Source organism: Thermofilaceae archaeon, assembly GCA_038731975.1.
Classification (GTDB): Archaea; Thermoproteota; Thermoprotei; order Thermofilales; family Thermofilaceae; genus JANXEW01.
Window position 1 is genome coordinate 1 of sequence record JAVYQJ010000009.1, and the last position, 57,671, is coordinate 57,671.

Annotated in this window: 57 protein-coding genes (1 of these 57 running past the window's edge); 21 read left to right on the top strand and 36 right to left on the bottom strand. The window is 56.2% G+C overall.

Going from position 1 to position 57,671, the window contains the following annotated elements; genetic code table 11:
* Positions 1–185 precede the first annotated feature (185 nt).
* A complete protein-coding gene (locus QXF46_05425) occupies positions 186–827 on the top strand; it encodes a hypothetical protein (protein ID MEM0226296.1) in 642 nt (213 codons plus the stop codon).
* On the opposite strand, the gene QXF46_05430 is transcribed toward QXF46_05425, so the two are convergent.
* From QXF46_05430 to QXF46_05465, 8 genes are all read right to left on the bottom strand, one after another.
* Positions 817–1,410: a hypothetical protein gene (locus tag QXF46_05430; GenBank protein MEM0226297.1), complete on the bottom strand. Its 594-nt coding sequence runs from the start codon at positions 1,408–1,410 to the stop codon at positions 817–819. The genes QXF46_05425 and QXF46_05430 overlap by 11 nt on opposite strands.
* A gap of 30 nt (positions 1,411–1,440) precedes the next feature.
* Complete coding sequence (locus QXF46_05435; protein ID MEM0226298.1) at positions 1,441–2,208, bottom strand: ABC transporter permease; 768 nt, start codon at positions 2,206–2,208, stop codon at positions 1,441–1,443.
* The gene (locus tag QXF46_05440; protein ID MEM0226299.1) at positions 2,205–3,011 is read right to left on the bottom strand and encodes an ABC transporter permease; all 807 of its coding nucleotides are present in this window, start codon (positions 3,009–3,011) and stop codon (positions 2,205–2,207) included. Before QXF46_05440 ends, QXF46_05435 begins: the two co-directional genes overlap by 4 nt.
* A complete protein-coding gene (locus QXF46_05445; GenBank protein MEM0226300.1) occupies positions 3,011–3,952 on the bottom strand; it encodes an ABC transporter ATP-binding protein in 942 nt (313 codons plus the stop codon). The genes QXF46_05440 and QXF46_05445 overlap by 1 nt, the downstream gene beginning before the upstream one ends.
* 70 nt (positions 3,953–4,022) lie before the next feature.
* Complete coding sequence (locus QXF46_05450; protein ID MEM0226301.1) at positions 4,023–4,814, bottom strand: sugar phosphate isomerase/epimerase family protein; 792 nt, start codon at positions 4,812–4,814, stop codon at positions 4,023–4,025.
* Positions 4,811–5,707, bottom strand: coding sequence for a sugar phosphate isomerase/epimerase family protein (locus tag QXF46_05455; GenBank protein ID MEM0226302.1), 897 nt, complete (start codon positions 5,705–5,707; stop codon positions 4,811–4,813). Before QXF46_05455 ends, QXF46_05450 begins: the two co-directional genes overlap by 4 nt.
* Before the next feature lie 179 nt (positions 5,708–5,886).
* Positions 5,887–6,675, bottom strand: a complete 789-nt coding sequence (locus QXF46_05460; protein MEM0226303.1) for a TatD family hydrolase — start codon at positions 6,673–6,675, stop codon at positions 5,887–5,889.
* Between the two features lie 34 nt (positions 6,676–6,709).
* Positions 6,710–7,633, bottom strand: a complete 924-nt coding sequence (locus QXF46_05465; GenBank protein ID MEM0226304.1) for a homoserine kinase — start codon at positions 7,631–7,633, stop codon at positions 6,710–6,712.
* A gap of 56 nt (positions 7,634–7,689) precedes the next feature.
* Here QXF46_05465 and QXF46_05470 point away from each other — a divergent pair, with 56 nt between their 5' ends.
* From QXF46_05470 to deoC, 3 genes are read left to right on the top strand one after another with little or no spacing between them, the layout of a single operon-like run.
* Positions 7,690–8,847: a cystathionine gamma-synthase family protein gene (locus tag QXF46_05470; GenBank protein MEM0226305.1), complete on the top strand. Its 1,158-nt coding sequence runs from the start codon at positions 7,690–7,692 to the stop codon at positions 8,845–8,847.
* A 33-nt stretch (positions 8,848–8,880) separates the two neighbouring features.
* Positions 8,881–9,090 carry a winged helix-turn-helix domain-containing protein gene (locus QXF46_05475; GenBank protein MEM0226306.1) on the top strand — a complete coding sequence of 70 codons (210 nt, stop codon included), beginning with the start codon at positions 8,881–8,883 and terminating at the stop codon, positions 9,088–9,090.
* A 44-nt stretch (positions 9,091–9,134) separates the two neighbouring features.
* Positions 9,135–9,815, top strand: coding sequence for a deoxyribose-phosphate aldolase (deoC, locus tag QXF46_05480; GenBank protein ID MEM0226307.1), 681 nt, complete (start codon positions 9,135–9,137; stop codon positions 9,813–9,815).
* On the opposite strand, the gene QXF46_05485 is transcribed toward deoC, so the two are convergent.
* Entirely contained in the window at positions 9,796–10,206 is a 411-nt protein-coding gene (locus tag QXF46_05485) for a CopG family ribbon-helix-helix protein (protein ID MEM0226308.1), read from the bottom strand. The two genes, deoC and QXF46_05485, sit on opposite strands and share 20 nt — an antisense overlap.
* Positions 10,207–10,290: 84 nt before the next feature.
* Here QXF46_05485 and QXF46_05490 point away from each other — a divergent pair, with 84 nt between their 5' ends.
* Positions 10,291–10,563 (top strand): 50S ribosomal protein L35ae, encoded by a 273-nt coding sequence (locus QXF46_05490; protein ID MEM0226309.1) that lies wholly within the window; start codon positions 10,291–10,293, stop codon positions 10,561–10,563.
* Between the two features lie 64 nt (positions 10,564–10,627).
* A complete protein-coding gene (locus QXF46_05495) occupies positions 10,628–10,840 on the top strand; it encodes a hypothetical protein (protein ID MEM0226310.1) in 213 nt (70 codons plus the stop codon).
* On the opposite strand, the gene QXF46_05500 is transcribed toward QXF46_05495, so the two are convergent.
* Positions 10,803–11,273 (bottom strand): hypothetical protein, encoded by a 471-nt coding sequence (locus QXF46_05500; GenBank protein ID MEM0226311.1) that lies wholly within the window; start codon positions 11,271–11,273, stop codon positions 10,803–10,805. The two genes, QXF46_05495 and QXF46_05500, sit on opposite strands and share 38 nt — an antisense overlap.
* 90 nt (positions 11,274–11,363) lie before the next feature.
* Positions 11,364–13,481 (bottom strand): Sip1-related alpha-galactosidase, encoded by a 2,118-nt coding sequence (locus QXF46_05505; GenBank protein MEM0226312.1) that lies wholly within the window; start codon positions 13,479–13,481, stop codon positions 11,364–11,366.
* A 77-nt stretch (positions 13,482–13,558) separates the two neighbouring features.
* On the opposite strand from QXF46_05505, the gene QXF46_05510 reads away from it, so the two are divergent.
* The gene (locus QXF46_05510) at positions 13,559–14,035 is read left to right on the top strand and encodes a hypothetical protein (GenBank protein ID MEM0226313.1); all 477 of its coding nucleotides are present in this window, start codon (positions 13,559–13,561) and stop codon (positions 14,033–14,035) included.
* On the opposite strand, the gene QXF46_05515 is transcribed toward QXF46_05510, so the two are convergent.
* Entirely contained in the window at positions 14,028–15,014 is a 987-nt protein-coding gene (locus QXF46_05515; GenBank protein MEM0226314.1) for a BadF/BadG/BcrA/BcrD ATPase family protein, read from the bottom strand. The genes QXF46_05510 and QXF46_05515 overlap by 8 nt on opposite strands.
* Positions 15,015–15,087: 73 nt before the next feature.
* Between QXF46_05515 and QXF46_05520 the strand changes: the two genes are divergently transcribed.
* Both QXF46_05520 and QXF46_05525 read left to right on the top strand, forming a co-directional pair.
* Entirely contained in the window at positions 15,088–16,245 is a 1,158-nt protein-coding gene (locus QXF46_05520; protein MEM0226315.1) for an alpha-L-fucosidase, read from the top strand.
* 38 nt (positions 16,246–16,283) lie between these two features.
* The gene (locus tag QXF46_05525; protein MEM0226316.1) at positions 16,284–17,318 is read left to right on the top strand and encodes a Gfo/Idh/MocA family oxidoreductase; all 1,035 of its coding nucleotides are present in this window, start codon (positions 16,284–16,286) and stop codon (positions 17,316–17,318) included.
* On the opposite strand, the gene QXF46_05530 is transcribed toward QXF46_05525, so the two are convergent.
* Together QXF46_05530 and QXF46_05535 are read right to left on the bottom strand one after the other, a co-directional pair.
* Positions 17,315–18,391, bottom strand: coding sequence for a Gfo/Idh/MocA family oxidoreductase (locus QXF46_05530; GenBank protein MEM0226317.1), 1,077 nt, complete (start codon positions 18,389–18,391; stop codon positions 17,315–17,317). The two genes, QXF46_05525 and QXF46_05530, sit on opposite strands and share 4 nt — an antisense overlap.
* Positions 18,378–19,115 (bottom strand): SAM-dependent methyltransferase, encoded by a 738-nt coding sequence (locus tag QXF46_05535; GenBank protein MEM0226318.1) that lies wholly within the window; start codon positions 19,113–19,115, stop codon positions 18,378–18,380. The genes QXF46_05530 and QXF46_05535 overlap by 14 nt, the downstream gene beginning before the upstream one ends.
* Positions 19,116–19,176: 61 nt before the next feature.
* Here QXF46_05535 and QXF46_05540 point away from each other — a divergent pair, with 61 nt between their 5' ends.
* From QXF46_05540 to QXF46_05555, 4 genes are all read left to right on the top strand, one after another.
* Entirely contained in the window at positions 19,177–20,022 is an 846-nt protein-coding gene (locus QXF46_05540) for a molybdopterin-binding protein (protein ID MEM0226319.1), read from the top strand.
* A 139-nt stretch (positions 20,023–20,161) separates the two neighbouring features.
* Complete coding sequence (locus tag QXF46_05545; GenBank protein ID MEM0226320.1) at positions 20,162–20,818, top strand: adenylate kinase; 657 nt, start codon at positions 20,162–20,164, stop codon at positions 20,816–20,818.
* A gap of 93 nt (positions 20,819–20,911) precedes the next feature.
* Positions 20,912–22,843: a hypothetical protein gene (locus QXF46_05550; protein ID MEM0226321.1), complete on the top strand. Its 1,932-nt coding sequence runs from the start codon at positions 20,912–20,914 to the stop codon at positions 22,841–22,843.
* A complete protein-coding gene (locus tag QXF46_05555; GenBank protein MEM0226322.1) occupies positions 22,837–27,330 on the top strand; it encodes a M28 family peptidase in 4,494 nt (1,497 codons plus the stop codon). Before QXF46_05550 ends, QXF46_05555 begins: the two co-directional genes overlap by 7 nt.
* Positions 27,331–27,332: 2 nt before the next feature.
* Here QXF46_05555 and QXF46_05560 read toward each other — a convergent pair whose 3' ends face one another.
* The 3 genes from QXF46_05560 to QXF46_05570 are packed head-to-tail and all read right to left on the bottom strand — an operon-like array spanning position 27,333 to position 31,070.
* The gene (locus QXF46_05560) at positions 27,333–28,265 is read right to left on the bottom strand and encodes an HD domain-containing protein (protein MEM0226323.1); all 933 of its coding nucleotides are present in this window, start codon (positions 28,263–28,265) and stop codon (positions 27,333–27,335) included.
* Positions 28,266–28,301: 36 nt separating this feature from the next.
* Complete coding sequence (locus tag QXF46_05565) at positions 28,302–29,714, bottom strand: DUF790 family protein (protein ID MEM0226324.1); 1,413 nt, start codon at positions 29,712–29,714, stop codon at positions 28,302–28,304.
* A gap of 6 nt (positions 29,715–29,720) precedes the next feature.
* Positions 29,721–31,070, bottom strand: coding sequence for a DEAD/DEAH box helicase family protein (locus QXF46_05570; protein MEM0226325.1), 1,350 nt, complete (start codon positions 31,068–31,070; stop codon positions 29,721–29,723).
* Between the two features lie 100 nt (positions 31,071–31,170).
* Here QXF46_05570 and QXF46_05575 point away from each other — a divergent pair, with 100 nt between their 5' ends.
* Positions 31,171–32,166, top strand: coding sequence for an FAD-dependent oxidoreductase (locus QXF46_05575; protein MEM0226326.1), 996 nt, complete (start codon positions 31,171–31,173; stop codon positions 32,164–32,166).
* A gap of 114 nt (positions 32,167–32,280) precedes the next feature.
* Here QXF46_05575 and QXF46_05580 read toward each other — a convergent pair whose 3' ends face one another.
* Both QXF46_05580 and QXF46_05585 read right to left on the bottom strand, forming a co-directional pair.
* Positions 32,281–33,789 carry a gluconokinase gene (locus QXF46_05580; protein ID MEM0226327.1) on the bottom strand — a complete coding sequence of 503 codons (1,509 nt, stop codon included), beginning with the start codon at positions 33,787–33,789 and terminating at the stop codon, positions 32,281–32,283.
* Positions 33,786–34,799 carry a hydroxyacid dehydrogenase gene (locus tag QXF46_05585; protein ID MEM0226328.1) on the bottom strand — a complete coding sequence of 338 codons (1,014 nt, stop codon included), beginning with the start codon at positions 34,797–34,799 and terminating at the stop codon, positions 33,786–33,788. Before QXF46_05585 ends, QXF46_05580 begins: the two co-directional genes overlap by 4 nt.
* A 55-nt stretch (positions 34,800–34,854) precedes the next feature.
* Here QXF46_05585 and QXF46_05590 point away from each other — a divergent pair, with 55 nt between their 5' ends.
* Positions 34,855–35,616 (top strand): aldolase/citrate lyase family protein, encoded by a 762-nt coding sequence (locus tag QXF46_05590; GenBank protein MEM0226329.1) that lies wholly within the window; start codon positions 34,855–34,857, stop codon positions 35,614–35,616.
* Between the two features lie 36 nt (positions 35,617–35,652).
* Here QXF46_05590 and QXF46_05595 read toward each other — a convergent pair whose 3' ends face one another.
* Entirely contained in the window at positions 35,653–36,231 is a 579-nt protein-coding gene (locus QXF46_05595) for a type 1 glutamine amidotransferase domain-containing protein (GenBank protein ID MEM0226330.1), read from the bottom strand.
* A 107-nt stretch (positions 36,232–36,338) separates the two neighbouring features.
* On the opposite strand from QXF46_05595, the gene QXF46_05600 reads away from it, so the two are divergent.
* Positions 36,339–37,439 (top strand): M42 family metallopeptidase, encoded by a 1,101-nt coding sequence (locus QXF46_05600; GenBank protein ID MEM0226331.1) that lies wholly within the window; start codon positions 36,339–36,341, stop codon positions 37,437–37,439.
* Here QXF46_05600 and tmk read toward each other — a convergent pair.
* The 3 genes from tmk to QXF46_05615 form a co-directional block, all read right to left on the bottom strand.
* Complete coding sequence (gene tmk / locus QXF46_05605) at positions 37,417–38,028, bottom strand: dTMP kinase (protein MEM0226332.1); 612 nt, start codon at positions 38,026–38,028, stop codon at positions 37,417–37,419. The genes QXF46_05600 and tmk overlap by 23 nt on opposite strands.
* An 87-nt stretch (positions 38,029–38,115) precedes the next feature.
* Positions 38,116–38,472 carry an Mth938-like domain-containing protein gene (locus QXF46_05610; GenBank protein MEM0226333.1) on the bottom strand — a complete coding sequence of 119 codons (357 nt, stop codon included), beginning with the start codon at positions 38,470–38,472 and terminating at the stop codon, positions 38,116–38,118.
* Positions 38,473–38,494: 22 nt separating this feature from the next.
* Positions 38,495–39,172 carry an ACT domain-containing protein gene (locus QXF46_05615; GenBank protein ID MEM0226334.1) on the bottom strand — a complete coding sequence of 226 codons (678 nt, stop codon included), beginning with the start codon at positions 39,170–39,172 and terminating at the stop codon, positions 38,495–38,497.
* Between the two features lie 140 nt (positions 39,173–39,312).
* Here QXF46_05615 and QXF46_05620 point away from each other — a divergent pair, with 140 nt between their 5' ends.
* The 3 genes from QXF46_05620 to QXF46_05630 are packed head-to-tail and all read left to right on the top strand — an operon-like array spanning position 39,313 to position 41,615.
* The gene (locus QXF46_05620) at positions 39,313–40,164 is read left to right on the top strand and encodes an ABC transporter substrate-binding protein (protein MEM0226335.1); all 852 of its coding nucleotides are present in this window, start codon (positions 39,313–39,315) and stop codon (positions 40,162–40,164) included.
* A 12-nt stretch (positions 40,165–40,176) separates the two neighbouring features.
* Complete coding sequence (locus tag QXF46_05625; protein ID MEM0226336.1) at positions 40,177–40,860, top strand: amino acid ABC transporter permease; 684 nt, start codon at positions 40,177–40,179, stop codon at positions 40,858–40,860.
* On the top strand, positions 40,857–41,615 hold the full coding sequence (locus QXF46_05630; protein MEM0226337.1) for an amino acid ABC transporter ATP-binding protein: 759 nt from the start codon (positions 40,857–40,859) through the stop codon (positions 41,613–41,615). The genes QXF46_05625 and QXF46_05630 overlap by 4 nt, the downstream gene beginning before the upstream one ends.
* A gap of 3 nt (positions 41,616–41,618) precedes the next feature.
* On the opposite strand, the gene QXF46_05635 is transcribed toward QXF46_05630, so the two are convergent.
* The 7 genes from QXF46_05635 to QXF46_05665 all read right to left on the bottom strand — a co-directional run bounded on the left by QXF46_05635 (position 41,619) and on the right by QXF46_05665 (position 49,665).
* On the bottom strand, positions 41,619–42,071 hold the full coding sequence (locus QXF46_05635; GenBank protein MEM0226338.1) for a hypothetical protein: 453 nt from the start codon (positions 42,069–42,071) through the stop codon (positions 41,619–41,621).
* Positions 42,072–42,270: 199 nt separating this feature from the next.
* Positions 42,271–43,296 (bottom strand): galactose-1-phosphate uridylyltransferase, encoded by a 1,026-nt coding sequence (gene galT, locus QXF46_05640; protein ID MEM0226339.1) that lies wholly within the window; start codon positions 43,294–43,296, stop codon positions 42,271–42,273.
* Between the two features lie 120 nt (positions 43,297–43,416).
* Positions 43,417–44,196 (bottom strand): alpha/beta hydrolase, encoded by a 780-nt coding sequence (locus QXF46_05645; GenBank protein MEM0226340.1) that lies wholly within the window; start codon positions 44,194–44,196, stop codon positions 43,417–43,419.
* A gap of 24 nt (positions 44,197–44,220) precedes the next feature.
* Positions 44,221–44,754, bottom strand: a complete 534-nt coding sequence (locus tag QXF46_05650; protein MEM0226341.1) for a class I SAM-dependent methyltransferase — start codon at positions 44,752–44,754, stop codon at positions 44,221–44,223.
* Positions 44,755–44,777: 23 nt separating this feature from the next.
* The gene (locus QXF46_05655; protein MEM0226342.1) at positions 44,778–45,644 is read right to left on the bottom strand and encodes a UbiA prenyltransferase family protein; all 867 of its coding nucleotides are present in this window, start codon (positions 45,642–45,644) and stop codon (positions 44,778–44,780) included.
* A gap of 387 nt (positions 45,645–46,031) precedes the next feature.
* Entirely contained in the window at positions 46,032–48,932 is a 2,901-nt protein-coding gene (leuS, locus tag QXF46_05660) for a leucine--tRNA ligase (GenBank protein ID MEM0226343.1), read from the bottom strand.
* A gap of 28 nt (positions 48,933–48,960) precedes the next feature.
* Positions 48,961–49,665, bottom strand: coding sequence for a tRNA(His) guanylyltransferase Thg1 family protein (locus QXF46_05665; protein MEM0226344.1), 705 nt, complete (start codon positions 49,663–49,665; stop codon positions 48,961–48,963).
* 52 nt (positions 49,666–49,717) lie between these two features.
* Here QXF46_05665 and QXF46_05670 point away from each other — a divergent pair, with 52 nt between their 5' ends.
* Both QXF46_05670 and QXF46_05675 read left to right on the top strand, forming a co-directional pair.
* The gene (locus QXF46_05670; GenBank protein ID MEM0226345.1) at positions 49,718–50,725 is read left to right on the top strand and encodes a Gfo/Idh/MocA family oxidoreductase; all 1,008 of its coding nucleotides are present in this window, start codon (positions 49,718–49,720) and stop codon (positions 50,723–50,725) included.
* Entirely contained in the window at positions 50,722–51,720 is a 999-nt protein-coding gene (locus QXF46_05675; GenBank protein ID MEM0226346.1) for a Gfo/Idh/MocA family oxidoreductase, read from the top strand. The genes QXF46_05670 and QXF46_05675 overlap by 4 nt, the downstream gene beginning before the upstream one ends.
* 43 nt (positions 51,721–51,763) lie before the next feature.
* Here the strand turns inward: QXF46_05675 and QXF46_05680 are convergent, their stop codons facing one another.
* From QXF46_05680 to QXF46_05705, 6 genes are all read right to left on the bottom strand, one after another.
* Positions 51,764–53,017: a GNAT family N-acetyltransferase gene (locus QXF46_05680; GenBank protein MEM0226347.1), complete on the bottom strand. Its 1,254-nt coding sequence runs from the start codon at positions 53,015–53,017 to the stop codon at positions 51,764–51,766.
* A gap of 42 nt (positions 53,018–53,059) precedes the next feature.
* Positions 53,060–53,860: a hypothetical protein gene (locus QXF46_05685; GenBank protein ID MEM0226348.1), complete on the bottom strand. Its 801-nt coding sequence runs from the start codon at positions 53,858–53,860 to the stop codon at positions 53,060–53,062.
* A 177-nt stretch (positions 53,861–54,037) separates the two neighbouring features.
* Positions 54,038–54,889, bottom strand: a complete 852-nt coding sequence (locus QXF46_05690) for a sugar phosphate isomerase/epimerase family protein (GenBank protein ID MEM0226349.1) — start codon at positions 54,887–54,889, stop codon at positions 54,038–54,040.
* Complete coding sequence (locus QXF46_05695; protein ID MEM0226350.1) at positions 54,886–55,686, bottom strand: metalloprotease family protein; 801 nt, start codon at positions 55,684–55,686, stop codon at positions 54,886–54,888. The genes QXF46_05690 and QXF46_05695 overlap by 4 nt, the downstream gene beginning before the upstream one ends.
* A 1-nt stretch (position 55,687) precedes the next feature.
* Positions 55,688–56,437, bottom strand: a complete 750-nt coding sequence (locus QXF46_05700) for a purine-nucleoside phosphorylase (protein MEM0226351.1) — start codon at positions 56,435–56,437, stop codon at positions 55,688–55,690.
* Between the two features lie 206 nt (positions 56,438–56,643).
* On the bottom strand, positions 56,644–57,671 hold the 3' portion of the coding sequence (locus QXF46_05705; protein ID MEM0226352.1) for a hypothetical protein. It continues 580 nt past the right edge of the window; the window shows 1,028 of its 1,608 coding nt (coding positions 581–1,608); the start codon falls outside the window, past its right edge; its stop codon occupies positions 56,644–56,646.

The window sequence follows — 57,671 nt, forward strand, 5'->3', positions numbered from 1 at the left end:
GGCTCAAATGGACCCTTGCTCGGGTAAGGTATGTCTCTGAGAATCTGGCGGGGTTTTTCCACGAGCCTAGGGAGGTCTGAAGGTATAAGTGGTTAACCGGACAGCCGGCCTCTCTCAGTTAGCGTTGGCGTCGCAGCCCAAGGGATTGCAGCAAGCGATAAATTCCGCGGGTCCAACCGCGCGCCGTGGGGAAGTTGAACATCGTTGAGGAGCTTTACAGGTACTTTAGGGATGAACGTTCGAAGCATTCGAGGGAGCCCGGCGTCCACTGGGTCACAGACCTCGTCTCCTGCAGCTTGAAGGTGAGGTACGAGCAGCTCTACCCAGAGCTGAGCATGCCCGACGTCTTCAATCCCGTCCTCATCCAGGGGGTTCTCATCCACAAGGGCCTCGGCCTCCTGCTGGCCCAACTGCTCGAGGCGAAGGGTGTGAAGGTGGAGGTTGAGAAGGAGGCCTGTGTGGAGGTAGACCTCACTGCCGCAGGGCTGGCGGGTGGAAGGGTTCTCGTGAAGGGGAGGGCTGACATCATCGTATACCCGCCCAGCGGTAAGGGGGTAGGCATCGAGGTGAAAACCGCGAGATCGGATATTCAGCTACCCCTGGAGCATCACGTTGACCAGGTTCGGGCCTACAACACCATCTTCGACCTGGCTGAGAGCTACCTGCTTTACGTCACACCCGAGCGGATCACCCAGTTTGAAGTCGAGGAAAGAATGAGCGTAGAGGAGCTCGCCTTACGCGCCACCGAACACAAGGCCCCGAGGTACACGTGGGAGTGCAGGTACTGCAACTTCGGCGTACTGTGCCCGTACAAGGTCACGAAGTAGCTACCCCGCCTCCAGCGATGACGGCCGTATCTGCAGCATCCAGTAGACCCAGAGCTCTCAACTTCAGCCCAACTCTCGAGGCGATGAGGGCTGCAACTATGAGCGTCTTCAGAGGGCCGATGACCGCCTCGTAAGGGGATCTGGTGAACACCTTTACCCTAACTTCACCTACGAGCAGCTCATCCCCGGCCTTCAGATCCTTAACCTCCTGGCCGCGTACTAGTATGGCCCTCTTGAAGCCCCCACGCAGCTCGCAAACCCCGTCAGGCGTGGGAATGAGCATCGAGGAGGCACCACCGCCGATAATGCTAGCGACATCATCGAAGTCCCTGGGCAAAACTGCGAAGAAGAAAACCGGAGGTAGAATCTCTGCTCGATGCTTGAGCAGGAGAAGCAATTCCAAAGCCTCCTCTAAAAGAGGGGCTGCGGCTACCTCCTCGCCCATGAAGAAGGCCTGGAGCATCGGGTAGGCATACCCGAGCTTCTCCTCCAGGTGTTCGAGGAGCTCGATGAAGTCTCGAGGGAAAAAGACGGTGGACAGCCTCTCGATGAAGTGCTCACCGACCGCTACGTACACCGGCACGGACAAACTATGTAGCAACCGTCCAAAAACTCATCGGCTAATGTTCCTCCTGTAGAGTAGAGCCGCCAGGACTAAGAGGAGGATTGCCCATAAGGTGAGCTCGAAGATTGCGAGAGGGTTAATGCTGCTGTAGTAGCCGAAGGCCCAGCGGTATACATCGGACGCCAGAGAAACGGGAGTGTGCGCTATAGCATCCGCCAGTGGACCAGGGAACCGGAGTCTAAGCACCTCGCGCGGGTAGAAGACGTTGGAGAGGAAGAAGAGCGTGTAGTAGGTAAGTGCTCTAAACGTAGCTTGTAGATTGAAGTCCCTGGTTGATGTTGAGATGGCTATAGCCAAGGCAGACATCGAGGCTGAAAGCACGATCGAAGTGTAAGCGATGATGGCGGCCTGGTAGAGGTTCGGCACGCCGACGAGGGCGATGTTCAGCGCTATAAACGCGAGCTGATAGATGAGCCCCCTAAATGTGCCTCCCATTATGCGGCCCGCGATCAGAGCCCACCTCGACGCTGGCAGCGTGAGCAGGTAGTACACCACCTCCCTCCTCATCTCGGCGCCCACCTCCCTTCCTATCGAGAATGACGACGCGAACACCGACACGGATAGGACGCCTGTTGACATGAACTTGATGTAGTCCGGAATGTACTCTCTGTTCACTATGTTATTGAAAATCAGTGCGAATATGACGACGTCGGCCAGGTTCATCACAATCTGGCTGGCAAGCCAATGCTTAAACTTCCAGAATCTCACCAGGTCCCTGTAAGCGATCAGTAGGCTGCTCCGTAGTTCACCGTTCACCTCCAACCACCTCCTTCAAGCTTCCTTTCCACAATGTAGATCGCTAGCGAGACGAGACCGGCTGCGAGTCCAAGCAAGTACGCGGCCATCGTCACCGGGCTGGCAATCGCCAGAACCCTGTATTCCTCGAAGAAGAAGAACGTTCTTGCAAGATCCACCAGGTGGGAGAGTGGGTTCACCAGAGCGGCGTAATAATACGGCGCTACCCTGCTGAGAACGACAGCGGGGTAGAATATCGTGCTGAGCCTCACTATCACTGCGTCGATGATCCCGAACAGGATGTCCGTCGCATCGCCCGATTTCACGCTCAGCACCACGGAGAGCACGAGCCCCACGGTTCCGACGGAGAAGACCGCCGATGCGGCTAGAGACACTGCTATCGCCTCTGGAGGCCCTCCACCGAGCAGTATCAGGACTATGGCGTACATCGGGAGAGTGAATATGAAAGCTGCCAATCCTCCCCCCACAGCGCGACCTAGGGAGAGCACGCGACGCTTGATGGGTAGCGTAAGATGGTACTCTATTATCCCTTCCTCAAACTCTTCCGCCACTTCGTAGGCGTTCGAGACGCTGATCGAGAACAGCATGGAGGTGTAGACCCCGAGGAGGTAGAAGTGGTAGTAATCTAGCTGAGCCGAGATGATACCGCGGAACCTGACCATCGCGGTTAAAGCTAGGCCGAAAATCGAAACCTGGACTGCGAACCATGTTATCCTCATCAAAACGAAGATCCGGCGCCTCCACATCCTCATCAAGTCCCACTGCACGAGAAGGAGAATCGCCCTAAGATCGCCGGTTTGCATCAGCTCTCACCCAAGCGTGCACCGGTGAAGTAGAAGAACACGTCGTCGAGCGTCGGCTCCTGCACCATGATTCTCTTAACCCTCACTCCAGCTTCCAGCAGCTTGCTGACAATCTCGGCGGCTCGCTCCTCACCCTTGTTGAGGTACGCCACGATCCTATCGTTTTGCAGGATTAGCTTCCCCATACCGTCCAGCTTGGATAGTACCCTCTCGACCCTCTCTTTGGAGCCTTCAAAGCTAATCTCTACGACGTCACCGCCGGGAACCCGATCCTTAAGCTCTTTTACCGTGCCCAAGGCGCGCAGCTCGCCTTTGTAGATAATGGCGATCCTCTCGCAAATCCTCTCCGCCTCAAACATGTCGTTTGTAGCGACTATTATCGTTGAACCCTCATCCCTCATCGCCCTCACAACGTCCCAGAGAGCGTGCTTCGTCAGAACATCAACTTGTGCTGTGGGCTCATCGAAGATCGCCAGCTTTGGTCTCTGAATGAGGACCTTTGCGATCTCCAACTTCTTCCTGGTACCCCCACTCAATTGGTAAAACTGCTTGTTCCTGTGCTCCCAGAGCTCCAGCTTCTCCATCACTTCCCTAACAACCTGCTTTGCTCCGCTAGAGGAGTAGCCAACGATTTTCGCGTGCCAGAGGAGAAGCTCGTAGGGCGTGTCAACCCACATGGCTTTGGGCTCCTGGAACGCGATACCTACGTACCTTCTGACTATGTCGTCCTCCTTCGTTACGGAATGCCCGAATACGTAAATGTCCCCGCTCGTTGGCTTGTACACGGTCGCGATGGTGAGGAGGGTTGTGCTCTTACCCGATCCGTTGGGACCGAGTAGACCAAACATCTCCCCCTCATAGATCTCCAGGTTGAGGTTGTTGACAGCGACTACGTTCCCGAACTTCTTGGTGAAGCCTGCGATTTTAACGGCTACCCCCACGCGACACCCCCTCAATGCATCCCGGATAAAACTTCTTACGTTTGTAGCGGTTTACAAGTGTGTAGCGGGCCTAGAGGTTCACTATCGTTAATAGGCCTCGAAGGTATCCCAACCCCAAACCCACGGCGAGGATTGGATCGCGGCGTCCTTCGTACTCGACGGAAAGGTAGTTGCGATAGCCGGCGCTCTTCAGCCTCCTGACGATCGCCTCGAAATCGATGCAACCCTCGCCCGGCGCACAAGGCCTGCCCCACACGTCCACGTCCTTTGCGTGCACGTGCTCTACCCAAGCCCCTAACCGTTCAACAGCCTCCACTGGGCTGTCCCCAGCGAAGACGAAGTTGCCCGTGTCGAATGTTACGCGAAGATTCCTCGAACCCACCTCCTTCAGGATGCGCTCCACAACATCGATCCTGCTGAAGTGCCTACCGTGGTTCTCCACGGCCAGTACAACCCCCTCGCTAGCCGCGTAGTCCGAGACCTCCCTAAGAGCCTCTATCACCCATTTTTCCGCCTCTGCAGCATCGATCCCCTGCTTCAGATCCCCAGCGAAGACCCTCAGACGGGTTGCGTCAAAGCTCTTAGCGTCCGCCACCGCGGCTTTCACCCTATCAATCTCCCCCCTCCTTTCCTCAAGTGAGGGTTTAACGAAGTCGTTCGACGTGATGTAAATCGCGAGCTCTACGCCGAGCTCCTGAAGTTTGCGCTTAGCCTCCACCCTCTCCTCCCGGCTCCTCCAGTAGTAACCCAGGTCGACGGCATCAGCCCCGAGCCTGTGGGCGACTTCTATGAAGCGGGGAACCGTGAGCCTCCCGCTGAGCAGGTAGTCACGCAGGCTGTAGATTGTGACTGAGAGCTTCATCTCTCCACCTCTTTCAACGCCTTCTCGATCAACAACTTCAGGTTCTCTGCGCAGATCGATGAAGCGTACTCACCCGCCTCCGAGTACGCTGCTCCACCGGGGCGCTCGATCAGCTCTCGGGGCAGCTGGTGAGGCCTCCAGTGAGTCTCTAGCGATAGGAAGCCGTTGTAACGGTCTCTAACGAGAGCTTTTATTTGCTCGAGCCAGTTTACCTCCCCCTCTCCGATGGGGACAAACTCATGGCCTTCAGGCTTCCTTCTACCGTCTTTCACGTGAACGTGAACGAACATCCCGCGCACGTAGCCGTAGCCGTCCGGGTAGGGGCGCTCGCCCTCCGGATCCCACACGTCGTTGCCCGGATCCCAGACTCCGCTCACCACGGCGGGCTTCTTAACCGCTTCGAGGAATTGCCTTAGCCGGAAACCGTTATTTACGTGGGTTGAAGGCTCGTTCTCTACGGCCAGTACGACGCCCTCGTCGGAGGCGATGTCGACCGCGGGCAGGAAGGCTTCGAGAACCCTGCTTAACCGCTCCTCGAGGCTTCCCGTGCGCCAGAATGTGAAAACCCTGATTACCTTCGTGTCAAGCGACTTTGCCAGAGCTATGCATCGTTTTAGTATCGACAGGTGCTCCCTCACCATGATCTGGGAATCCAAGTTGCACTTGAATACTGGCGACGCAATAGCGCTCACGCAAAGCCCCCTCCTCTCAAGTTCGGCGCGGATCTCCCCGGAACGATCGAGTAGGTCCTGGGGAGGCCTGTTCCAAAGCGTCCTGATTTCGATGCCGTGGAACCCGTACCGGTCGGCAAAATCGACAACCCGCGAAAGCTCCTGCGAGACTTCATCGGTTATCACTGACAGCTTAAGCATCGAGCCTAGAACGTCAAGCACGTACAAATGCCTTGTGGGGCAAAACTTGAAATAAAGGCTTTCAGCGATTATTCCGGGCGATGAAGAGCCTACGGCCCTTAAGCGGTGACGATTAAGCTGTTAGCGGAGCCCCCACTCCGCCCTGAGACGAGGGTTCCCAATCGTTGCAGCGCTGGTGTGCGCAGCGTGGTATGGGGCCTCTAGCCGAGCTGAACGCCGTAGAGCTTCTCTATGTTGGTGACGAGGATCCTCCAGGCTTGCTCCTCGTTTAAAACCCCTTTCTCGATCAACCTTGAGAATGTCCTGCTTATGCTCCAGGGCGCCACTACTGCTCCCGGGCGCTTAGGATCGTCCAGGAAGTCGCTCTCAACCACGAAACAGGTTGAACAAGCTAGCGCGGCCTTCAACTCGTTCTCGCGGGCGGGGACTGAGGGTAAGAGACCCCTTTCGTAGGCGTAACTCGAGTATGACCCCTCGGCGTGGTGAAGCACGAACTTCCCTCCCCCAGCCTTTATCCGCGAAGCCAAATCATCGATAGTAGCTTTCCCCCCTCGCTCGACGTGGAAATGTACTGGGCAGTCCAGCTGTCGCGCCATATCCACTACTTCGTTCAGCACGGTGTTGCAGGCCTCAACCACTTCTTCAGGTGCTTGCCAGTGGGGGCGTCCGACCTCCCCCAGACCCTCAGCCTCTCCGTTCTTGACGTGCTTCGCAGCTAGCCTGTACGCGTCAAGGATCATCCTAGCGGCCTTATCGGGTTTTACCCCGGAGGTTATAAGCCTCGTAAGCTCAGCGGGGTGCGGGCCAAGTATCACGGCGACTTTTACCCCTTCCCGCTCCAGCTCCCTCGCTACCGTGATGGTGGCCCGATAGACCTTCTCATAGTCCTCAGCTCTTGTCACGCTAACGCCGTAGCTCCACGACAGCAGGTTTACAAGACCTACAAACCAGCCCCCCGAGTCGATGAAGCGCTTCGCGAAGGCCCTCACCCCCATGCCTCCCGTGGGGTTCAAATGGCAGTGGTTATCTCCTACTCTCAACATTGCGTATCGCCCCCCTGAGCTCCACCCTCGTTACTATAGGCCTGTAGCCTGGGGCAACCTTCATGACCTCTGATACGATGCTGTCTAACTTATCCTCCTCGGCAAGGGCGAAGAGCGAGGGTCCAGCACCCGATATGTTGAAAGCCAATGCGCCAGTGCGCAGCGCCGCCCTCTTCATCTCCCAGTACCCCGGTATGCTGCGCGCCCTCACGCTCTCAACGATCCCACCGTCGCTAGCGAAGGAGATGCACCTCTTAATACCCCGCGCAAGACCCGCTGCGAAGGCTGCAGCGGTAAAAGCCCAGTGACTGGCATCCCTCAAGCTGACAGACTCGGGAAGAATGCACCTCATCGCTTTGGTCTTCTGCGCGTGGGGAGACTGCCTGAAGAATACTACGACGTGGAGCCAGCTGGGTGGCTCAAGCACGACGTGGAGCCGAGGGTTCTGAGGGTCGATTAGAACGATTCCGCCTAGGAGGGAGGCCGCTGCATTGTCGTAGTGCGCTGAGCCCGCCGCTAAGGCTTCGCCGGCTCCCGCCGCCTCTAGGAGCTCAGCTACGCTCGCCCCGATTCCCAGAAGTTCGTTCACCGCGACAACGGTCGCGGCTGCGCTTGCACCGGAGGAGCCTAACCCCGAGCCCACGGGAACCCCCTTCCGAACCCTGATCAGGACTCCGGTCTCCCTCCCGTAGACCTTCGTCAACAAATGCTGCGCAGCTGCATAGGCCACGTTCATCCTCCCCGAGGGCACGTTCTCTCCCTCCGCTTCGACCTTCAATTCTCCACCTGTTTCCTCTGCTACGACCTCATCGTAGAAGGCCTCAATAGCCATCGCTGCCGCGTCGAAGAGGCAGCCCAGGTTGGCTATGCTAGCCGGCGCCCTAACCACGACCCTGCCGGGCATTACGTTGAACAGCTGCGACGCCGCATGTTTTAAAATGCTAGCGGGGAGGCTACCGCGTGAGGTTCGCGACGGAACTCGTTCACGGGCACGGTTACTTCGATGAGAAGACAGGTGCGTTTATTCCCCCGATCTACCAAACGGCAATGTTTGAGCAGCCTGAGCGAGCTACGGGCGAGACGAGATTGACGGACAGGGGTACTGAACTTAAGTACTCGAGGGAGGAGAACCCCACTGTTCGCTCCCTTGAGCGTGCACTAGCTGCTGCAGAAGGGGCAGACGATTCCCTCGCCTTCTCCAGCGGGATGGCTGCGATCTCAACCGCGTACCTCGCTTTACTCAGGAGCGGGGCTCGGATTGTTGTGACCATGGAGGGGTACGGGACAACTATTCAGTTGGCCTCGGATCTGGGGAAGTTCGGCGTAAAGTCTGTGAAGGTTTGGCCGGCAGCCGAGGCGTTCATCGAAGAAGTGAGGGGAGGGGACGTAGTGCTAATCGAGACGGTCACCAACCCGACGCTGAGGGTGGTTGATGTGCCGGAGATCGCAAAGAGGTGTCGAGAGGTGGGGGCGACGCTAATCGTTGATAACACCTTCGCGTCGCCGGTCGTCTTTAAGCCGATCCGGGCGGGAGCACACATGGTTGTCGAGAGTCTCACCAAGTACATCGCCGGGCACAACGATGTGCTGGGCGGATGCATAGCCGGCCCTAACGGCTCAATCAAGGAGCTGTGGGAGTGGCGGAGGAAGCTTGGCACAGTGATGAACCCGTTTGAGGCTTTCCTCGTGCTGAGGGGCTTGAAGACGCTGGAGATCAGGTACGAGAGGGTCTCGCGCACAGCACTGGAGCTGGCGGAGTTCCTGGAGGACCATCCGAAGGTTGTGGAGGTACTGTACCCCGGGCTTTCTTCGAGCCCTTACAAGAGCATCGCTGACAGGATCTTTGAGAGGAGGCTGTACGGTGGAGTGCTATCATTCAAGGTTAAGGGCGGCAAAAACGAGGCGTTGCAAGTGTTGCGAAGGGTCCGCGTTATCCGACCGGCGCCCAGCCTAGGGGGCGCTGAAAGCTTGCTGACGTACCCCGTGATCAGCGCGGCTAAAATGATGCCGGAGGAGGATAGAGTCAAGCTGGGGATTACCGACAACCTGCTCCGCCTCTCCGTGGGCTTAGAGGATCCGGAGGATCTCAAGGAGGATCTGTCCTCCGCCCTCGAGTAAGAGATATAGGGATGAGTTATTCTTGATTCCGCGATGAAGCCAGAGGAAGTTTTTGGAGTAAATGCGGGTAAAGTCTGGAAGGCTCTAAAGGAGGCGGGAAAGCCGCTGACCGTCAGGGAGATCGTCCGGGCTACTGGCTTAAAACTCACAGACGTGTATGGTGCTCTGGGCTGGCTGGGAAGAGAGGGTAAAATCGAGATCATGAGGGAAAAGAAGAGGTTAATGTACAAGCTCCTCGAGTGAACATTTATCCGTCAAAGTCTTATGGGGTAGCGAGCTGGGATCTTGTGAGAAGGAGTGAGATAGCCAAGCTCATTGATTACGCCCTGGTTCACCCCACCCACACCATAAGCGATGTTGAAAGAGCCTGCTTGGAGGCCATCAGGTTGGGTATAGGAGCCATTTGCGTTCTACCCCCCTTCATAGGGTTCACGGCCAAGAAGCTGGCCGGAACCGGGTGTAAGGTATGCGGCGTAGTAGCCTTCCCCTTTGGTGCAAGCCCGACGGAAGTGAAGGTCAAGGAGGCGGTACTGGCTGTCGAGCAGGGGGCCGATGAGATAGATTTCGTGATGAACATCCCCCTATTCAAGTCTGGTAGGCTTGATGAGGTGCAACGCGATATTGAGGCTGTGACGAGCGCGGCCAAGCGGGCCGGTGAGAAAAGAGGAGGGGATATCGTCGTTAAGGTGATAATCGAGACGGGCTACTTAACCCCTGCTGAAATAGTCAGAGCGAGCAGGATTGTAGAAGAGGCTGGGGCGGACTTCGTAAAGACGTGCACCGGCTTCGGGCCTCGAGGGGCTACGATTGAGGACGTTAACCTGATTCTAAGCGCTGTAAGTAGGGCGAAGGTGAAAGCTGCGGGCGGCATCTCAACATACGAGAAAGCCGTTGAGTTCGTGAAAGCGGGTGCGTCTAGAATCGGGACGTCGCGCGCCGTAGAGATCCTCAACGAGGCTCCCGAGTAAGGCTGATTAACGCCCTATTGACGCCCGTCACGCCCCTTACGCGCCTTATATCCTCGATTAACTTAAACACTCTCTCGGAACCCCCCTTTACCACTAGAGCTTCGATACACTCATCTTCGCTCGCATGCACGTGCAAAGTGGAAACTATTACATCGAGATACTGGTGTCCCAGCCTCCTTAAACGCTCAGCCGTGCGGTGCCCTGTAAACCTGTAAGTGACAAGTCCTATGACTGTTCCTCTAACGTCTTCACGAGAGCTCTCGAGGAGCAGCCTCACGGCTTCAGCGATGGCTTGGCTCCTGCTCCGAAATGAACGGGCAGCGATTTTGTCGAGCTCGGCCAGAAGCTTCTCTGGTATAGTGATCGACACGCGTACTCTCCTCCCGCCCACTCAGCGCCGATTCTAGGGAGAGCTAAAAATGTGGTGGGGAAGCGAAAGCGCTTTTAGGCGGGTTAAGAGGGGTTTGGCGCGCCTATGAGCGCGGTCGGGCGTAGGGCGTTCATCGTTAGCTACCGGCGAGGCAGCAACTCGCAGAACGAACGTTACGTGATACTGGAAGTTGAAGGTGTGTCGAGCGGGGCGGAAGCGGCACGCTTTATCGGAAGGAAGGTGGTGTACCTTCTACCCAACGGCGAGAAGGTGCAAGGGAGAGTAGTTAGAGTGCACGGACGCGGCGGTAGATTGATCGCGAGGTTCAGGAGACCGCTACCCGGTCAAGCCCTTGGGAAAACGGCACTGGTCATCTGAATCAACCCGTGCCTGAAGCCATTACGTTTATTTAATCGCTCGAAACTTTATACCTACGAGCCTAATGGGGCCTGCAAGAGGTACAGTAGTTGAGGTGGAGGTCGACCACCGGAGGATACCGTATGCTGAGTTCGTGAAGATACTGAGTAGTTTTAATGGTAAGATTATCTCGCGCGACGGGTTCTGGCCCCTCTCCAGGTATAAGGTGCTGGTACCTCGGAAAGGGGCTAGAGAATTGATCAGAATCCTTGAGGAGGCTCAACGTAGCGAAGCTTAAGCTTCGCTAACTCCCTTAAAACGGATTCTACAAAACTATCTACCTCCTCCCTTCTAACCCCCTTCTTCGAGGCCTCCCTCTTGACTATCTCCTCAACCACCGCGTAGCGCTTGTACCGCTCGTTTAACTCCTTCCACGGCAAGCCGGCGAAGGCCTTAGCGATCCTTTCATCGTAGGGGAGCACGCCACGGAGCATCAGGACGGCGATTATGGGGTAGCCGACGTACCCCCTGAACCTAGTCCCGTTGTCATTGCTGTAAGCCTCGCCTCTCTCCGGGTCTACGTAAACCCTGTACTCCCTATCCCCCATCGAAGAACCTACAACAGCTTCCTTACCACTTATGAGGCTAACTCGGCCATCCGCGATGGAGCCAAGCGCCTCTAATACCTTTATTCTTGGAGGCATGTCCAGCACTTTGCCTACAATGGCCACGTTAGACGAAACTCCCTGATCCTAATAACGCTTTCCGTGCAGATAGTGTGAGTGAGCCGCCGGGATCTGGTTAACGGGAAAGCTTTTGAATTAGGCTCGCAAGCGAATAATGGTGCTGGTGCACTTCACTTTCAGTAGCGGCTGCTCCTCGGCGATTTCTCCCCCCTCGACCTTCACCTTGCGCTCTGTCCTCGCGATGAGCAAACCGGGCTCCTTCAGCTTGAGAACGGCTTCGTCTTCAAAGATGCATGCGTGATCGATGCCTCGAGGCATGATATAGACGTTGTTTAAACCCACAGGGTCTAGCCAGCCGCGCCTGGGAGCTATTATGAACAGCTTCACCCCCATCGGTTCGAGCTCGAATTGCAGCTCACCATCTCCCAGTTCCCCGCTGAAGTACTCGTAAACCCAGTACTTCCCCGGTGGGAGCAGCGCGTCAGGGGGTGCCACATGGCCTCTCACCACAGCGTCATCCCTATGGATGTTAAAGGCCGCTACGATGCCATACGTTCCGACACCATCCACGGTGACATGGGTGAAGATCTTGAGGGGGACAGCCTCGTTATAGGGATCGCGCATGAGGCTATCCTCGGTGGGTAGGGCTGGAAAATCGGGGAGAGGTAAGCTCCCGTCGCTGAACGCGAGTGGCTTAACGATCTCCGCTACTGTTTTCCCGGGCTCATCCGTCACGTAGACGGGACCCCCGCTGACTGCTCGGGCTACGGCTTGCTGGAGGGCCCATGGATCGTGGCTCTGGAACATGTCCCAGTCGGGCCAAACGACTTGAGACATGAACAGGGCATTGTAAGCGTTAAAGTACAGGTGGAGCTTGTCCCTCGACTTCCTGTGCGGAACTATGTAGTCGACGCAGTTCCTCGCAACCGTTGAGCGTAGCCAGTTGAAAGCATTCTCAGGCTGCTGGGCCATGCAGTTGAGAACCTCCAGCGAGTTCACGTAAGCCGCGGCTTCAAGACCCTCGTGCAGCTCGCGCGCAGCCCTCTCGATGGGGGTACGCCCAGAGTAGGCGTAGCCGACGAAAGACTGATTATCGACCTTGACGAAGTCGAAACCCCACCTCCTAAGCTCGGTGTACCAATCCTTGAAGAGCTCGAAGGCTTTCAGCGGGTTGGGTACGAGGTAGTTGTCTATCTCGACCAGATGCTCGCGCCACCGCTCGGCGAGCTCGCTACCCTTAGCTACTCCACCCCAGTGAACGTTGAGCGTGTGCCAGAGTCCGACGTACTTGGCGCCGAGCTTCTTCAACTCGCTAATCAGGGGGGCGAAGCCTCCCGGGAACTTTCTCTCATCAGGGAGCAGCCTCCTTATCCTCTGCCCAGGCCACGGGGCCGTCTCCTCGTCCTGCCACCCGTCGTCGATGAGGACGAAGCCCGCTTTAACCCCCTTTTCGAGAAGCGATTTATAGGCTGCCAGGACCTTCTCAGCTGTCGGTTCACGCCAGCACGCGTTCCAGCTGCACCAACCCAGGTAGCGGAACACGTCGGGGAGACTCTTGTTCCTCCTTAGGGTTTCCGGCTTTCCCAGCAGTGTTAACGTTGCCTCGTAAGCAGCCTCAACGGCCCTGTAGGGGCTTGGTGAAGCCGAAAGGGTTAGGAGAAGGGCTTTCTTCCATCGCGTGGGCGCAGCGCCGTGAAGTAGCACACTAAACTCCTTACCGTCAAATTTGGAGATGTATCCTCGAGCACCCGAGTTTGACACAGGCAGGATGAAAAGGTAGCCTTCGGAACCCCTACAAAGCAACTGGGAAACCTTCAGGTTCCTAGGTAGACCGTCGAAGCTGGACGCGTGGAGGGGGTAGCTCCACGGGCAGTACTCGAATTCTCCCGCCTCCCTGAGTTGAGGGTACTGGTAAGGCTCGGGCGCGTCTTGAAAATACCTGTCCGGGTCGTAGGTGAAGTGGTAGAGGAGGAGCCTATCAAACCCCTCCAGCCTCGCCCTCAGCTCGGCTACAAGTCCGCTCTCGCTCGCTCCTTCAGCCTCTGCAACGATAACCGTCGTTTCAGCGCTCGGCTCGATGAAGTGCAGCACACCAACCCCCTCCGGGTACCGCACGCGAGCAACCCCCGGCAGCAGCTCGATAGAGGTGGGGTCCGACGGCTCCCTGACTAAGGCGAGCCTGGGCTTGAAACTGAACCTGAAACCAGCTTTCTCAATCGAGATCTCTACGCCTGAAGATGAGATTCGCGCCACGAGGATCGACGACGAAGGGTCGGTATTAAATGTGATCATGTTTTTATAACGCCCAACAAATTGAACTTAGGAGGGCATTGGCAAGGGTCGTTGAGGTGCACACGAGTTCTCTCTCGTTCGTGAAGATGGTCGATAGATCGAGCACGTTGCTCGTAGTACCCGTGCCGAGCAGAAGGGGGGGCGGGAGAGCGCTGCTTCTCTTCGTCGCCAGGAGCAGGGGTAGAAAATCGAGGTGGTGGTCACCAACGATCGCTCTCGCGGGCCGCCCGTTAGTCTCCCTGATGGAAGCCTTGAGGGGGGCCGAAAGGTGGAGGGGAGGAGTAGCGTTCAAATCCAAGAGTGGCTTCTTCATAGCATTCAGGCGTAGGGGGGCTGAAGGCCTCCTCCTCATCGGGCGGGGAGGTGCCCCCTTCGCCTCGTTCAGGCTGAGGAAGAGCGATGCCGCTAAGCTCGCCGAAATGCTAGAAAGAGCTTTGAGCTGGCCTCCAGCCGAGCTACCCACACCTCTCTCATGGAAGGTTAAGGAGGCACTCTTCGGGAGGTACGTCAGCTGAGTAGACCATACCTCCTTAAAGAGCTCCTCAGGTTTTCGACTATTGTCCCCTCTACTTCAACCCCGTCAAGCAAGTAGGCTAGGAGTAGAGCGCCAGCGACGGGCGGCAGCTCAGGCTTGATCAGCTCCACTTTGAATTGCTCCTCAAGGTGCCTCTTAAAGGGCTCGAGGATCACCGGCCCAGCCCTAAAAACTCCGCCTACAGTCGCAACTTTGATCGGTTGCTCACCCCTCATGCTCAGCTTGTCTACGAGGGCTACGACGTGAAGCGCTAGGTGCTTCGCGGCTTCTTCAACGATCCTTCGAGCGACAGCATCGCCAGCGCTAGCGAGCTCGGTTACGATGGGGGCGAGCTTCGCTACATCGCTTATGCTCATCTTCTCCACGTAGAGCTTCCTCAGAATCTCGTCCGGCGATGAGATGCCTAGAGCTTCCAGAATCCTCGTAGTAAGGGCCGTCTGAGCCCCTCTGCCGTCGAAAGCCCAGAGGACGGCACGCAGGGCTTCGCAAGCGATGTAGAAGGCGCTTCCTTCATCGCCCACTAGGTAGCCCCAACCGCCGCATCTCGCGTACTCGCCCCTCCTGTTCCGTGCTCCGGCAACAGACCCGGTGCCAGCAATCACTATGACCCCCGGCTTCCCGAGCGTGGCACCGACGAGGGCTATCTCAGCGTCGTGCCGGACGTAGACCCTTCTCCCGATGATGCGCGGAACAGCCTTCTCTTCGAAGAGCTTGAAGTCGTAGGCTGTATCCATCCCAGCTAAGCCCAGCACAACCACGTCCGCCGAGCCGGCGCCAGCTGGAGCGAGCGCGCCCCTGATAGCGGTGTTTATGTTCTCCACCGCGCCATCGAGGCCCACCACGTGGTAGTTGCTGGGGCCACTTTCGTGAACGCCAATCACGTTTCCCCGCTCATCTGCCGCAACCGCAAGAGTTTTCGTTGCACCACCGTCTACACCCACGCGCAGTTTCCCAGGCATGATCGGGTAGAAGTTGTGCTGATAAATGAGGGTGACGCAAGTCTTAACTAAGTGAGAGCGAGAGTATGCTCCTGTGGAGGAAAAGTTGAGATGGTTTGTAGAGGCGCGTTTCGGCATGTTCATCCACTGGGGGCTATACTCGCTGCTCGGTCGGGGGGAATGGGTAATGTTCCTGGAGGGAATCCCCCGCGAGGAGTACGCGAAGCTGGCTGAAAGCTTTAGGGCTGAAAGATTCGATGCGGAGGAGTGGGCTCTCACCGCGAAAGAGGCAGGTATGCGATACATAGTCCTCACAGCTAGGCACCACGATGGTTTCAGCCTGTTCGATACTAAGCTCTCCGACTTCAAGTCGACGAATACCCCGGCTGCCCGAGACGTGGTTGCCGAGTACGTGGAAGCCTGCAGGAAAGCCGGGTTAAAGGTCGGACTATACTACTCCTTGCTTGACTGGAGATGGGAGGAGTACTGGAGGGGGCCACAGAGAGATCCAAAGGGGTGGGAAAGGTTCCTCGAGTACGTGCACGGACAGGTTGAGGAGCTCTGCAGTAACTACGGCCGGATTGACGTACTCTGGTTTGATGGGGGTTGGCCCTACAAACCAGAGGATTGGAGGGCCCAGGAGCTCCTAGATAAAGTGAGACAGCTGCAGCCGCACATTCTCGTTAACAACAGGACCGGGCTTCCTGGGGATTTCGACACGCCTGAACAGCATGTGCCGTGGTGGTCGCCGCCTAGGAGGGCTTGGGAGACCTGCATGACGATGAACGACAGCTGGGGGTACTTCGAAGGGGACAGGAACTGGAAGACTCCCCGCCAGATCATCAGCACGCTGGTTCAAGTCGTCAGCTTAGGCGGCAACCTCCTGCTGAACGTGGGACCGAGAGGTGACGGAAGCTTCCCTCCAGAAGCGGTCGAGATTCTCTCCCACGTTGGCTCGTGGCTCCGCAGGAACGGCGAGTCAATCTACGGTGCAACAGGAGCTCCATTCACAACCACAGTGGGCCCGACGACGATGAAGGGAAACAAGGTGTACGTTCACGCACTTCGTTGGCCTGGATCAAAGATCTCAGTGGCCAACGTAGGCTTCAGAGTACTAGGAGCGCGCCTGCTAGCGGACGGTAGAGAGCTAAAGTTCAGGCAGGACGGAAGCAGGGTTTTCTTAGAGGGTTTACCCCCTCAACCCCCAGATCCCTACGATACTGTGATCGAGCTGGAGATAGAACTCCGATAGGGCGCAGGCATATTACCTTCCTCCCTCCCCATTACCGCGTGAAGGTAGGTGTTATCGGCTGTGGGAGCATCGGAAAGGTGCACATTAAGAATCTGAAAGCTGTAGGAGCTGAAGTTGTCGCGGCTTGCGATATAGATGAGGAGGAGTTGAAGTACGTTAAAGCCAACTTCGGCATCGATAACCTATACAGGGACTACCGCGATTTAATTGCGCGCAGCGACATCGATGCCGTCGTTGTTGCTACGCCGAACTACCTGCACCACAGGATGACGATTGACGCACTCCGGGAGGGGAAGCACGTCCTTTGCGAAAAGCCTCCAGCGCTCACAGCCCGGGAAGTTAAAGAGATGTACGATGAGGCCCGCAGGCGCGGGAGAGCACTCCTCATCGGTCTCACTCTGAGGTTTAGAGCCGATAGCCGGGCTTTGAGGAAGTACGTGGAGGAGGTCGGTATAGGAGAGGCTTACTACGCCCACGCCTCCCTACTGAGGAGGTCCGGCATCCCAGGCTACGGCAGCTGGTTCACGCGCAAGGCTGAAGCCGGTTCGGGGCCCTTGTACGACATCGGCGTCCACGCGCTGGACATCACCATGTGGTTGATGAACAATTTCCGTGCAAGGGAGGTTTACGCCTCAACCTACGCCAAGTTTGGTCCGCGCGGGAAGGGTTTGGGCACTTGGGGCAAGCCAGTTCCGGGAGGCCCCTTCGATGTCGAGGACTTAGCGTCTGCAATGTTCAAGATGGAGGATGGAGCTACAATCTTCCTTGAGGTCAGCTGGGCAGCCCACATCGCGGGTGATAGCTTCCGCGTACTGGTGCTGGGCGAGAGGGGAGGGCTTGAGTTTCCGGGCGCGAAAGTTTACAGCGAAGAAGGGGTCCTTGTTGATAAACAGCTTAGGTACCAAGAGGAGGATCCTTATGTCGTTGAGATGCGCCACTTCGTGGAAGTCGCAGAAAAGGGGGTGGAGCCCATTACAAAACCCGATGAGATGGTCGGTCTGCAGGCTGCGCTTGAAGCGGCTCTCAAGTCGGCAGCTGAGGGTAGAGTGGTGAGGGTTTCAGAAGTTCTTTAGAGGCTCTTGGCAGCGCGCTGCAGCTCAAGGAGGATCTTTGTAACTTTGTAACCCCACTGAACAGAGGGGAGAGGCTCAACCCCTTTAACGATGCACTCCACGAGGTGATCAACGGATTCGTGGTAGTACGGTCTTATTCCTCCAATCTCCTTCCTGCCGAGCACCCTTGTGGAACCCTTCGCCACCACTGTGATCTGAGGGGTCCACGGCTCAACTGTCGCAGCGCCGTCAGTGCAGTAAATCTGGATTGGTGGTGCGCGAAGGCCGTGGAAGGTGACGTAGTTGGCGAGAATCACCGCTAGGCCTCCATCATATTCGAGGATCCCTGCGAAGTTATCGAACGCTGTGACTTCAACGGGTAGAGTAGGCTGAACGTCGTGGAAGTAGTAGGTGCCACGCCCATACGTGTCCGGGCGTATCGAGGCTGTCACCGTATCAGTATCGATAATCAACCTAGTTTTCAGGAGTATCGAGCCGAGCGCAGCCACGCGTTTCGGCTCTCCGAAAAGGGTTAAGAGTCGAGCTACATCGTATACCGCTAAGTCAAAGAGTACGCCCCCACCCGCCTCCTCTTTCAGGAATGCCTCCGACCACATGGGTCCGCTGTGCCCCGTGTGCCACACTGAGAAGCAGTGGCGCCCCAACCGGGTGAGCTCTGCTTTCAACACTCGGTAAAGGGGGGAGAGGAGCGCGTCGGATGGCTCTGCAAGGGCGATTACACCGCTCTTCTCAACGCTCTTCACTACCTTCTCGGCGTCCTCAAGCGAAGTAGCCATTGGTTTTTGGACGATGAAGTGCTTGCCTTGCTCGGCGGCTCTGATTGCTAATGGAGCGTGAGATTCGTGGCTCGTCGCGATCACGACTGCCTCCACCTCTGGATCCGCGAGAAGCTTCTCCGGATCTGGGTACCACCTTTCCGCGCCCCACAGCTCAGCGCTCCTCCTAGCCCTCTCAGCGATCTTATCAGATACAGCTACAAGCCTATGGTGCCTAGCAATGTAGGGCAGGTAGTAGTTGTTCGCCACGTTTCCACAGCCGATGACGCCGAACGATACTTTCCTACCGGTGCTCATCGCACTGTTCTCTAGTCGCGGGTTTAAACGGCTTGCTCATGAGCTGCCCCAAGCGGACTCTCCGGCCTGCAACGATCTCGTACCGCACCTTGGGGAGCTCCAGTCTGCAACCGTAGTCCGCAATGCTCCTCGCACGTCCCGTCACGGCTGAAAAAGCCTCGTCATCCTCAAGGAGGGTTAAGAGGTAGGCAGCCAGTTCCTCGCTGAAGAGCACGCCGCTGGCCGTGACAGGGTAGCAGTAGGGCAGGTGAATCTCCACCCCCTCACCTCTCAGGACTACTCCGAGAGCAACCTCGAGGAGCGAGAGTTCTTCCCCCTCTGCTACCCGCGCAGCGATGTAGGCTGCCCCGTCGATGCTCAGCTGGCAGGAGCCTAAGGTTCTCGACTCGGCGTTCAACCTTTCGGTCAACAGCTTCCTGGTTCTCTTTCGGGGTGGGAAGTCGCCCATTATCCCTCCAATCACAACGTACTCGAAGCTGTCAAAGTCGTCCGGCGAGAGGGGTTTGACGGCCGAAGGATCGAGCACGAGAATCCGTTCCCCCTCCGTCAACTCCCCCACGCTAAACTCGACAACCTCGGCGAACGGTTGCAGACACTCCTGCTCGCTCCTCTCCTTGACGTTCGTGATCAGTAGCTCTCCGACAAGTTCAGCCGCGTGCTTGTACTCCAAATACACCCAGGGGGAGACTGTCGGCTCGAGGTGCTCAATTACGAACTTCGCCATCCCGCCTAGGTAGAGGGTTAACGTTTTTCAACCTATAAGCTACGCCCTCTCCGGGCAAACCGTGAGCATCATTGCGGAAGGGGGATTCCCCTGCTTGCTGCAGATTAAGCCGCGTGAGAGAGCGCAAGCATCAGTCATAGCAGTCGGCTCCGTGCAAGAGACGGCGAGCTGGATGGTACGCAGGCTCAGGGCGATAGGTTACGAGGTTAAGCTCGTGGCGAACGTTGAGGTGTTGAAGAGTGCCATCGAGGAAGCTATCGCGAGCGCGCTCAACGAAGTTGACCTCGTAGTGATTGTGGGCGGCATCGAGTTGGGCTCTGCACCCGCCTTCGAAGCGGTGGCGTCAGTGCTCGGCAGGCAACTAGTTGAGGACGAAGAGGCTAAGCGCATGGTGGAGGAGTACCACCACTTCATCGCTGGGGGTTCCGAGCTCGCGTCGCCGGAGGAGTATCGCGTGTTCTATACTCTGCCCGACGGTTCGATTGTGCTCCGAAACCCGAAGGGGCCTGCTCCAGGAATCTTACTCGAGGAGAACGATAAGTACCTATTGTGCGTACCGGGGGCTCTGGCAGAAGCAGGAGCTATAGTGGAGGAGGAGGCTGACCAGTACATAAGAGAGCTGCTCGGAGTTCGCCTCTCCGCCTCAGTTCACATAATGACTAAGAGCTGGGATGAGGAGGGGCTCTGGCGCGTCGCGGAAGAGGTTTCCAAAGCAGCTCCGTGGGCTTTCGTGCAGGTTAAGCGGAACGTCTTCTCAAAGGATGGTTGGGGCGTGACGATCACTGTGTTCGCTAAGACGCCCAGCGATTTGAGCGAGAAGCTTGTGAAGGCAGTGGAGTTAACAGAGGAGGAATTGAGGAGAAACAATATTCAGTTTCTCGAAAAGAACCTGAACGAGCTGCTGTAATCCTCGGGGGTAGACCGTGGTTAGTGTCTTCAGAAACCTACCCTCTCTTCACCACTCAGGCTGGGAATAAATCATCACATCTGCAATCCGATCTGCGATGTGGATTTAAACCTATTTGCGGACGGCATTGGGGCTGAGTATGCGTCTCGTGTTCATGGGGCCTCCCGGTGTTGGGAAGGGGACATATGCTTCGGCGATTTCTGAAAGATTCGGAATCCCGCACATTTCGACAGGCGACATAATTAGGGAGGAGATCAAGAAGGGCACGGAGCTGGGCAGGAAGCTTAAAGAGTACGTGGAGAGGGGGGAGCTCGTCCCCGACGAACTTGTGACCGAGCTTGTGCGCGCCAGGCTTAGCCAGGAGGACTGCAAGCACGGCTTCATCCTCGACGGTTACCCACGTACGCTAAGGCAGGCGGAGGACCTGGATAAAATGACGAAAATCGATTTGGTGCTGAACTTCGTAGCCCCAGATGATGTCATCGTCGATAGGATTAGCGGAAGACGAATCTGCAGGAAATGCGGTGCTATCTACCACGTCAAGTACATGCCTCCAAAAGTTCCGGGTGTCTGCGATAGATGCGGCGGCGAGCTCTATCAGCGGGAGGATGATAAACCGGAAGTTGTGCTGAGAAGGCTTGAAGTGTATAGGCAGCAATTTGCACCCATAATTAATTACTACAAGGAAAGGAACCTCATTGTTGACATTGACGCGAGCGATCAGGCAGAAATCGTCATACCTCGAGTCATCGAAGCTCTTCGGACAAGAGGATTCACGCCGTTGAGAAATGTCTAGGTCCACACAGCGGTGGGATGGGCTCTCCTAATGATTTCAGGCATTAGTAAGCTATAACCGAAATATTTATCCCAGCTTAGTGCTGAGTTGAGTGTGGCAGGGCAAGAAAGCTCTACGACGAGGGTCTCGGGTCTCACAAAGCGTACTCTGCTAATCCTAACGATGCTAATCCTCTTACTAGTGCCTTCAAACATCTACATAGCGCTGGCCGGCGGCGTATTCGGAGTTTTAAGCAATTACACGCTCGTACTCCTGTTCATATACGTAAGCCGGTTTCTGGGCGCCGATCTGTCCAAACAGGAGGTCTACGCCCTCTTCTACGCTCTGTCTTTTCAGGTATTCTTCAGCGCGTATCCCCTGATATACAGAGCCTATCTGAGGGTTGGCGAGGTTACAAACTCGTTCCTGATAGCGGGGCAACCGGTGGCTAAGCTTTTACCAACGTGGCTTGCACCCCCAGCTGATTCGCCGATATTCGCGCTCAGAACCTTCTTCCACCCCCACATGCTTGTACCGCTTCTCATCGCTCTCACATTCACCGTGCTCTGGCTCATAGCGGAGCTATCCATGATACTGCTAACCTCCTACCTCTTCGTTGAGGTGGAGTCGCTACCCTTCCCCTTCGCGCAGATAGACGCAACGTACATCTCCATGCTGACCGATCGCCCCGCCGAATGGCTCCGAGGCTTTCTACCCATGGTCGGCATCTTGTTCTTCGTATCCACGCTGATATACCTGCCAAGCGTAGGCATAATCGTAGGCTTACCCGTGCCAGCCATAGGCTTCTACGATTTCACCCCTCAGATAACCGACTACCTGCCAGGCGGCATCATAGGTGTGGATTTTACGCCGTGGGCTTTCTTCTCGGGCTTCATGATGCCGCTTGATGTGACGGCAGCCGCACTGGTTACTTCGATCCTGGTTTGGACTATTCTGAATTCGCTCTTTGTAACGCACCCCTTCTTCAGGTCCTTCTTCCCCGACTGGGCTCAGGAGTACCAGAAGGGCATGACATTCTGGATGATCTGGGAGAGATCCACGCTGCGGATATGGGCGCCGATTCAGATGGGCGCTGCACTAGGCATGTCAATCCTCCTCGTCGTCAGGTACAGGAAGGAGATCGCTAGGGCACTAACTGCGCTGGCAAGGGCCGGTTCAGCTCAGGCGAGGGAATACCCGCCACTGCCCGTGCTCCTAGCAATGTTCTTCGTCGCAACGGGAGCTGCGAGTGTTCTGTACTGGATGCTCATGCCCGGCTTGCCCCTCTACGTGATCGCTGCGATGGTGATGGGGCTGGGCCTCCTAATACCGATCACAAACGCGTACATGACTGGGAAAGCGGGTCCCAGCCTGGGAATGCCACCCTACGCTTGGCAGGCCGTAGTTTACTCCATGATAGACGTTCTGCCTCCTTCAACACGCGTCGCGGCCTTGTTGTTCGGGCCTCCCATGGTGGGTGGAATGACGGGTGGCGGTGTCCAGGCGATTAAGGTGGCTAGCCTAGTGGGTGCGAGGCCGATGGATTTGGTGAAGATCATCGTGATATCCTTCGTCATAGGCACTATCGTGAACATCCTGGTGTTGGACGCGATGTGGAAGCTGGCACCCATACCCAGCATGGCTTATCCGTCCACCGTTGGCATGAGGGATCAATCGGCGTACGACTGCGTTGTGATGTCGGGAGTGCTACCTCTGAAGCCTGAGGTGATCCTACCCTCAACTGGCTTCTTCCTGCTGTTATTCGCAGCCCTAGAATCCATGAACATCGTTTTCCATTGGCCCTTATCCATCGCGGGCGTAATGATGGGGTTGACAACAAACCCTGGTACGGCGATAATGAGGTTCATAAGCTCTCTTCTTGCGAGCTACATAGTGCCGAAGCTGATTGGTAGAGAGAGGGCTGCTCGTTGGTCCGGGTTCAAAGGAGTTGTAGCGTCCGGAGCGTTGCTGGGTGATGGGCTGGCAAGCTCCATCTTTACTCTAATAGGTTTAATAGGCAGGGCGAGCTGGACATGGCCGTGGTGAGAGTAGTGCGGGGACATCGGGTGTTGCTCGCGGCAGCGTTAATACTGTTCATTGCGCCGCTTCTAGCCTTGGCTCAGGAGGGTGCTAATCCCGTACAGGAAGCCATTCGCATCTCTCTGAGGGGGTACAACTACACTCGCGTCTTAGAGCTGGCAGAGAGCATAGCGTCGCTTGGGCCACGCGCTCCCGGATACCCTGGGTACGAGAGAGTTTTAGGGTTGATAGTCAACGAGGTTAAGGCTCTTAACCTGACTTACACTGTTCAAAACTTCACTATTCTGGCTCCCGTAGAGACTGAGAGCTACGTAGAAGTTTTAGAACCTTACCACCTCGTTTTAAGAGCTTACAGCCTCTGGCCGCATGGAGGGATAGCAGCGGGCGCGGGCGTGAAGGAGGCTCCGCTCGTCTACGTGGGGAGGGGTGGGTTGGAGGAGTTCGACGGGAAACCAGTTAACGGGAGTATCGTCGTGATGGAGTACGATGGTAGCGGCAGCAACTGGTTGAACGCGCTCCGCTTTGGTGCGAAAGCGGTCATCTTCCTCGGAGGGGGCAACCCGCAGCGTGAAGCCCTCGGAAAGTTCGACCCTATCACCCCTGTACCCTTCATGCGTCTCTACCTGGAGCCTAAGGAGGCTGCAGCCCTCAGGGAGCTATTGAGGAGGGGGCCCGTAAGGGCGAGAGTTCGCACCGACATGGAGCTGCGCGATGTCACCGGCCACAACGTGCTTGTGGAAATCCCCGGTACCGAGAAGAGGGATGAGATCATTATGTTCGTAGCCCACTTCGACGCATGGTGCGTAGCGCCGGGACTGGCGAACTCGACGGAAGAGGCGATTTCCACCGCAGCTCTCCTCGAGCTCATGCGGTACCTGGCTTTAAACAGACCTCCGCGCACCGCCTGGTTCCTCTTCACCTCCGGACACTGGAACGGTTTAGTGGGGCCCCGCTACTTTATCGAGCACTTCATTCTGCGGCGACCCGATCTCATCCGAGGCGAAAGAACGATCTGGTACATCATGGGGCTCGATATCTCGGCCGATATCCCCATTGCCTCGTTAATCTACGTGGGCCACTTCTACCAGACATCGGGTAGGACTTTCATAACGACAAAGTTCTACTGGCTTCAGGGCATGGTGAACACGTATGCGGGATTAGTGGGAGAGTACCTCAATGAAACGGGTTTACCGCGAAGCGCGGCTTTGCGAAGTGCTATACGCACGCTAGGCGTCGTAAGGCCCATCGATCTAACTCACGGGCCCGAGTGGATGTGGTCCAGCACGATGAGCAAACCGTATGTTTTGGACACCGAGCCGTTCGTAATCGCGGGGATGGCGGCATTCACGTTGAGAACCTCCTACAGTTACAGACCCTTCGAGGGCGAACCCGTAAGCGATCTACACTACGTGAGGAGCAACTTCGAAGACAGGGTTGTACCGCAGCTTGCGTCAGCTGTAATGATCGCTAGCGCGCTCTTGAATGAGCCGACAATCGGCGTAATGAAAAGCCTGATACTGCCAACCAGAAGGCATCCACTACTGTACTGGGGCTTCTTGCAATTGCAAGTGCAGGTGCTCCAGTACAACATCACTAAAGGCTGGTATGATCCAGTTCCCTACGCGATTGTTAGGGTTAGCAGGTGGAGCTCGTACCCCTTCGCCTGGATGTTAGCCAGGGCTGACAGTAACGGTACTGTTTTGATCTACGGTGTTACGCCGCAGGGCCTTAACGCGTGGTACGTCGAAGCTTGGAAGATTCTGAACGAGACGTGGATGATCGCACCGGCGTGGGGCATGCGGAGCGGGGGGCCCACATGGATTAACTTGCTCGTGGAAAGGGGTTACACGAGCACTTACGTTATGCCAATGAATGTCAGAGTCCTCGTGGATTTGTACAACCCAACCTTGATGAGGCGTACACTCGATGATCCTAGGTACGCTTCCTCGAACGTTTGGGCCGGTGGCGGAGCGTGGCCCACGGTGTTCGAGACTTCAACGGGAATCACGCCTTTGTACACTTTTGTCTCTTCAAACGAGAGAAGCGGCGTGTACCTGGTGTTTGCTAGCTATGTTCAGAATGTTACTGTGACCCTATCGATCGGCGCGCGCTGGCCGACAGGTATCGCAATCGAGGCTAAAAAGACCCTATGGGCGCTAGACTACGCTGTTGGCACGTACACTATAGCGGCGCAGAGGTACTCGGTGCTTAGTGAGCGCGAAGTAAGAAGGCTTAGCGCTGACCTCATGATTGGCTACGCTGAGCATTACCTCCGCCAGGCTGTTAACGCTCTGCGCAACAACACGTGGAGCGCGGCTTTCAGGAACTCGCTTGCAGCCTGGAGTTTTGCTTCCCGCGCGTACTCCAACGAGGTGATGCCTCTCTACGAGGAGTGCATAAGGTCAGCCGTCACGCTAGTACCCTTCATCATCGTCACCGGCTACTTCTTGGAGAGGCTGCTCACAAAGGGCGAGGGGCTCCGCATGATCTTCAACGTTCTCGCTTTTCAGATCGCTCTATTCGTGATCTACGCGTTTACGCACCCGGCTTTCTGGGTGGTTCCAAGCACGCTGCTAGCAGCTCTCGCCATCGGGATGCTAATTCTGATGACCATAGTCCTGTGGATATTCTACAGGGAGGCCTCAGATATCGTCTCCCGGGTAGCGGCCCAGCTTCTGGGGTACCACGAGGTAGTTACAGAGAGGACAGCTGCCATGCTGATGGCCGTTTCCCTGTCGACTGAGAACATGAGGAAGCGCCCACTCAGATCGATACTGACGCTTATCCCGATAACGGTCTTCGCGATGGCGCTCGTCTCACTCGCCTCAGTCTCGCCTTACACAGCTGTGCTGCCGAAGCCGATGGAGCTCGTTACTGCCAACTTCTACGGGTTCACCGTAAAAAGGGCATATGCTGTGCTGGGCGATATGCTAGACGTTCCAACGATTGAAATGTTGAGGGCTATCGTTGGCGAGAAAGGCGTCGTGAGCCCACGGGTAGTCTACTACTCGCCATCAGTGATCAACCTAGGACCCTACGCCCTCGCTTTATCGCATAACGTCAGCATCCCCGTACCAGTCGCTTTGGGCCTTACACCCGAAGCAGCTTCCCTACTACTACGCAACGCGATGGTTAGAGGGCTTCCTAAGCCGTTCTTCAGCGAGGAGCAGCCCGCCATCGTGCTACCGGTGTCGATGGCTAACCAGCTGGGGGTTGACGTGGGCGACGAAATCGAGCTGTATGGTATGAAGTTCGTTGTAACAGGTATCTTCTCGGAGACAGCGATGGACGCTTTGAAAGACCCCGATGGTAGGAGGCTCGCTCCCGTCGACTCTATCTACTACGCTCAGCTCCACGGCTTCGCCGTCCCGTTAGGCGGCGCGATAGTACCCCAACCGTACGCGTGGAGCAGGGTCGTGATCATACCGAGCGGTGTAGCGCTGAAACTGGGCGGAAGGGTCTCCGTGGTAGACATCATCCTCAACCCTGATGTGGGAGAGGAAGAGTTTGAGAGGCTCGCTCACGAGATAGCCTACGCCGTTGACGCTCTATGCTACGGACAGAGGAAGGATGGCTCTGTAATCGCCTACTCGAGGTTCCCAACATACATGGCTCTAGGTTGGGAGATGATGGTTGTGCCCTTTGCGATCACCTCCTTGAGCATCGTGGTCTCCTTGCTAGGCAGTATTAAGGAGCGAACGAGAGATCTTTTCACCTACAGCAGCGTGGGGTTATCTCCGAGTGGGGCCATGCTCATGTTCATCACGGAGTTCGCCGTCTACGGGTTCATGGGTGCGACGCTCGGATACTTCGCCGGGTGGGCGCTGAGCAAGGTGATGAGAGCCGTGGGCGTGCTACCTGTAACGTTCGTTTTTAACTACGCATCCGTAGCGATCTCGCTCGTCCTCTTCCTAGTGCTGCTGTCTACGCTGGCCGCAGCAGCTTATCCCTCTTACTTAGCCTCAAGGATAATCACACCCTCACTTGAGAGGAAGTGGAAGGTTCCAAGAACGCCGCGAGGTTCTCTATGGGACATTCCACTACCGTTCCGAGTCCCAACAGAGAGGGAGGCACAGGCTGTGCTGCTGTACCTGCAGGAGTACTACCTGGGGGCTGGCTACGAGAAGCGCTTGTTCAAGGTCTCCTCTGATCCCAAGGTGGATATCAAGGAGAAGAAGCTTGTAGTCAATATCAGGTTGTACCCGTACGATGCTGGAACCGAGCAAGAAGTGAATCTCTACTTTGTCAGAGAGAGGGTTGGCGGATGGAGAGCCGCAGTGAGCTTGAAGCTGCTTAAGGGTCTCGGCAGCGTCTGGACGGGGCCCTCGCAGTACGGCTACCTGGACGACTTGAGGAAGCAGATGCTGCTCTGGGGAACGCTACCTTCGTCTGAGCGAGCCAAATACATAAGAAGGGTCTACGAGCTCCTTGCGGAGAGCGGGGAGGTGATGAAGTCCGATCGAGCGATCGGTGAACGAGAGCCTAAGAGCTGATCCTACCCCGGTTGGCGTAACGTAACCTTTACGCCGGTGATCTTTTCAAGCAATTTACCCTTAGATTCGAACCTCTCCTTATTCACCCGTCTGGCCACCACTGCGATCCCATCTTCGCTGAGGTAGACGCCCCAGTAATCCTCCTTCTCATACACGTTCGTGAAGGCATCGGCTAGCCGAACTACTGCGGCGAGGATTAAGCCGTTCTCCCCCAGGCTTTCTACCGCAGGATCATTTTCCGGGTTGGTGTGTCTCCTGTGGTGCCTTATGCAGAAGGATATTAGGTCTACATCCACATCTCCCGGGAGAGCATCCTTGTGCGCCATGAGCATCCGGACTCCTATCTCCTCGTGCCCCCGCTCTGAGACGAACCTCCCAATGTCGTGTAGGAGGCCGGCAACGTAAAGGGACTTCAGATAGCGGTGGGTAAGCGTGCCTCTACTGACGGCTTGAGCTAGATCCAGGCTTATGTTCGCAACCGTCGAAGCATGCTCAAGCCCGGAGCCGAACTCGTACGCTTTACCGACTCCAAAGAGCGCGTGAAGCTGCTCTAACCCTATGAGCTCCTTTAGCCTTGCGTACCAGTTGAGAGTTTGCTCCTGCGCCCTGCTCAGCGAGCACTGTAGCAAGGGTTGCCCCTTGAGCGCTACGAGAAGCGCGTTCGCCAAGTAGCAGGGTCTATCATCGTCTTCCCCCAAGCCAACGATGATTACGCGGCTACCCGCTTTCGCGAACCTGAGAGCTGTTAACGCCAGCTCGTTAAGCTCCTCCGGTGGCCTAGAGGTGAGCTGGGAGAGGGGGTATTCGAGAGTAACGGCACCCTCAAAGCCGCGTTTGCAGCTCGGCTCAACGTTGATCACGAGCGCGCCCTCTGTCTCAATTGTGTCTTCGCAACTTACTACCGCCACGTGGGCTTCGTAGGGTTGCCCATTCACGCGAGTGAGAAGGTCATAGTCGCAAATAAGGATTAGCTACCCTCTCCTCACCACGGCTCGGGAAGGGTCGAGGGATCGCCACTCAACACGGTATCCTAGCCTCTCCACAACCTCGGTTGCCGCGCCCCTTTCAACCCCCCTCTCCTCAAGAAGCTTCGCTACTTCCTCCAGCGTCATGCCATCTAGGTCGGGTAGTGCTGATCTAATCTGTTCTAAGTCGAACTGCTGCGACGGCTGCCCCGCTCTAGGGGGAGGCACCCCCAAGTAGCGCTTTAAGACGGGGTAGACGTCAGCACCCCTGAGCCTACGCCTGAACAATACCACGTCGTGAGGCAAGTTCTCGATGGAGGAGCAGGCCAGTTCCTCGTCGACCGCGACTATGAGGTTGATGCCTCTCACCTCTCTCAGCTTCTGCAGCTTCTTCTCCAAGTACTCCTTAGTCCAAAAGCCCACAACCTCTATGTACACCTTCTTCCCTCCGCACGAGACGGAAAAATCCGGGATGAATATGCGACCGCCAACAACTAGAGGCTCGGGCTCGCGCCTGACAACCCAGGCCGGTGAAAGCGCGGAGAGGCTTTTGAAGAACTCCCGCTCCACCTCGCTATCAAATACCGGTTCCAGCTCCACCTCTTTCAGGGGGAATAACTTCGCCTTAGAGTCGTTCAACTCAAACTTGAGGACTCTCGTGCGCCCCTCGATATCCGCCCTTATATCCCAGCGGTCGGCGCGCATGATATAGGGTACAAGCTTCGCTAGACGAGTACCGTACCTTCTCGTCTGCCTCAAGAGGGACGCTGGGCCGTCGATGGTCAGCCTAACACCGCCGCCAGCCTGCTCGGCGATGTAGAGTAAGCCTAAGCTTTTTACAGCGCGTAGGAGCCGCTTCGCAGTAGCGCCATCAGACTTGAACAGTACTTCAAGCCGCAAAGCTTTGAAGAGTAGCGTTTGAACCATCGATAGATTGTACTCCTTGACAAGCTCTTCTGCTGTGAGCTGGGCCGGTTCTACGAGCTCTTCTACCATGTGCTTCGTTAGGATCTTTTCAAGCTCCTCCACACTGCATCCCAGCCTCTCCGAGACCCGACGCAGAACTTCCTTCCTCTCATCCTCCCTAACAGCGATCCCGCACATGGTCCCAGCCTCTTCGAAGATTTCAAGCCTTGCCCTAACGGGATCCAACGTCGTTTTCACCCTCTCAAACCTCGACTCGCGAAGCGCAATCGCCGCCATGGCTCTGACAACCCTCAGATCCATCCCCGATTCCAGAGCTAGCTCCTCCAGATCCTCGAACTCCGCCATCAGATCGCTTTCGCTCTTGCCAACCCCACTCTTAATCCGGCTGAGGATTTCCTCCGCAATGGCTAGCGGTAAGCCTTCCGGCTTAAGCAAGAGAGGTTCGACTCGACCCCATCGGACTCTCGCAACTAGGAGGTTCGAGGGGAGCAATCTGCATCACCCTTCAAGCGCGCGATGCCTCCGCCTAGAGATCGTAACCTCTTTCGTCCCTGAGGTTATAACCTCGTAGAGTACCGCGCGCTTCCCCTCCTTCGGCCTGAGGATCCTCCCCAGCCTCTGAACGAACTCCCTCCTGCTCCCGCTGCCGCTCAGTATGATCGCCACGTTAGCGTCGGGCACGTCCACCCCCTCCTCCAGCACCTTGCTAGTCACTATGGCGTGGACCCTACCTTCCCTGAAAGCTGCGAGAACAGCTTTCCGCTCCTCCTCCGGAGTCTTATACGTTACCTCGGGTATGAGGAAGCGGGCGGATATGACCCTGACCACGTCGCTGTGCTCAGCGAATATCAGCACCTTATCGGTGCGGTGCCGTTCCAGCAGATCCTCCAGTATCTCCAACTTAGAGGACGCGTGAAGCGCCATCCTCCTAGCCCGATACCACGCGAGCAGAGCCTCCCTCGCCTCCAAGTCCCTCACGCTCAACGATATTAATTTCTCGAATCCCCTCTCGCCGACCAGCCTTAACCCGCGCTTTCTCAAGAATCCCTTGTAGATCTTTGTGAGCCTGTTGTACAGCTCCCTTTCCTCTTCCGACATGTGCGCGTATACGCGCACCAAGTCGAACTCAGCGAGCCATTTCCCCGCCATCTCTCTTGCGTATCTCCTGTACACGACGGGCCCCACCAGGTAAGGGAGGTCGACGTGCAAACCATCCTCCCGCTCAGGCGTTGCCGTGAGCCCCATCCTCCAGGGTGCGGCGCAGAGCTCCGCGATCTGCCTATAGCCGGGGCTAGGCAGGTGGTGGACCTCGTCGAAGATGATGAGCTCGAATTTGTCACCGAGGTGCTCAGCGTTGATGTAGGCTGAATCGTAAGTTGAGATCGTCACGCACTCCAACTTCCTCTCTCCACCACCGTACCTACCCGGTGTAACGTTCAGGTACCGCTTAACGTTCGCCTCCCACTGGTCCATCAGCTCCAGCGTGGGCACAACGATCAGAGTAGGGCACGCCAGCTCCGCTATAGCAGCGATGGCCACCATAGTCTTGCCAGCTCCCGTGGGTAGGACGATGATACCGCGCCGCTCACGCTTCCAAGCCTCAAGCGCTTCGCGCTGGTAGTCCCTCAGCTCGATCCGCCGAGGGTTGATGCGGCAGGGCATCGGGTGGAGGACGTCGTCCTGGTACTGAATCCCGGCTTGGTTAAGCGCCTCCGTGATCCAACGGTACTGGATGGCGAGAGCCCGGTAGCACTTCACCCTGGGATCGAACTTGAAGAACGCAGCCACCAGAGGCGGGGGTTGGCCCCTCAGAAGTATGGTGCCTGCGCTCCACTCCAGCCTGAGCATCCTACTCCATTTCGCTTGTACTCATAATAAGCTTCTCCCATTAGTTGGCCGAAAATGCGGGTAGAGCAGTGTTTTTAGAGGGTTGCACGCCTGGGGTCTTATGGGTGTTGAGATCTACGACGTCCTCGTGGTTGGGGGTGGGATTGCCGGGTTTACGGCGGCACTCTACGCGGCTAGGCAGGGGTTAAGGACGCTCGTCGTAACCGCCGATATAGGCGGGCAGCTGCTGCTCGCGCCTGAGATACAGAACTACCCCGGTTTCGAGAGCATTAGGGGCTTCGAGCTCGCGCAGAGGGTTGAAGCTCAGGCGAGAGCCTTCGGCGCGGAAGTGGTCTTCGATGAGGTTCAGGAGATAAAGAGGGAAGGGCAGATCTTCACGGTGCGCGCTTTAAACGGTGAGTACAAGGCTCATTCGATCATCCTGGCGTGCGGTAAAGCCCCCAAGGAGCTTGGCGTCCCGGGTGAGAGAGAGCTGAAGGGGAGGGGGGTATCCTACTGCGTCGTTTGCGACGCTCCGCTGTACAGGGGCAAGGTGGTAGCCCTCATCGGGTGGGGGTACCACGGTTGGGAGAGCGTCAACGTGCTGGCTGAGTACGCTGCAAAAGTCTACTGGGTTTTCTCCGGAGAGAAGCCCTACGAGGATGAGGAAGCCGTCAAGTCCGTGGTGGCTAGGGGTAACGTCGAGCTAGTGCCCAGAGCCAAGCCCATCGCTATAAGGGGTGAAAAGCGTGTTGAAGAACTAGTCGTTAAGGACACGGCCAGCGGGGAAGAAAGAGCGCTCCGCGTGGACGGAGTCTTCGTGGAGATCGGCTACGAACCTAGGACAGGGTTCCTACGGGGTTTCGTCGAGCTCAACGACAAGGGGGAAGTGGTTGTCGACAGGGAGTGCAGAACCTCCCAGCCCGGGGTCTTTGCCGCGGGAGACGTCACTGACCTGCCCTTTAAGCAGGCCGTGATCTCCGCTGGAATGGGAGCGATAGCAGCACTCTCAGCCTACAGGTACGTGATGGAGCTGAAGGGTAGGAAGGCAGCCGTGGTCAGCGACTGGCGCCACGTGAGAGCCAGAAGGGGGGGTCTCACGCTAAAGCTGGGCTAGACTCTGGAACCAAGCGGAGAGTGCTTACGCCGGCCGACGGGAGGCCCGCGGTTATCGCAGCCTAGAACCCGCCGCCCTCGGGACCCGATCCCTTTCTCCAGCCACCGTTGAGACTCAACCTTCCTCAGCCCAGCTTCTGAATAGTGGCGCTAGCTGCGCGTAGGCTTCGGTGAACCTCCTGTACAGCTCTTCGTAAGCGTCCACCAGCTCCCTGGAAGGCTCAACAACGTCTAAGACCTCTCTCCACTCAGTCAGTCTCTCCAAGCTGCTGGCGGCACCCAGCGCTATTAAGGCCAGCGCGGCCACCCCTATGTTTGAGGCGTGTTCACCACCTTTGACGCGAACCACGGGTAAGCGGGTTGCGCTCGATACGATGCTGGCCCAGAGCTTCGACTTCAAACCCCCTCCCCCACCCACCAGTCTGCAAGGTTTATGCTCAACTTCGGCCAGTACGTCTACGATCGCCCTGATAGTCATAGCTACGCCCTCCATGAACGCCCTGATCACGTGGCCTTTCCTGTGGTCATATCGCAGACCCAGCAGGGCGCCTCGCAGGTAAGGGTCTCGGAACGGGAATCTTTCACCGGCCATGAAGGGGAGGAAAACGAGGCCTGATGCTCCTGGAGGCACTCTTTCAGCTTCTGCGCAGAGGATATCGTAAGGGTCCTCCCCCAGTAGTTCGCCGGCCGTAACTTCGAGCCAGCCGAAATTGTCTCGAAGCCACCTGAGCACCGATCCGCCGTTGTTGGTGCTGCCGCCGAACGCCCAGTAGCCGTGCGCCGCGTAGTAGCAGAACAACCGCATCGCTTTTTCGTCGATCACGGGTTCGCGTGAAAGCATCCTAACGACGGCCGTGGTCCCCAAGTTGAGGGCAGCATCGTAGCCCTCGATCACCCCGAGGCCCAGGTTCTGCGCCGCTCCATCGAAGGTGCCGAGGACTAGGGGCGTCCCGGCCTTGACGCCGAAGATCTCCGCTCCTCTGCCGTTCAACTCGCAGAGGACTTTTGCCCCCTCAACAGGCTCGGCAAGTTGACCCTCATCTACTTCAGCCAGCTGTAGCGCTAAATCGTCCCACCTCTTGGCGGTAATGTTGAAGAGCTGGGAGCCCGACGCGTTGCCGTAATCGATGTAGGGGTCCCCCAGCGCCTTAGCTACGACGTAGTCCTTCACCAACAGGTAGCGGGACGCCTGGGCAGCTATGTGAGGGCGCTCACGCTTGAGCCACAGGATCTTTGGAAGGGCGTAAACGAACAGCGGGGGGCAACCAGTCCTCTTGTAGAGATCGAGGGGGTCGCAGGCCTGTTCTATCAATTTCACGTACGGTGCCGATCGGCAATCCATGTGCGTGAGAATGTGCGTCAAAGGCCTCAGATCCTTGTCGACGACAAGAAGGCCGTGCTGGTAGCAGGAAAGGGCCACCGCTTCAATGCTGAAGCTCTTCGCAGCTTCTTTTGAGGCGCCGCGAATCGCCGAGAGCAATTCGTCCGGTGAGTGCTCCGCCGAGCCTGGGACAGGCGAATGCAGGCTCAACTCGCGCGAGGCGACCCTGAGAACACGTCCCCTCTCGTCCACTACCGATGCCTTTACGTTCGTCGTCCCAATGTCTATTGCCAACACGTTCATGGTGGCTTCCTGCCAAATCTCAAGCCTCTTTCGTAAACTTCGGGGTTCGCCAGGCGCAGGGGCTTCTCGCCGCGGAAGAACCTAACCAGGTCTTCAGCGTTAGCCATGTCCATCCTGTAGAGCGCCTCCCTCGTGAAAGCCGCCACGTGGGGTGTGAGAACGACGTTCTGAAGGGTCAAGAGGGGGCTCCCTATAGGGGGTTCACGCTCGAAAACGTCTAGACCAGCGTAGTAGATCCTTCCCTCCTCCAAAGCTTTCCGAAGGGCTGCTTCATCGATAACGGCGCCCCTGGATGTGTTCACTAGTATGGCGCCCCGCTTGACGATCGCGAGCTTCTCAGCGTTGAGGAGTCCTCTCGTCTCATCCGTGAGCGGGACGTGCACCGTGATCACGTCGCTTTCCCTCATTAAAGTCTCCAAGTCTACGCGCGTAGCGCCGACCCGATCGAAAACTTCGTTTGGGACGTACGGGTCGTAGGCTAGCACGCGCATTCCAAACCCTCCTTTCATGATCTGAGCGACCTCCCTCCCTATAGCGCCAAGCCCGATCACCCCCAAGGTCTTCCCCCTTAACTCCAACCCCACCAGGTGGACTCTAGCCCCCCATCGCCCCTCCCTTACCGCTCTATCGGCTTCAACGATCCTTCTCGCACAAGCGAGTATCAGTGCCACCGTGTGCTCTGCCACGCTTACCTCCTCTCCGGTGTGCCTGCAGTAAGTGACGGGAATTCCGAGCTCGGTAGCGGCCGCGAGATCTACATTATCGAGCCCTATACCGTGGCGGGCAATGATCTTCAGGTTCGCGGCCTCCAGCATAACCCTGCGTGTTATCCGCCCTCCAGCACCAAGAATGAGAGCGTCCGCGTCTCCCACTTTTCCGATCGTGGATTCCTCAGGCTCGTTTGCCTTAAGATCAATTCTCCTAATCTCATCGAAAACCTCGGAGAGAAGGCGCATCGCCTCGGGCGCGTAGAGGCCGTAAGAGGCTGATGCGATTACCAGCTTTGGCACAGCGGTGGATACCTACGAGGGTTAAGTATATTTTGCGCCCTCAAGGGGCGAAGAAGTGTTCGGGAGGCTACCTCAGCTGCTGCGAAAGGGGGAAGTAGCGTTAGGCAGCTGGGTAACGATCGGGAACCCCGAGGTTGTTGAAATGCTCTCCCTCCTCGGCTTCGACTGGCTTCTCCTCGACGCTGAACACGCCCCGCTCGACATACACCTGCTTGAGTACATGATGATGGCTGTTCGAGGTGAAGCGACACCGCTAGTCCGCGTCCCTGCCAACGACCCGGTGTACGTCAAGAGGGTTCTTGACATAGGCGCTGCAGGCATCCTTTTTCCGCTGGTGAGCACAGCGGAGGAGGCTAAACTAGCTGTTAGATCGACGCGTTATCCACCATCGGGAATACGAGGCGTCGGCCCTCGCAGAGCTGCGAGCTACGGATTGAGATCCGCCGAGTACTTCAACGAAGCAGACAAGGTCATCGTTGTCGTCCAAATCGAGACTAGGGAAGCGGTCGAGAACATCGAGAGCATCCTAGCTGTTGAGGGGGTAAACGCGTTCTTCGTGGGCCCCAACGACCTATCCTTCTCCCTCGGCTGTAGATCGTGGAGGGAAGAACCGGTGCTAAAGGCCCTCGAGAAGGTGGCCGAGGCTTCACGTTCAACAGGTGTTCCCGGGGGCATGTACTGCCCCGACGATGAGTCGTTGAAGTACGCGTTAAGCTTGGGCTTCAAGTTGATCGCCTTAGGAAGCGACTACCGCTACCTGATAGCTGGGGCCAGGGCACGGCTTGAGCGCGCCCGCTCAATGCTAGCATTGAAGTGAAAAGTAAAAAGGTATAAAGAAGTAAGAAAAATAAACTTATTTCTTTTCACTTAAAGCTTCAATAATCAGCAAGCAGAATTCAGGGAGATCGTCGGGGACGCGTCCAGTTATAATGTTGCCGTCGCGCACGGCGGGTTCGTCAATGAACACGGCTCCCGCGTTGATTAGGTCATCCTTGACCGCTTTGTAGGCCGTTACTTTCCTCCCCTTTACCAGCCCCGCGGAGATCAGGACTTGTGGTCCGTGGCAGATCGCAGCTATGATCTTCCCTAACTCGTGAGCCCTCCTGACGAAACTCAGAACTCTTTCGTCAATTCTGAGGTGATCCGGCGAGAACCCTCCAGGGATGATTATCGCGTCAAAGTCTTCGGGTTTAACCTCCTCTATGTTTTTCACTACGTATCTGACCCCCAAGCCAAAGACCTCTAAGGGAACGGGAGTCCCGTACCTACCGGTGACGGGTTTATCGAGGATTGCTGGCCGAGGGTGAAGGCCGATTTTAACAGGTATGATGGTAACCTCAGCCCCCTCCTCGCTCAGTCTGACAAACGGGTAGAGCAGCTCCACGTCCTCGAACTCGTGAGCGACAAGAAATGCAACCCTTTTCCCTTTCAAGCGTGTGCCTGGCCCTGTTCTCACAGAGTTTTCCTGTAAGGGGGTGGCTATTATAACTGCGCCAGGTAGAGCGGCAGGTTAATCAATCGGGGGTTAGTACGCCCCTTGTGACAGACTACAAAATCTCGAATGAGGCTCTGGAGTTTCTGAAGAAAGTTTGCGAGGCTGTTGGACCTTCTGGCTTCGAAGACGAGGTTCTTAAAATGTTTTATGACTATGGCAAGAGCTTTGCAGACGAGGTTGTACGTGATAACCTAGGCTCGCTGGTCTTCATCAAGAAAGGATCGAGCGAGAGGCCGCGGGTTCTTGTTGCGGGGCACGTCGACGAGGTCGGCTTTGTTGTAACAAACATCACGAAGGAGGGCTATGTGACTTTTACACCCGTTGGGGGTTGGTTTGACCAGGTTCTGCTATCTCAGAGGGTTGTGATAAGGACGAAGAAGGGGCCTGTGATGGGCGTAATCGCGTCCAAACCCCCGCACCTCCTAACCCCGGAAGAGAGGCAGAAGGTCGTCACGATGGACAAGATGTTCATAGATGTGGGTGCAACGAGCGAGGAAGAGGTGAAAAACCTAGGGGTGCGACTGGGCGACCCCATAGCTCCCTATTCCCCATTCACCCTGTCAGCCACCGGTAAAACGGTGATGGGTAAGGCCTTCGACGACAGGTTGGGAGCTTTCATCGCCATTGAGGCCGTACGCTTCCTGAGGGAGAACGGCATTGAGCACCCGAACACGGTTTACGCTGCCGCTACCGTGCAGGAGGAGGTCGGCTTACGGGGCGCACAGACGGTAGGTTGGGCCGTTGACCATGACGTGGCTATCGTGACTGAGGTGGATATAGCAGGCGACGTCCCAGGAATCGATCCGCGCGACGCTCAGGCTAAGCTTGGGAAGGGGCCGACGATAGTGACGTACGATGCGTCCATGATCCCCAATCAGAAGCTGAAGGAGTTTGTGATCGAAGTGGCGGAGGAGGCGAAAATACCGTACCAACTGTCGGTAGTTGCGAAGGGAGGAACGGATGCTGGCCGGTTACACCTATATAAAACAGGGAGACCCAGCATTGTTATCGGAGTTCCCACAAGGCACATCCACAGCCACGTAAGCATCGCCCATCTGGATGACGTGGTTAATGCCGTCAAGTTGATCGTGGAGCTCGTTAAACGCCTCGATAGCGCTACCGTCAGCAGCTTCTCCTCATTCTGAGACGTTCCAAGCATTCGTCGATGAGAGCCTCCACTTTTCTTTGCACCTCCTCGACCTCGTCATCGGTTCTAATGACGTAAACGTTCGCGAACTCTGCCGCTACTCGCCTGTACGCTGAGCGGACGCGCTCGAGCTTCTCAACCTCCTCAAAGAGTTCGATTGCGAATCTATCCTCTCTGATCCTCGCTAACGCAATGTTCGGCTCGATATCCAGAACGAACGTTATATCGGGGAGCGGAAACCTGGAGTTCAAAGACTTCAACCACTCGTAGTCCAGATCCAGCGAGCCGTATGCTAAGCTGGAAAACAGGTAGCGATCCGTAACTACGGCTCTCCCGGCTCTTAAGGCGGGGAGGATCACGGTGTTCACGTGATGACACCTGTCTGCTGCAAAGAGCAGTTGGAGGGTCATCGGGTCGGTCCTCCACTCACCCCTGAGGCACGCTCTGATCAGGCCGCCGATCAAGCCGTCTGTCGGCTCCTTCGTTAAAACTGTTCTGAAGCCTTTGCTTTCGAGGTACTTCTCCGTCAAGCGAGCGTGGGTAGTTAAGCCCGCCCCATCAATGCCTTCGAATGCGACAAATATCATCGGAGCAGCTAATGGAGCATGTAGCTATAAAAGACACGTTCAACACTACCCATAAGTGCATGTCCGTGGGGCTTTTGGAAAGCGTGCCTAACAGGTTAGATGAAAGGCTCCGAGAACCCTCCGCCCAGCCTTAACTAGCTCATTGTAGATTTCCACAGCTTTTCGAGTGTTCGCCACGTAAACCTCGACGTTCTTCCTCCTGAAATGCTCGAGGACTTCGTCCAGCACCTCCATCGCGCCGCTATACCCAGTTCCGATCACGACGCTATCGACTTGCTCCGTTTCCGCGACATCGGCCAAATCCTCCAGCGTTAACAGATGACCCTCCTTCCTCCACCAGCCGCTTAAGATCCTAGAGGGGGTCACGATCAAGTCCCTCTCGTAGACTCTCCCGCCGAGCTTCAACCGGCCGAACGAGTACGCTTCAACTAACGGCTGGGACACGGTTTTTCCGTGTGGAGTGCAGTTAAATGTTTTTCAGGATCCTCCTCGCCTCCTCGACAGCCGAACGAAGTATAGAGTAAGCCTCGACGGCCTTCTCCCGGCTGACGATGAACAGAGTGTCTGTGTAGGTTGAGATCACCTGCGTGACGTTGATCCCGTGGAACGCAAGTAGGAATGTCATGTAAGCCATTACGCCTGGCGTTGTGATGATGGCTTTCGGGCTTTCAACTATGACCGCTGCTTGATCGAAGTATACCTCCTCAACAATGGAGCGCTCGAATCTGGCAAGGAGCTGGTGAAGAGAGGCACTATCTGCAACGATAGTAAGGGTCCGTATGCCTTGAGTGATTTGGAGGAGCCTGGCTTTAATCCCCGTGAGCGAATGCAGCAGCTCCAGCGGGTCAGACAACCTTATCGTTGCTAAACCGACATCGTCGATGAGAGTTGTAGTGCTCTCAGCGATAACTCGCATCACGTCCTCTCCCGAAATACCCCTTGTAATCTGCTCTCGGAGCCTGATCAACGCGACCTTTATTGCTGCCTCGCTGACCGACGTACCCATCCTCCTCTCGACTTCGCTCCTAAGGGCTCGGGCAAGAGCCGAGTAATTGACGATGCCCATGCCCAGTGCGGACAGCAAGTGGGGTCTTGCGATAAGGATTTCTTGAACCACCTGGTTGACGCTTATTGTTTTACGCATGAAGGTATGGTTATAACTTTTCATTTATGGTTTTCTCTTGTCTTATAATCGTATATTATGTTACATTTGTAACAAAAATGGTTTAATTAATCACTGCATATACCGTAAAAGATTTTTATAGCTCCTCGAGCCCCTTCGCGATGGAAAAAAAGACGATAGTTCTACTCGTTGTGGCACTAATAGCTGGAGCAGCGATTGGGTATGCACTCGCTCTACCGTCGATCATAGCCCTTCAATCGAAATTGAACGACCTCCAGTCGAAGCTAAACCCCAACTTTGTCGAGAGGATAAAAGCTCGCGGAGTCCTCATAGTGGGAACATCGGCGGATTGGCCGCCCTTCGAGTACGTTGACAAGGATGGGAACATCGTGGGGATCGACATTGAGATAGCGAAAAGGATTGCGGAAGAGTTAGGCGTGCGATTGGAGGTCAAGGACATGAAGTTTGCGGCGCTGATTGAAGCGGTTCAGAAGGGGGTTGTAGACATTGTTCTCGCCGATATGACACCTACAGCCGAGCGTGGAAAGGTCGTAGATTTCTCGATACCTTACTACTTCAGTAAGGGTAACGCAATCGTAGTGCTCAAGGAGAAGCTTGGCAGTATTCAAAAGGTGGAGGATCTCTATGGGAAGAAAATTGGGGTTCAACTCGGCACAATTCAAGAAGAATGGGCTCGACAAACGCTGGGCGATAAGTCCCAGATAATCACCTACGATAGGGTCTACCCTGAGATGTACATGGCGTTAAAAAGAGGGGACATAGACGTTATGGTCCTTGGAGATACAGTCGCGGCCGCGCTCAGCAAGAAGCTCCCCGAGCTAACAATCGCTTTCTACGGGGGAGGGGGTAGGATCGGTGCAGCCGTGGCGTTGCCACAGGGAGCGTACGATCTCAAGTACGTCGTGAACAAAGTTATCGAGCAGTTGCTGGAGAGCGGCGAGATGGAGAAGATATTCGAGAGCGAAATCCTAAAGTGGCTTGGAGAGAGTTAAAGGTGTTGAAAATTGAGTGAAGCAATTTCTTTCATAATAGACATTTTACCATTCCTCCTAGATGGCTTGAAGACAACGCTCGAGATCAGCTTACTATCCTTCGTTTTCGGGATGGCTCTTGCCGTTCTTATCCTACCCATCCGCGTGTTCGCTCCTCCACCCTTCGCGCTGCTGGCTAGGAGCTACGTTGAAATCTTCCGAGGCACGCCCCTCCTGGTCCAACTGCTCTTCATCTACTTCGGCTTACCCGCTATAGGGGTCAAGCTAGACGCTTACACCGCCTGCGTGCTGGCAGTCAGCCTCAACAGCGCAGCTTACCAGTGCGAGATCCTTAGGAGCGCGCTAAAGGGGATCCCCGAGATACAGTTCCTTTCGGCCGAATCGCTGGGCTTCAGTACGCTGCAGATCTACCGCTACGTTGTTTTACCCCAGGCTCTTCGGATAGCCGTCCCCGCTCTCGTGAACGAGCTCGTGACGCTGATTAAAGAAAGCTCGTTAGCGTCAGTGATCGGAGTAGTGGAACTGACAAGGAGGGGTGAGTATCTCGTCGCTTACACTCTGAGGGCTTTAGAGGTGTACGCGGCTGTAGCCATAATCTACTTCACTCTGTGCACGATCGCTTCTCAAGCGGCAAAGCTGCTTGAACACAAGTTCCGGATACCAGGCTACGAGAGGGAAGGTGGTGGTTTGCTATGAGCGGGATTAACGATGATGTACTTGTTGTAGAACAGTTAAGGGCTGGGTACAAGGGTCACGAAGTACTCCATGGGGTCGACTTGAGGGTTGGTAGGGGTGAGAAGGTAGTCATCATGGGACCGAGCGGCTCTGGCAAGAGTACGCTGCTCAAGTGTATCGTTCTGCTGGTGAAGCCAAAGAGCGGCAGGATCGTGCTAGACGGTGAAGAGATCACGGATCACCGGGTGGATGTAAGAAGGGTAAGGGCGAAGACGGGCTTCGTCTTCCAGCAGTACAATCTGTTCCCCCACATGACCGTGCTGCGCAACCTGACTCTACCGCTTGAGGTTGTGAAGAAAGTGCCGAAGAAGGAGGCCGAAAGAAGAGCGATGGAGGTGCTGAAGATGTTCGGCATGGAGGAGTTCGCCGAGAGGTATCCGTTGCAGCTGAGCGGCGGTCAACAGCAGCGGGTGGCAATAGCACGAGCCCTGCTGATGGATCCCGTTCTACTGCTCCTAGATGAGCCCACTTCCGCTTTAGACCCCGAGCTGAGAAGGGAGGTTCTCGAAGCGCTCATTAAAATTGCTAGGCAGGGGAGATCAATGTTGATCGTAACCCACGAGCTGGATTTCGCGGAAGCTGCAGCAGATAGAGTTGTGCTGATGGACAGGGGAGTGATCGCTGAAGAAGGAACTCCCGATGAACTATTCTACAACCCAAGGAGCGAGTGCGGGAAGAAGTTCTTCGTTGAGCTTAAGGCTGTAGCTAGAAGCTAGCTCCTAGATGCTCTGAGAAAGCTCTCGCAAGGCACTTTTTAGCTCTCCCAAGAGCTTGTAGAACTCTTCCCCCTCGCTTTTCCCAATTGACGTGATGATCCTACTGAGTTCGCTCCTAACGGTTGAGGGGACTCTCTCGCCCTTATCCAGTATCAGCGCAAGAAGCTTCTTTGAGACTTCATCGGCTGCAGCCTTAGCAGCAGCTGTGAACCTGTCCCTCCAATCGTCCCATGTGCGCACTTTTCCCTCCTTCAAGTTGATGTTCACGAGCGAGAATGTGTCCACCGCTACCACCAGCTCTTCGCCCATAACGTACGCTCGTAGAGGATTGTACGGGCTAGCCGAAATCCTCCGTAGTGCATCTAGCAGGGTTTTCTCGCCGCAAGCTTCTATCAGCAGCATAGCCTCCTCCAGCCTAGCCTTCAGCTGATCGTAGCTGCTCCGAATCGGCTCCATGCACGGGTACCTCGCGTACCCAACATATCAATTTTACTATGTGGGCTATAACTGATGTCGGCGCTGAAAAGTTCGGTGAACATGGTTACAACGCCATTGGTAAAGCCCCCTTTTAGACAAGTAAAATGGAGTTTAGTTCAATCCTTGCTTTCTGGCTCGAGTACAGCTTGACGCTAGAAGTGAATTTGGGATGAAACTTTCAAGGCTTTGTTGAGGTTCGAGTGAACGGCGTTCCTCTGGTCTTGTACCCCTTCGCCTCAAGCTTTGCTAAGCCTCTTGACAGAGCAGCTTTCAGTTCGGATGCCTTATCCTCTGGTAGAGAGTCGTACGTGAAAGTCCAGGCACCCCACTCGATGCCCGCAGCGTACTTCAGCTTGTCCCTCTCCCTGTGCAAGGGGTAGAACTCAACGTGAAAGTGATAGAACTTCGCCTCCATTTTGCAGGGCTTCTGATGGAACACCATCATGTACGGAAGGTCTATGTCGAAGAGGCTGTTGTACATGGCTGCAACCACTTTCAAGCAGTCGGCGAGGTCTACTATTTCGGCCTCCCCCATCTCGCACAGCGAGCCGAAGTGCCTCTTGGGATACACGTGCACTTCGTAGGGCCACATCGCAAAGAAGGGGAGGAAAGCTACGAAGCTGTCGTTCTCGTAGAGGACTCTGACAGCCTCCTCGAGCTCGAGTCGAAGGATCCTGCAGAGTAGGCACTCGCCTTTCTCTTTCCAGAAGTTCTCCATGTTGACCATCTCCCTCTGAACCCTGGGTGGGACAAACGGGAGCGCGTAGATCTGGCTGTGGGGGTGGGTGAGGGAGACTCCTATCAATTCCCCCTTATTCCTGAACGGCATCACGTAGTGGATCCCGGGATCTGCGCACAGCTCGCGAGACACCCTGATGAGCTCCGTAACGTAGAGCCTGAGATCCTCAAAGGGTATGTCGTCCAAGTCGCCCTCGTGCTGCGGGGTTTCCACGACGACCTTGCAGTAACCGTACCCCGGCTTTACCTCGTAGATGTCATTACTGCCGCGGGAAGGCTTAGCGTCTGGCCTGAGGGCTGGGAACCTGTTATCGAGCGTCAGGACACGCCACCCATACCCTGTCTCGGGAGCACCCGGGCAGAAGGGGCACTCCCCACTCCTCCAAGGCCGTCCCCTCCTCTTGCTAGACACGATAATCCAAGCTCCTAGCAGAGGATTCCATCTGAGCTCGTTGATACCTTCCATCACTTGGGGGACTTATCACGGGCATAAAAACGCGCCCTCTACAGAGCAAAGCCTCATAAGCGTCTCTGAAGCCGATGTCAAGGGGGCCACCGAATCGTTAAGGACCCCCTCCGACGTCCTCTATGCAGTTCGGTGGCCCCCTCTTTTTACTAAAAGTTCTAGGGCTTCGTCGAATGGAAACTTGTCGCGTTGCGGGTTAAAATACAGCTCTTTTCCGCACGGGTACATTTCCCTGATAACGCCGATGCTGCGCTCATCCCAACCGTTTCCAAACACGATTACGCTACAGCTCGAGGTGAAGCGATTCTTGAGCATTCCGATGAGCTGGAGCACAAGCTTGGCCGGCACACAGTTTATAACCAGGTTATCCTCCTCCGCCTCAAGCAGAGAATCGCTGTGTTCCACATCATACAGCGGTTGAGGGAGTACCTTAACGCACAAGTTGAACAGTGAAAGAAGTTTAAGGCGCGCGATACTGTGCAGGTGCGCCACAATCTCATGTAGTGGTTCTACAGCTAGAAGGGAGGGGCTTAACCCCGCTGCGGTCGCCGAATAATGCGCCACTAAAACCCCGCTACCGTGCCCCACTGTAATCAGGCTAGAGGATTTACACTTTGTCGCAACCAGCTGCAAGAATCTCTCCCCCGAAGTTAGCACACCCTTCAAGTTCCCCCCGCGAGGGCCCTCAGAAAGTCCGTACCCGTACAGGTCGACGGCGTAGCAGCTGAAGCCCCTAGAAGCCAACTCCTCACAAAACCATGTGTACCTCCCAGAGTGTAAACCCAGGGCGTGAAACAGCGCGATAACGCCCTTAGTGCGACGCGCACGCCAAACCCTGTAGAAAATCTTCGTCCCGTGCGCGTCCATGAAGGTTCCTTCGTCATACGAGCTGTTACGCACGTCGGGCCCTTTCCATCTAACTGCTTAACCTTTTCCCCTAACCAGCGCCCCCCTTGTAGATCCGGAAGGGGTCCAGGAGCTTCCGGCTACGTACAAGTACAGCTTGTGTAAATGAACGCTACCCGAAGGTAGCGTGACTGAGACGATAGGTTTAACGCTCGGTAGGGGGTGGTCGTGCAGGATGATACGGCATCCCTTCTTACATTCAGAGATGAGCTTTAGCTCAAGACGTCTCGTAACGCTGGGCGAGGGGTAGCAGTAGACGACGTCGAAGGGTTCGACGTTGAAGCTGAAAAGGTCGCTGTGAATGATTGAAGCGAAACCGTAAACTCCGGCTAGGCGGACTTCCCTCAACGCCAGCCTCACGAGAAGCGGGTTGAGCTCCACGCCTACAGCTTGCGCGCCGAACTCTTTCACCGCTATTATCAGCACCCTTCCATCACCGCAGCCAAGATCCACGATAAGCTCGCCCGGCTTCAGCTCCGCGAGTGTCAACGCTGTCCTGATTACCGAGTCCGGGCTTGGTAGAAACGGTAGCTCCGCAAGTTCGCGGAGCACAATAGAGAGGGCGGCTCCTCCTTTTAAAGAGTGAGGGGGAGGTATGCGAGGATGAGCACTGAAATTACGAGGGCAGCAGCTGCGATGAGTGTCGGCTTATCGTTGAGGATTACCTCGTGAGGGTGCTCGCCTGCCCCTTTCTCCATCGCCAACGTGTATCTGAGCAGGAAGAAGGCCATAACTGGTATGGTGGGCACAAGTCTTCTCCCCAGGGGTACTTCTGCGCAGTATATGGCGTACGTCACTATCGTCATGGCTGCAGCCATACTCAAAGCTTGATCCAACCACTTCTCGCTGTATGCTTTAAGCACGCTTCTCGCAGAGGAACCTGCGATTGTAAGCTCTGCCTTCCGCTTGCTAAGCGCCAGGAAGAGCGCTAGGAAGAAGAAGCCCGAAACAAGCCAGGGGGATGCTTCAACTCCAATGAGGACGGCTCCCGAAACTACGCGGATAAGGTAGTTCACCGCTATCGCCGTAACATCGACCACCTCAACCCTTTTCAAGAGCAAGCTGTAGAGCAGCGAGAGGCAGATAAACAGCGCGACAAGCAGCGCGAAAAGCGGGTTGAGAGTCAGCGAGAGCGCTAGAGAGGCCGTAGACAGGAAGGCGCTTAGAGAGGCGGCCTCCCTCGTAGATACCTGGCCCGACGGTAGGGGCCTGTTCCTCTTCCGGGGATGCAGCTTGTCCGACTCGATGTCCCTAATGTCGTTGAAGATGTAGATAGAGCTTGAAGCAAGAGATAGCGATACGAAGCCCAGAGCCAGCGGCGGATAAACGCTGGGGTCGACTAGCTTTAGCGCGAATACGGCCGGCACCATCACTAACCCGTTCTTGTACCATTGCTCAACCCTCATGAGCTTGAGGTACACTCTCGTTCTCTTTCGCACCACGCACCGGGGGAACTGATCGAGGATTAAAGCTTGCCCCACTAGGAGGCCCAAACGATGTTTCATCCGTAAAGTGGGTGAGCTCCTCAGCTGGGTCACGCTTGCCGGCGCAACCACCCTTCATCCCAACAGAGTTTGCCGAGTCTTCGATCAGCTGCAAACATCGTTAACGAGCGGGTCGAAACCAACCCCTAGCGGACACACCCCCAGTATCGAGCTTGGATCCCGCGTGCTACAGGGAAGTGCTTGAAGGTCGCAAAAACCCATCCTCAGCTATCCTCATCTGAAAAGCCGGGAAAGGGGACGAGTTAGCCCGCCCGTTGGGCCGTAGTGTGGATCCGTAAACAGAGCCCTCAATCCTCTGTAGCGCGAAACAGCGATTCGCGTTCGTTAGGTTACAACAATAATAGCTGGTCTTCCCGGAAGTGGTACTTTCTCTCGAGGCGAGGCTTCCTCCTCGGAGTACACCTTAACTTGAACGCCAAGCTCTCTCTGGTAGAACTCTGCTGCGCTCTTCAGAGCTCGCAGTTCGAGCTCGTAAGGTAATGCCCACTGAATCAGGGATGGGTTCTTGAAGTAAGCTTCGGCGAGTTTCGAAGCCTGCCTCCGCCTCTGAGGGTCGAGCTCACCCATCGCGCTGCGGATGGCGTCCTTTACGCTTGCGCCAGCCGCGACGCGCTCGCCTACTTTCCGGGCGAACGCGTGCTTCCAGGGTGCTGCCACGATTATCTCAACGGCTTTGGGGGCTTCTCTGATCAAGCCTAGGATTTCCTTGATATCCTCGAGCACTCTTCGAACCTCCTCTTCCGCAGCCTCTGCTTCAGGCTTTACTCGAGAAGCGTCAGCGCTCGGCCAGGGTGCGAGGCTTACGAACCCAGGCTTCCCAAGCTTCTCCCAGATTTCCTCGCAGATGTGGGGGACGATGGGCGCTAGGATCAGCGTCTGGTACTCGATGAAACGCTTCAGCAGCTCCCTGTTTGGCTCCCCACACCTTCTCAAGTACCATCTGAAGTGGTTCTGCAGGTTGAAGAAGCCCTCCACCAACGCATCCTTGAAATCGCCCCGTTCCATCGCCTCCTCCACCTTCATCAATGTGCGGTGCAGCACGCTTTCGAACCACTCATCGATCGGCAGCCACTCATCCCTTCCCAAACCGTAGTTCTTCACTGCGAACTCGTACCATTCGACCAGCAGGTCGACCGCCCTATCGGCTACCTCCGGCTCGAAGTTCGCATCGTCTAGGCCGGAGTTCCCCGCGTAGGCTTCAGCGAATCTTGTCGCATCGGCGCCCCACCACTCGAGCGCCTCGCGGAGGAGGATGAAGTTCCCCTTGGACTTCGACATTTTCTCTCCGGCAACGTTGACCCAACCGTTGACCCCGATGCCTCTGGGCCAGTGCTCCGGCGGGAAGATGGCGACGTGGTGCATAATGAAGAAGACCAGGTGGTTCGGCATTAGATCCTTACCTGAGATCCGCATGTCAACGGGGTACCAGTAGAGGAACTCCCTACGTATCTGCTCTACGAGCTCGACGCTTACGCCCAGCTTTGCTGCTACCCCCCTCGGGTCCCCTATGCCCAGTAGCACGTAGTCGAAGAAGCTATCATCGAGTCGCTCCCAGCTCAAACCGTACTGCTCCGGGTGCTGGAGGTACTTAGCCAGCACATAGTAAGCCATGTAGATGGTGGAGTCACTCAGCGACTCGAGAACCCACTCGGGGTCCCACGGCAGGGGCGTTCCGAGCTCCCCCTTGTGCGTGCAGGCCCAGTCATTGTACCAGTCGATCTGCCTGTGGAAGTACTCTCTGATGCCCTCGGGCAGGAACCTCATAGAATCCACGCACTTGTGAGCCAGCATTTTCCACTCGGGATCGCTATACTTCAGGAACCACTGATCCTCAACGATCTTAACGTGGGTTCTCGACCCACACCTGCAAAAGACGGGTCTCGGTAACGTGAAGTGCCTCAAGGCGATGCCCCTCTCGACCAGATCGTTAAGCACTTCCTCCTTTGCCTGTGCCACTGTCTTTCCAGCCCACTTGCCGAAGACCTCGGTCAGAACTCCGTTGTAGTACTCCTTCGTGTATATCTCGCGCGTCGCTTCGTCGAGCAGCTCCCCATCATGCTGGCTCTTGACACCCAGCCGTTGAACGACGGTCTCCGCTGGCACATCGCCGTAGCCCTCCAGCCTTATGATCGGTACTGGCTTGATCCGCTCGACTAGATTCCTATCCACACCGTACTTTTCAGCAAGCCCTCTTTTCAGATCCATCAGCGCTGCGTAATCGTACGGGGCGTGAGCGGGGACCGACATGACGATACCCGTCCCTTGCTCGGGTTCGACGAAAGTGGCGGGAAGAACGGGAATGCGCCAGCCGGTTACCGGGTTGATAGCCCAGCGCCCCACCAGCTCCCTACCGCTCACTTTACCCACGATCCTGACGCTGTGCCCCTGGTCTCTCAGCTCGTCAACGCCGTATCCGCCAATAACCCACAGCTCACCATCCACTTCAGCCAGGGTGTAGTCGTAGTCGGGGTGCACCCATATGTTCACAGCGCCGTAGACCGTTTCAGGCCTGTACGTCAGGCAGGGGTAGGTCAGGCCGTCCTCGCCCCTATACTTGATGATGGCAACCTCCTCCGGCCCGATCCCTGCGTACTCGTCGGGGCGATCGTGATCGCCAACCACCTTCTTCTCCTTCGGGCACCACACGACAGGGTGGGTACCCTTAACCAGAAGCCCCTTGTCTAGGAGCTTCTTGTACTGCCACTGGATGAATTTGCTGTATGGCGGGTTCAGGTAGGTGGTATGGAACTCTCTCCTCCAATCGATCGAGAGCCCGAAGCGCTGGAAGTCCTTCTTCCACTCCTTGCAGAAGAACCGTACCCAGTACTCGGGCTCGGAGAACTTCGGGATCTCCTCGTCTGGGATCCCCATGAGCCTTAAAATCTCTATCTGCCTGGGATCACCCTCCCTCACCCTGAGAGCGGCAGCCACGATTGGGCTACCGGTCGCATGCCAACCCTGGGGGAAGAGTACGTTGAACCCCTTCATCCTCTTGTACCTGGCCATAACGTCGTTGCGGAGCACCGTGAAGGCGCTGCCGAGGTGAGGGTAAGCGTTGACGTAAGGATAGGGGAACGTGATGAAGAACTTCGGCTTCCCCTCAATGGGCTCCGGCTCGAAGATCCTGGCTTCACGCCACCGGCTCTGCCACTTTTCCTCTATACGCTTGAGGAACTCGACCCTCTCCTTGTTTGCCCTAGGTTTGATCGCGCGAGCAATCGACACCGCCGAAACCCCCCACTTAGCAGCTCCTTTAACTCTTACGTTGATCGAGCTCAGGCGCCCTGTAGCGTTCGACTTCTTCCAGGAGCCTCCAGGGGCCATCCTCAATGCAAGGGTTCCGCTTACCCTCCATAATCCTCCAGAAGACGCAGGAACCCCCCCACTCCCAGAGGGGCTTCTCGCTTAGCCTCACTCCGGCTTTCTCGATCTCTTCTATCTGCCGTGGCAGACTTGTCCTTTCCGCAACTCTAACTCCAAGCTTCCGAAGGGTTGAGCCAACATAGTTGTTGAAGCCCACTCTAGCTCTGTAAAGCACGTACCTTTTCGCGTCATCGATCCCTTCCAGGGGCACGACCCTGGAATCGAAGATCAAGCTGCGCCCTAGCGCCAGTGAGACTGAAGCCGAGAGGATGGAGGCGGAGATGCTGACAAGCTTCTCAACCCTCCCCGCGTAGGGGACCGATGGGCCGAGGAGCAGAAGGTTCACCTCGTCGCTGATCACGTAAGCTCCGCTCGCCGAAAAGCGCGTTAAAAGCTTGACTGCACCCTCAACGAGCGCTTTATGGACCCGGTGGTCGCGCGGCTCTTCGAAGCCCGCGAGGGACTTTCCAAAGCCGACACCGTCTAACCTCAGCGCGAAGGGCAGGGATACTCTGCTCTCAACGGCTGCTTCTCTCGCCTTGAAGCGCCTTTCCAGCTCTGGAACGTTGACCTCCAGCAACTCCCTGTAGCTCATCCAAGTCCTAATGCGGATAACCATTTTTACCTCTAATCGTTGCGTAACACCGATGGGGAAGCTTGGCGTAGCCGTTATCGGCTGCGGCTTTATTGGGAACGTCCACCTCAGAGCTTGGCGGAAGGTTGAAGGTGCTGATGTACTCGCCGTCGTCGATATAATCGAGGGTAGAGCCAAGAAGGCAGCGGAGGACTATAAGGTACCGCGCCGCTACACCGACTACACGAAGGTGCTCGAGAGCAAGGATGTGGATATAGTCGATATCTGCACCCCAACCTATACTCACGCGGAGATCGCGATCGCGTCAGCAAAGAGCGGGAAGCATGTACTAGTTGAAAAGCCGATAGCGCTACGCTTACGCGACGCTGACGAGATGATCAGGGCTGCTAAGAGCTCTGGCGTGAAGTTCATGGTGGCTCACTGCCTCCGGCTCTGGCCCGAGTACGTGGAAGCTAAGCGCCTCGTTGAAAGCGGGGATCTGGGAGAGCCCAGGATTGCAAGGGCGTACAGGCTCTCACCCTTCCCGGAGTGGGCGCTGTGGCACAAGGATCGAAGGCTCAGCGGCGGCGTGTTTGTTGACATGAGCATTCACGACGTAGACTTCCTACGCTGGGCTTTAGGTGACGTAGAGGAGGTTTTCGCTAGAGGGGGCACGCTGAGGACTCCCGATTCCACGTCGCACGACTACACGCACGCTATACTCAGGTTCAAGAACGGCGCGATAGCCTACGTTGAAGGCTCATGGATTCAGCCGCCCGGTTTCCCCTTCACTACGTACCTCGAAATCGTGGGGACAAGGGGCATGCTGGTAGTCGACAATCAATCCCCGGCGGCACTGAGGGTTTACAGGCCGGGAGGGACATCAGTTGCGTTCACGCCGTTCGAGGATGATGCCTACGATAAGGAGATCAAACACTTTTACGAGTGCGTAGTGAAGGACCTAGAGCCCGCCGTTCCCGGCGAAGAGGCTAGGAAGACTCTCGAGGTAGTACTTGCCGCTGTCAAATCGGTTGACGAGGGCGCACCAGTTAAATTACCCTTAGAGGGTGAGGTACTATGAGGAAGCTCAGGTTTGCCATCCTCTCCTTCGCTCACATTCACGCCTGGAGCTACGCTAGAGTGCTGAAGAGCCTCGAGGAGGCTGAGCTTGTCGCGATCTACGACGATGATCCGGAGAGGCTAAAGAGGGCGGCCGAGGCCTACGGCGTGAGGGACCTGTACAGCGATTACCAGCAGCTGCTAAAGCGTAGCGATATCGATGCTGTAATCATCGCGTCGGAGAACGCGAGGCACGCTGAGTTGGCTGTAGCAAGCGCGGAAGCTGGCAAGCACATCATAGTTGAGAAGCCGCTGGCAACCACGCTGGAAGATGCCGAGAGGATGATCAAGGCGGCTGAGAAGGCTGGGGTGAAGCTGCAGCAGGCTTTCGTGATGAGGTACCACGATGCAACCGTAGCTGTGAAGAGGATGCTCGACGAGGGCGCTATCGGTAGGATACTGGCCATAACGACGACGAACCACGGGAAGTTCCCCGGCCTTTGGTTCGATGATCCTAAACTGGCTGGCGGAGGAGCAGTGATGGATCACACGGTCCATACGGCGGACCTGATGCGCTGGTACACGAGAGATGAAGTGGACGAAGTCTTCGCAGTGATCGGTAAGAACATCAGGCCGCAGTTAAGGTCGGAGGACTGCGCCTTAATCTCGCTCAAGTTCAGGAGCGGAGTTCTAGGGAGCATTGATTGCAGCTGGTCTAGGCACGAGGGTTGGCCGATCTGGGGCGACGTGTACCTGGCAATCTACGGCACAGAAGGCTTCATCGTCGTGGATGCCTTCAGGCCCTGCATAAACCTCGTGATTGACGGGAAACCGCTCGTCTGGCACTACTTCGGCCCCGATGCTGACTACAACATGATCAAGGACTTCGTTCGCGCGGTGCTGGAGGATCGACCTGTGAGAGCGTCCGGGTACGATGGCTACAAAGCCCTCGAGGTGGCGTTAGCCGCCTACGAGTCCCACCGCAGGGGCGCACCAGTCAAACTCCCCCTCCGCTAAAAACTCTGAATGAATTTTTCTAATTTCAAATTTTTCCTGCTTTTCACCAGTGATCGATAATCCATATATGGAATGGTTTAGGTTTAAAAATAGCTTTTAATGCTTCTCGAATCCTCCTAAGCGGTACCGAACTGCTGACTCGAGAGCTTAGGAGAACTTCGCTGAGGGAAGCGAAGCCGAAGAGCATGCGGTTGAACATCGTCGGATCGAGCTCCATTTCCGCTTCAGCACCCCCCTCGACAAGCTCAAGCCCCTCGTGACCGACCTTCACCGTAGCTTGCTGGCTCCTGTAGAGGAGCTTCAGCGTAAGAGGTTCGTCGATCCACCCAACCACCTTCACTGTTGAGAGTAGCGCGCGTAGGTTCAGAACCTCGGTCATGAAAACACCTCCACCACCACTCCGCTGAAAGTTCCGGAAGATCTTCGCGTAGCTCCCTACCATAGGTATAGAGGCTCTCACAACCCGGGCGCCCAGTTCTGAAGCTCTTTCAATAGCTGCGGTGTAGAGGGCCTGAAGAGCGTCAAATCTGCCTGGAGCGCTCATAATCTCAAGGATAGTGAGTGTCTCTTCCTCCCACGGCGCCTTAAACGTGGCAACATGACCCAGTACCTCGCCCCCTTCCCTTGCCACGAGGAAGTTACCCCGGCTCCTCTCAACGTAGAAGAAGCCGTGGTAGGCTGTGCGCTTGACGAGCTTTTCCACCCACTCTTGACGCGTCCTCGTGGGCCAACCGGTGTGGCGATCGCCTCTCTCCTCGTACAGTCTAGCAAGCTTCTCCACATCCCTCTCCTCCCCCTCGCATACTTCAATCCACGGCACGCGTCTCGCAGCCGTCTTCGCGTCGCTGAGGGGTGCGACCGCGTATGTATCCACACAGACGTCCACATAGCCGAGCCGCCTGTAGATCCTCTGAGGCCCGCTAGCGAAGCCGGTGAAGAGGGCGGTCAGCGGAAAGCCTTTAGCCGCATAGTCCTTCATCGCCTTCTCGAGGAGCCTCGTCGCATACCCACGCCCTCTACGGCTCGGGTGCGTAGCGACATTAGCAATCCCTGCCGTGCTCTGCGGGCCAGCAGCTGTTCGCAAGCGTTTCTCCACCACCTGGATATGCGAAACCAGCGATCCCTCCTCTTCAAGTAAGTAGGCCCCCTCCGGCCTGAACCCTTCGTTAAGCTTCGCCAGCTCCAACCACTTGCTCCCGTCAATGCCGTAGTTTCTGTAGGTATCGAAGCATTCCCGCAAGAGGGCGGCTATGGAGTCCTCGTCACCCGGCCTATACGTTCTTACAGACTCACCCACTTGGTGATGTCTCCGCACAGGTAAAAAATGCTAACGGAACCGTTACTTCCTGCCGGAGGCGACGAAAACACTGGCGCCCAGTAGGCCGACGCCCGTTGCCGCGAACATTACTACGATGAGAGACCTTACAAGGCCTTGCACACGTGCCGGAAGAGCTCCCACGAAGAAGTCTGCTACCCCCTCTGACACGGCGACGCTAACGGCGACCACCAGCGCGGGTATGCTCGCCAGAAGCAGAGCGAGCACCAGCTCTCTCTTAGGTGTTACACCCTCAGTGCATTCTTTCCTGACATCAGGAGGGGTTAAGTGGGGGAGGGCTATCACAAGCCCGCGGAGAATGGGTGGGACGGCTAGCAGCTGGAAGGGGATCATCGTAGAAAACCACCAGGTAGTCAATCCTACAGATAGCCCGGGGATCATCTGCACGGGTAGAGCACCTATAGCAGCTTTATACGAGGTGTACAGCACCGCACAGAGCGCGTTACCGAGTAGGAGACAGAGTAGCGAAGCGGTGATAAACCTGGGCCAGCGGAATCTCCCCTCTAGGAGCTTGCCCAGAAGGAAGAAGGCAGCAAAATTGGAAGGTACAGCAGCGATCAAGCTCGGGAGGTACAGCGTTCCATGCTTTATGGAGTCGGCAACCAGGGTGCCTAAAGCTGCACCTACGCCGCCAACCCAAGGGCCAAAGAGCACGGCGAAAACGGATGGTATTACGATCGCAGGCCTGAACTGCCCCATCCCCCACGGGCTCTGTATGTACGCTGTAGCATAGGCTCCGCAAGCGTAGAGAGCTGCGTTCAAGCTAACTAAGGCTGTTGTAAAGGCCACCCCTCGTTTTACCACGCGAGCATGGTTATCGACGTCGCAAATATGTATTGTTATAATGATTTAAACATTTAAAACATGAGAGTGACGCCCGGAAGGGAAGAAAGATTGATTAATGGTCTCCTGATGTTTCTCGTGGCTGTGAAGAAAAAGCGCCTTCTGACTCTTGATGAGCGGAAGTACCACTGAGCCGCGCTACCTGCTTAGGATCCTTCTCAGAGCAGCTAGGTTGTCTTTCGCCGCTCGAATGCCATCCTCGGGGTACTTGGGCTTCTCCAGGTCTGGGTAGAATTCGGGTGGGCATTCGACGTTGAGGTAGCCGTCGTAACCCCCAACTTCCTTCAGCAGTTTTATCACCTTCGGCCAGTCAATGCTGCCCATACCCACGTGGCGGAAGCCCCTTATGTTGCCCACGTTTACGTCAAAGTCCTTCACGTGGACCATGGCTATCCTCCCCCTCAGCAGTTTGATCCAGTGCTCGTGGTAGCCGAAGGCAACGAGGTTCCCAACGTCTAGGTAGGCCTTCACGTAGTCAGAGTCGATCTCGTCCAAGAACCTTCTGAACTCGAGTGGGCTGTAGAGGAAGCGGTTCCATACGTTCTCCACCCCGCATGTGACTCCCAGCTCTTCCGCGATCTTTGCGGCCTCCCTGAGCGAGAGCTTAGCGTAATCGTAAGTCACTTCGTAGGGCACCTCGGGTCTAGCGACTGCCGGTACGACGAGGAGAACCTTAGCATCCAGATCCCTCGCGAGCTCCAGGCCGAGCCTGACGAACTCGAGAGCCGCCTTACGCTCGGCCTCGCTTGGAGAGCCTAGGTTGTACTTCCAAAAGACCCCAGTTGCAACGCTGGGTATCTCGAGACCCACCTCCCTAATCTTTCTCCTCTCCTCCTTTGAGATGTCCCGAGGGTGTAGAAGGCTGTCATCGTATACCACTTCAGCCCCATCGTAGCCAATCTCCTTCGCCGTCCTCACAGCTTCAGCCAGATCTGGTCTCTGGGCGTAACCGAAGCCGATCAACGTCCAGAGGTTTAAACCAACCTTCACGTGTTATTGCGCGAGGCTGCCGTATAAGTGGATTGCCCCACCTTCAGGCTCCAAAATGCTACAGCTGCTGCGGCAACCAACCCGGATAGGAGTGAGATCAGAGCGTAACTGCTCGTCGTCTGAGCCGTCACTCCATTTCCCTCCCGTACAACTTCGACCAGCTCAATCCCCATCAGCTCGATGGACCCTCCAGACATCATCGCTATCGCGATAAGGATCTGAAAAACGAGAAAAGAGCACAGCAGGGCGTAACCGAGGGTCGCAGAAGCGTTGAGGAACGCCCACGAGAGGCGAGAAGGTTCTCCCCCCACGATTTCGATGGCCTCGCCCACATCCCTCACCCTCGCGTGACGACCAGTACCCGCAGCAATGATCGCTAGGGTTAGGTCGCCGGCAGAACCCACCGTGTTCACTAGGCTTAGCCAGATTAAAAGCCCCCTAATCCATTCGAATGGCTGGGCGAGCAGCAAAACTACCCAGGAGAAAAGCAGGGGGGTGAGAGCCACCACTAGCCACTTCGCGAGCGGTAGTTCACTGCGGATGCTAACGTAAAGCCCTAGGGGTAGCGCACCCCTCCTCCACACTCCAATCGAGATTCCGCGAGCCCCTAAGAGGAGAGCGGCGACTGCGTGCAATAGCTCGTGCAGTACAACGGAGGCTAATATAGCTGCGAGAAACGTTGCCCAATCGGCTTGTAGCGAGCCGAAGAGGTGGCTGACGAACGAAGCCCAAGCAACAAAGAGGAGGAAGCCAAGCCCGAACACCCTGCCCAGGACCCGTGAAACGTTCAGGTGCACGCTAAGCACCCAACTTGACGATGGATCTCAGAGCCCCCCTAGCAGCCCTGAGTTCGAGCCTCTGCCGAGCCTCAACGTTTGCCTCCATGAACTCGCCTGTGGCTAGATTATCGATCACGAGCAGTGCTGCTCCAGTCCTCAACCCGCGTAACCTGGCAACTGTGAATATGGTCGCGCACTCCATCTCCACAGCGATCGCGCCGAGAGCTCTCCAAGGCTCGAGGTTCGCCTCTTCTGCATGGAAGGCGTCGCTCGAAGCCACAACACCCCTGTGCACGTTGAAGCCCTCCTCCCGGAGCTCTTTCTCGAGCTCTAAAACCACCTCCGGGTCCGCAACCGCCGGGTAGCAGACGTTGGGAGCGTACATGCCGGGAGTGCCGCCTGGCTGGTAGAGCGCTCCCAGCGCTACAACGGCGTCGCCAACCCTCACCTTATCGGTTAGGCCGCCGCAGGTGCCGAGCCTCACGATCAGCCTAGCCCCCAACATTTTGAGCTCCTCAACGGCGATCGCGGCTGAAGGGCCACCGATCCCGTGCGTTGCCACAGTCACGCGAACCCCTTCAAAGAAGCCCGTGTACGTGTTGTAACCCCGGTGAAGGTTCACAGCCTTCGCGTCAACCAGCAGCTCCCGGGCAATCAGCTCAGCCCGACCCGGATCCCCAACAGCTAGAACCCTTTCAGCCACATCCCCCGGTTTCGCCAGAATGTGGTAAGGCCTAGTCGCCAAAACGTGTTTTGAGGGTTTAAGCATGGATCTCCTCCCCTATTCACGATTATAGCCACGATTATAGCCTTTACTCCAAACTTTACTCCAAAGGGATCACGCGTGCGCAGGCTTGCACGCTTGCAAACGCGACACTATTCAGAAACTGTACAAAAAATGCCTCCAACACGCAACATAGGGTGGAGCACTGGACTGGGGCACCGGGGGCCGGCTGACACGAGAAGGTTTCCCGGTTAGGGTCTTGCTTCAACGAAGAGGCCGAGAGGCGCTCTCAAAGTGCAACCGCTGGCAAACCTGTAGTAGAGAAGACTCTCCCTAACGTAAACTTCAACAGACGAATCCGTGCCACAAACCATCCCGCCTTGGTTTGTGATACCTGCTACGGCTCCTCCTACAATGGGTACGCCGAGGCCTCCGACGAAGCTGCAGAAGGCATCGATTGCGGATTCGGCCAGCGGTATCGACAACCTCGGGAGTACAGCATCGGCCACCACCGATATGAACGCGCCGACAGGCACCTGGAGAATCGTAGCATCACAGGGTACAAGAACTGGGTAGAGAGTACTAGTGCTAAGAACCAGGTTCTCGTCAACGTCGAGCCTTCCATCATCCAGCGGCGGGAAGCTCGTCAAAACCCTCCTCCACCGAGTCCCCCCGTAGAACCAGTCCATGATACTGTCGTGCAACAACCCGAACTCGCGACCACCCTGAACAACGCCCCCAACCGTAAGAACATCTGTAATCCGAACAGTCCTCCCAACCGTAAGAACATCTGCAACAATGGCTTCAACCCGATCTTCAACCTTCTGGCAAACCCTCCCACCACCAGGAGTCAAACTACAATAGAACAATTCACCAAAACTTATAGAAAACCTACCCCAAACGAAGATCCAAGACGCCCGTGGCGGGCATACGCTAGCTCCGTCACTGAAGGGGACGTAAGCATGGCTACCCAGGGTTGAGCCTGCAACGTTGAAGTCCACGGGTGGGAGAAGCCCATCGCTGATCCTATTGAAGATTTGGCCCGAAGCCCAGACTAAGCGGAAATTGCTGTTAAAGCTTAACGCGAAGCCGATCACGGCAACGAGCTGTGGTGCTTGGCTGGATGGGTTGTTGAGGATGAGGATGGGTATCTTGATGTAGGTTACGCCGCTGGCGTTTCGGAAGTAGCTGGCCGGTAGAGTGGAGGTTAGGTTTTCCACTCTTACAACCGCTCTAACGTGGTACTCGTACCAGCTAGTGTAAAGGGGTTCAACACCGG

Excerpts from the sequence above, each read along its gene's own strand:
- QXF46_05440 (MEM0226299.1), bottom strand. The coding sequence starts at position 3,011 with ATGCAAACCGGCGATCTTAGGGCGATTCTCCTTCTCGTGCAGTGGGAC.
- QXF46_05450 (MEM0226301.1), bottom strand. The coding sequence starts at position 4,814 with ATGAAGCTCTCAGTCACAATCTACAGCCTGCGTGACTACCTGCTCAGC.
- QXF46_05465 (MEM0226304.1), bottom strand. The coding sequence starts at position 7,633 with ATGCCCGGCAGGGTCGTGGTTAGGGCGCCGGCTAGCATAGCCAACCTG.
- QXF46_05475 (MEM0226306.1), top strand. The coding sequence starts at position 8,881 with ATGAAGCCAGAGGAAGTTTTTGGAGTAAATGCGGGTAAAGTCTGGAAG.
- QXF46_05490 (MEM0226309.1), top strand. The coding sequence starts at position 10,291 with ATGAGCGCGGTCGGGCGTAGGGCGTTCATCGTTAGCTACCGGCGAGGC.
- QXF46_05495 (MEM0226310.1), top strand. The coding sequence starts at position 10,628 with ATGGGGCCTGCAAGAGGTACAGTAGTTGAGGTGGAGGTCGACCACCGG.
- QXF46_05515 (MEM0226314.1), bottom strand. The coding sequence starts at position 15,014 with ATGCCTGGGAAACTGCGCGTGGGTGTAGACGGTGGTGCAACGAAAACT.
- QXF46_05530 (MEM0226317.1), bottom strand. The coding sequence starts at position 18,391 with ATGAGCACCGGTAGGAAAGTATCGTTCGGCGTCATCGGCTGTGGAAAC.
- QXF46_05535 (MEM0226318.1), bottom strand. The coding sequence starts at position 19,115 with ATGGCGAAGTTCGTAATTGAGCACCTCGAGCCGACAGTCTCCCCCTGG.
- QXF46_05545 (MEM0226320.1), top strand. The coding sequence starts at position 20,162 with ATGCGTCTCGTGTTCATGGGGCCTCCCGGTGTTGGGAAGGGGACATAT.
- QXF46_05570 (MEM0226325.1), bottom strand. The coding sequence starts at position 31,070 with ATGCTCAGGCTGGAGTGGAGCGCAGGCACCATACTTCTGAGGGGCCAA.
- QXF46_05575 (MEM0226326.1), top strand. The coding sequence starts at position 31,171 with ATGGGTGTTGAGATCTACGACGTCCTCGTGGTTGGGGGTGGGATTGCC.
- QXF46_05580 (MEM0226327.1), bottom strand. The coding sequence starts at position 33,789 with ATGAACGTGTTGGCAATAGACATTGGGACGACGAACGTAAAGGCATCG.
- tmk (MEM0226332.1), bottom strand. The coding sequence starts at position 38,028 with ATGATATTTGTCGCATTCGAAGGCATTGATGGGGCGGGCTTAACTACC.
- QXF46_05615 (MEM0226334.1), bottom strand. The coding sequence starts at position 39,172 with ATGCGTAAAACAATAAGCGTCAACCAGGTGGTTCAAGAAATCCTTATC.
- QXF46_05620 (MEM0226335.1), top strand. The coding sequence starts at position 39,313 with ATGGAAAAAAAGACGATAGTTCTACTCGTTGTGGCACTAATAGCTGGA.
- QXF46_05630 (MEM0226337.1), top strand. The coding sequence starts at position 40,857 with ATGAGCGGGATTAACGATGATGTACTTGTTGTAGAACAGTTAAGGGCT.
- QXF46_05635 (MEM0226338.1), bottom strand. The coding sequence starts at position 42,071 with ATGGAGCCGATTCGGAGCAGCTACGATCAGCTGAAGGCTAGGCTGGAG.
- galT (MEM0226339.1), bottom strand. The coding sequence starts at position 43,296 with ATGGAAGGTATCAACGAGCTCAGATGGAATCCTCTGCTAGGAGCTTGG.
- QXF46_05665 (MEM0226344.1), bottom strand. The coding sequence starts at position 49,665 with ATGAGCTACAGGGAGTTGCTGGAGGTCAACGTTCCAGAGCTGGAAAGG.
- QXF46_05670 (MEM0226345.1), top strand. The coding sequence starts at position 49,718 with ATGGGGAAGCTTGGCGTAGCCGTTATCGGCTGCGGCTTTATTGGGAAC.
- QXF46_05675 (MEM0226346.1), top strand. The coding sequence starts at position 50,722 with ATGAGGAAGCTCAGGTTTGCCATCCTCTCCTTCGCTCACATTCACGCC.
- QXF46_05700 (MEM0226351.1), bottom strand. The coding sequence starts at position 56,437 with ATGCTTAAACCCTCAAAACACGTTTTGGCGACTAGGCCTTACCACATT.